Source organism: Microbacterium dextranolyticum, from assembly GCF_016907295.1.
GTDB lineage: Bacteria > Actinomycetota > Actinomycetes > Actinomycetales > Microbacteriaceae > Microbacterium > Microbacterium dextranolyticum.
Genome location: NZ_JAFBBR010000001.1, coordinates 1597550 through 1655220 on the forward strand (window position 1 = coordinate 1597550; position 57671 = coordinate 1655220).

52 protein-coding genes and 4 tRNA genes (2 of these 56 running past the window's edge) are annotated in these 57671 nt (G+C 69.4%); 39 read left to right on the top strand and 17 right to left on the bottom strand.

Annotated features, from left to right (window positions below):
• From JOE64_RS07325 to pepN, 3 genes are all read left to right on the top strand, one after another.
• A protein-coding gene (locus tag JOE64_RS07325) for an aconitate hydratase (protein WP_204963644.1) crosses the window boundary here: on the top strand, window positions 1-475 show its final stretch. It extends 2363 nt beyond the left edge of the window; the window shows 475 of its 2838 coding nt (coding positions 2364-2838); its start codon lies off the left edge, out of view; its stop codon occupies window positions 473-475.
• 84 nt (window positions 476-559) lie between these two features.
• Window positions 560-2518 (top strand): 1-deoxy-D-xylulose-5-phosphate synthase, encoded by a 1959-nt coding sequence (gene dxs / locus JOE64_RS07330; RefSeq protein ID WP_204963645.1) that lies wholly within the window; start codon window positions 560-562, stop codon window positions 2516-2518.
• A 60-nt stretch (window positions 2519-2578) separates the two neighbouring features.
• Complete coding sequence (gene pepN / locus JOE64_RS07335; RefSeq protein ID WP_204963646.1) at window positions 2579-5089, top strand: aminopeptidase N; 2511 nt, start codon at window positions 2579-2581, stop codon at window positions 5087-5089.
• Here the strand turns inward: pepN and JOE64_RS07340 are convergent.
• The 6 genes from JOE64_RS07340 to JOE64_RS07365 form a co-directional block, all read right to left on the bottom strand.
• Window positions 5074-5631, bottom strand: coding sequence for a hypothetical protein (locus JOE64_RS07340; RefSeq protein WP_204963647.1), 558 nt, complete (start codon window positions 5629-5631; stop codon window positions 5074-5076). The two genes, pepN and JOE64_RS07340, sit on opposite strands and share 16 nt — an antisense overlap.
• The gene (locus JOE64_RS07345; RefSeq protein WP_204963648.1) at window positions 5628-6311 is read right to left on the bottom strand and encodes a TetR/AcrR family transcriptional regulator; all 684 of its coding nucleotides are present in this window, start codon (window positions 6309-6311) and stop codon (window positions 5628-5630) included. The genes JOE64_RS07340 and JOE64_RS07345 overlap by 4 nt, the downstream gene beginning before the upstream one ends.
• A 109-nt stretch (window positions 6312-6420) precedes the next feature.
• Window positions 6421-8565, bottom strand: coding sequence for a 3-hydroxyacyl-CoA dehydrogenase NAD-binding domain-containing protein (locus JOE64_RS07350; RefSeq protein ID WP_204963649.1), 2145 nt, complete (start codon window positions 8563-8565; stop codon window positions 6421-6423).
• Window positions 8566-8575: 10 nt separating this feature from the next.
• Window positions 8576-9778, bottom strand: a complete 1203-nt coding sequence (locus tag JOE64_RS07355) for a thiolase family protein (protein ID WP_204963650.1) — start codon at window positions 9776-9778, stop codon at window positions 8576-8578.
• An 80-nt stretch (window positions 9779-9858) separates the two neighbouring features.
• The gene (locus JOE64_RS07360) at window positions 9859-11055 is read right to left on the bottom strand and encodes an HRDC domain-containing protein (RefSeq protein ID WP_204963651.1); all 1197 of its coding nucleotides are present in this window, start codon (window positions 11053-11055) and stop codon (window positions 9859-9861) included.
• A complete protein-coding gene (locus tag JOE64_RS07365) occupies window positions 11048-11638 on the bottom strand; it encodes a DUF3000 domain-containing protein (protein ID WP_204963652.1) in 591 nt (196 codons plus the stop codon). Before JOE64_RS07365 ends, JOE64_RS07360 begins: the two co-directional genes overlap by 8 nt.
• A gap of 25 nt (window positions 11639-11663) precedes the next feature.
• Between JOE64_RS07365 and JOE64_RS07370 the strand changes: the two genes are divergently transcribed.
• The 3 genes from JOE64_RS07370 to JOE64_RS07380 all read left to right on the top strand — a co-directional run bounded on the left by JOE64_RS07370 (window position 11664) and on the right by JOE64_RS07380 (window position 15396).
• On the top strand, window positions 11664-12884 hold the full coding sequence (locus JOE64_RS07370) for an alpha/beta hydrolase family protein (RefSeq protein WP_204963653.1): 1221 nt from the start codon (window positions 11664-11666) through the stop codon (window positions 12882-12884).
• Between the two features lie 47 nt (window positions 12885-12931).
• Complete coding sequence (gene zapE / locus JOE64_RS07375; protein WP_204965006.1) at window positions 12932-13894, top strand: cell division protein ZapE; 963 nt, start codon at window positions 12932-12934, stop codon at window positions 13892-13894.
• Window positions 13895-14124: 230 nt separating this feature from the next.
• Window positions 14125-15396: an ammonium transporter gene (locus tag JOE64_RS07380; RefSeq protein WP_204963654.1), complete on the top strand. Its 1272-nt coding sequence runs from the start codon at window positions 14125-14127 to the stop codon at window positions 15394-15396.
• 243 nt (window positions 15397-15639) lie between these two features.
• Here JOE64_RS07380 and JOE64_RS07385 read toward each other — a convergent pair whose 3' ends face one another.
• Both JOE64_RS07385 and JOE64_RS07390 read right to left on the bottom strand, forming a co-directional pair.
• On the bottom strand, window positions 15640-17451 hold the full coding sequence (locus JOE64_RS07385; protein WP_204963655.1) for an alpha/beta fold hydrolase: 1812 nt from the start codon (window positions 17449-17451) through the stop codon (window positions 15640-15642).
• On the bottom strand, window positions 17448-18047 hold the full coding sequence (locus JOE64_RS07390) for a TetR/AcrR family transcriptional regulator (RefSeq protein ID WP_204963656.1): 600 nt from the start codon (window positions 18045-18047) through the stop codon (window positions 17448-17450). The genes JOE64_RS07385 and JOE64_RS07390 overlap by 4 nt, the downstream gene beginning before the upstream one ends.
• A 93-nt stretch (window positions 18048-18140) precedes the next feature.
• Here JOE64_RS07390 and JOE64_RS07395 point away from each other — a divergent pair, with 93 nt between their 5' ends.
• Together JOE64_RS07395 and JOE64_RS14790 are read left to right on the top strand one after the other, a co-directional pair.
• A complete protein-coding gene (locus tag JOE64_RS07395) occupies window positions 18141-18728 on the top strand; it encodes a type II toxin-antitoxin system PemK/MazF family toxin (RefSeq protein WP_204963657.1) in 588 nt (195 codons plus the stop codon).
• A 13-nt stretch (window positions 18729-18741) separates the two neighbouring features.
• Window positions 18742-20151 carry an FUSC family protein gene (locus tag JOE64_RS14790; RefSeq protein WP_204963658.1) on the top strand — a complete coding sequence of 470 codons (1410 nt, stop codon included), beginning with the start codon at window positions 18742-18744 and terminating at the stop codon, window positions 20149-20151.
• A gap of 81 nt (window positions 20152-20232) precedes the next feature.
• Here JOE64_RS14790 and JOE64_RS07405 read toward each other — a convergent pair.
• Window positions 20233-20305, bottom strand: a tRNA-Val gene (locus JOE64_RS07405).
• Between the two features lie 159 nt (window positions 20306-20464).
• Between JOE64_RS07405 and JOE64_RS07410 the strand changes: the two genes are divergently transcribed.
• From JOE64_RS07410 to JOE64_RS07430, 5 genes are all read left to right on the top strand, one after another.
• Window positions 20465-20537 (top strand) — tRNA-Gly (locus tag JOE64_RS07410).
• A 63-nt stretch (window positions 20538-20600) separates the two neighbouring features.
• A tRNA-Cys gene (locus JOE64_RS07415) sits at window positions 20601-20671 on the top strand.
• A gap of 26 nt (window positions 20672-20697) precedes the next feature.
• Window positions 20698-20769: transfer RNA gene (locus JOE64_RS07420), tRNA-Val, on the top strand.
• Window positions 20770-20860: 91 nt separating this feature from the next.
• Window positions 20861-21262: an arsenate reductase ArsC gene (locus JOE64_RS07425; RefSeq protein WP_204963659.1), complete on the top strand. Its 402-nt coding sequence runs from the start codon at window positions 20861-20863 to the stop codon at window positions 21260-21262.
• 55 nt (window positions 21263-21317) lie between these two features.
• A complete protein-coding gene (locus JOE64_RS07430; protein ID WP_204963660.1) occupies window positions 21318-21827 on the top strand; it encodes a glycine cleavage system transcriptional repressor in 510 nt (169 codons plus the stop codon).
• Between the two features lie 35 nt (window positions 21828-21862).
• Here JOE64_RS07430 and JOE64_RS07435 read toward each other — a convergent pair whose 3' ends face one another.
• Window positions 21863-23023, bottom strand: coding sequence for an ArsB/NhaD family transporter (locus JOE64_RS07435; protein WP_204965007.1), 1161 nt, complete (start codon window positions 23021-23023; stop codon window positions 21863-21865).
• A 170-nt stretch (window positions 23024-23193) separates the two neighbouring features.
• Here JOE64_RS07435 and thrS point away from each other — a divergent pair, with 170 nt between their 5' ends.
• The 3 genes from thrS to JOE64_RS07450 are packed head-to-tail and all read left to right on the top strand — an operon-like array spanning window position 23194 to window position 26236.
• The gene (thrS, locus tag JOE64_RS07440) at window positions 23194-25206 is read left to right on the top strand and encodes a threonine--tRNA ligase (protein WP_204963661.1); all 2013 of its coding nucleotides are present in this window, start codon (window positions 23194-23196) and stop codon (window positions 25204-25206) included.
• A complete protein-coding gene (locus JOE64_RS07445) occupies window positions 25203-25775 on the top strand; it encodes an HIT family protein (RefSeq protein WP_204963662.1) in 573 nt (190 codons plus the stop codon). The genes thrS and JOE64_RS07445 overlap by 4 nt, the downstream gene beginning before the upstream one ends.
• Complete coding sequence (locus tag JOE64_RS07450) at window positions 25772-26236, top strand: SMI1/KNR4 family protein (protein ID WP_204963663.1); 465 nt, start codon at window positions 25772-25774, stop codon at window positions 26234-26236. The genes JOE64_RS07445 and JOE64_RS07450 overlap by 4 nt, the downstream gene beginning before the upstream one ends.
• A gap of 25 nt (window positions 26237-26261) precedes the next feature.
• Here the strand turns inward: JOE64_RS07450 and pdxY are convergent, their stop codons facing one another.
• Both pdxY and JOE64_RS07460 read right to left on the bottom strand, forming a co-directional pair.
• Complete coding sequence (gene pdxY / locus JOE64_RS07455) at window positions 26262-27113, bottom strand: pyridoxal kinase PdxY (protein ID WP_204963664.1); 852 nt, start codon at window positions 27111-27113, stop codon at window positions 26262-26264.
• 7 nt (window positions 27114-27120) lie between these two features.
• A complete protein-coding gene (locus JOE64_RS07460; RefSeq protein WP_271202544.1) occupies window positions 27121-28500 on the bottom strand; it encodes an aminotransferase class I/II-fold pyridoxal phosphate-dependent enzyme in 1380 nt (459 codons plus the stop codon).
• A gap of 102 nt (window positions 28501-28602) precedes the next feature.
• Between JOE64_RS07460 and pdxS the strand changes: the two genes are divergently transcribed.
• The 11 genes from pdxS (at window position 28603) to JOE64_RS07515 (ending at window position 39951) form a co-directional block, all read left to right on the top strand.
• Window positions 28603-29493 (top strand): pyridoxal 5'-phosphate synthase lyase subunit PdxS, encoded by an 891-nt coding sequence (pdxS, locus tag JOE64_RS07465; RefSeq protein WP_204963666.1) that lies wholly within the window; start codon window positions 28603-28605, stop codon window positions 29491-29493.
• Window positions 29494-29551: 58 nt separating this feature from the next.
• Entirely contained in the window at window positions 29552-30160 is a 609-nt protein-coding gene (pdxT, locus tag JOE64_RS07470; protein ID WP_204963667.1) for a pyridoxal 5'-phosphate synthase glutaminase subunit PdxT, read from the top strand.
• On the top strand, window positions 30157-30699 hold the full coding sequence (locus JOE64_RS07475; protein ID WP_204963668.1) for a DUF1697 domain-containing protein: 543 nt from the start codon (window positions 30157-30159) through the stop codon (window positions 30697-30699). The genes pdxT and JOE64_RS07475 overlap by 4 nt, the downstream gene beginning before the upstream one ends.
• 10 nt (window positions 30700-30709) lie before the next feature.
• A complete protein-coding gene (locus tag JOE64_RS07480; RefSeq protein ID WP_204963669.1) occupies window positions 30710-31468 on the top strand; it encodes a YebC/PmpR family DNA-binding transcriptional regulator in 759 nt (252 codons plus the stop codon).
• A gap of 73 nt (window positions 31469-31541) precedes the next feature.
• Complete coding sequence (gene ruvC, locus JOE64_RS07485; protein WP_204963670.1) at window positions 31542-32108, top strand: crossover junction endodeoxyribonuclease RuvC; 567 nt, start codon at window positions 31542-31544, stop codon at window positions 32106-32108.
• 511 nt (window positions 32109-32619) lie between these two features.
• Window positions 32620-33243 (top strand): Holliday junction branch migration protein RuvA, encoded by a 624-nt coding sequence (gene ruvA / locus JOE64_RS07490; RefSeq protein ID WP_204963671.1) that lies wholly within the window; start codon window positions 32620-32622, stop codon window positions 33241-33243.
• Window positions 33236-34273, top strand: coding sequence for a Holliday junction branch migration DNA helicase RuvB (gene ruvB, locus JOE64_RS07495; protein WP_204963672.1), 1038 nt, complete (start codon window positions 33236-33238; stop codon window positions 34271-34273). The genes ruvA and ruvB overlap by 8 nt, the downstream gene beginning before the upstream one ends.
• A gap of 75 nt (window positions 34274-34348) precedes the next feature.
• Complete coding sequence (locus JOE64_RS07500; protein ID WP_204963673.1) at window positions 34349-34780, top strand: preprotein translocase subunit YajC; 432 nt, start codon at window positions 34349-34351, stop codon at window positions 34778-34780.
• 42 nt (window positions 34781-34822) lie between these two features.
• The gene (secD, locus tag JOE64_RS07505) at window positions 34823-36568 is read left to right on the top strand and encodes a protein translocase subunit SecD (protein WP_204963674.1); all 1746 of its coding nucleotides are present in this window, start codon (window positions 34823-34825) and stop codon (window positions 36566-36568) included.
• Window positions 36568-37569 carry a protein translocase subunit SecF gene (secF, locus tag JOE64_RS07510; protein WP_204963675.1) on the top strand — a complete coding sequence of 334 codons (1002 nt, stop codon included), beginning with the start codon at window positions 36568-36570 and terminating at the stop codon, window positions 37567-37569. The genes secD and secF overlap by 1 nt, the downstream gene beginning before the upstream one ends.
• A 105-nt stretch (window positions 37570-37674) precedes the next feature.
• Window positions 37675-39951: a RelA/SpoT family protein gene (locus JOE64_RS07515; RefSeq protein WP_204963676.1), complete on the top strand. Its 2277-nt coding sequence runs from the start codon at window positions 37675-37677 to the stop codon at window positions 39949-39951.
• Here the strand turns inward: JOE64_RS07515 and JOE64_RS07520 are convergent.
• The 3 genes from JOE64_RS07520 to JOE64_RS07530 form a co-directional block, all read right to left on the bottom strand.
• On the bottom strand, window positions 39930-40544 hold the full coding sequence (locus JOE64_RS07520; RefSeq protein WP_204963677.1) for an SAM-dependent methyltransferase: 615 nt from the start codon (window positions 40542-40544) through the stop codon (window positions 39930-39932). The two genes, JOE64_RS07515 and JOE64_RS07520, sit on opposite strands and share 22 nt — an antisense overlap.
• Before the next feature lie 150 nt (window positions 40545-40694).
• Window positions 40695-41978, bottom strand: a complete 1284-nt coding sequence (locus tag JOE64_RS07525; RefSeq protein WP_239532035.1) for a DUF349 domain-containing protein — start codon at window positions 41976-41978, stop codon at window positions 40695-40697.
• Between the two features lie 349 nt (window positions 41979-42327).
• A complete protein-coding gene (locus tag JOE64_RS07530) occupies window positions 42328-42642 on the bottom strand; it encodes a dioxygenase (RefSeq protein ID WP_204963678.1) in 315 nt (104 codons plus the stop codon).
• 100 nt (window positions 42643-42742) lie between these two features.
• Here JOE64_RS07530 and JOE64_RS07535 point away from each other — a divergent pair, with 100 nt between their 5' ends.
• The 12 genes from JOE64_RS07535 to aroB all read left to right on the top strand — a co-directional run bounded on the left by JOE64_RS07535 (window position 42743) and on the right by aroB (window position 56187).
• Complete coding sequence (locus tag JOE64_RS07535; RefSeq protein WP_204963679.1) at window positions 42743-44065, top strand: replication-associated recombination protein A; 1323 nt, start codon at window positions 42743-42745, stop codon at window positions 44063-44065.
• A gap of 37 nt (window positions 44066-44102) precedes the next feature.
• Window positions 44103-45635 carry a tetratricopeptide repeat protein gene (locus JOE64_RS07540; protein WP_204963680.1) on the top strand — a complete coding sequence of 511 codons (1533 nt, stop codon included), beginning with the start codon at window positions 44103-44105 and terminating at the stop codon, window positions 45633-45635.
• Window positions 45636-45707: 72 nt separating this feature from the next.
• Complete coding sequence (locus JOE64_RS07545) at window positions 45708-46442, top strand: DUF1361 domain-containing protein (RefSeq protein WP_204963681.1); 735 nt, start codon at window positions 45708-45710, stop codon at window positions 46440-46442.
• 179 nt (window positions 46443-46621) lie between these two features.
• On the top strand, window positions 46622-47251 hold the full coding sequence (rpsD, locus tag JOE64_RS07550; RefSeq protein ID WP_204963682.1) for a 30S ribosomal protein S4: 630 nt from the start codon (window positions 46622-46624) through the stop codon (window positions 47249-47251).
• Window positions 47252-47472: 221 nt separating this feature from the next.
• Complete coding sequence (locus JOE64_RS07555; RefSeq protein WP_204963683.1) at window positions 47473-47757, top strand: ATPase; 285 nt, start codon at window positions 47473-47475, stop codon at window positions 47755-47757.
• Between the two features lie 69 nt (window positions 47758-47826).
• Window positions 47827-50490, top strand: a complete 2664-nt coding sequence (gene alaS / locus JOE64_RS07560) for an alanine--tRNA ligase (protein ID WP_204963684.1) — start codon at window positions 47827-47829, stop codon at window positions 50488-50490.
• On the top strand, window positions 50487-50948 hold the full coding sequence (gene ruvX / locus JOE64_RS07565) for a Holliday junction resolvase RuvX (protein WP_204963685.1): 462 nt from the start codon (window positions 50487-50489) through the stop codon (window positions 50946-50948). The genes alaS and ruvX overlap by 4 nt, the downstream gene beginning before the upstream one ends.
• Before the next feature lie 11 nt (window positions 50949-50959).
• Window positions 50960-52492 carry an endolytic transglycosylase MltG gene (gene mltG / locus JOE64_RS07570; protein WP_204963686.1) on the top strand — a complete coding sequence of 511 codons (1533 nt, stop codon included), beginning with the start codon at window positions 50960-50962 and terminating at the stop codon, window positions 52490-52492.
• A gap of 3 nt (window positions 52493-52495) precedes the next feature.
• Window positions 52496-53365 carry a shikimate dehydrogenase gene (locus tag JOE64_RS07575; protein WP_204963687.1) on the top strand — a complete coding sequence of 290 codons (870 nt, stop codon included), beginning with the start codon at window positions 52496-52498 and terminating at the stop codon, window positions 53363-53365.
• Window positions 53366-53369: 4 nt separating this feature from the next.
• Complete coding sequence (gene aroC, locus JOE64_RS07580) at window positions 53370-54581, top strand: chorismate synthase (protein ID WP_204963688.1); 1212 nt, start codon at window positions 53370-53372, stop codon at window positions 54579-54581.
• Entirely contained in the window at window positions 54578-55108 is a 531-nt protein-coding gene (locus JOE64_RS07585; RefSeq protein ID WP_204963689.1) for a shikimate kinase, read from the top strand. Before aroC ends, JOE64_RS07585 begins: the two co-directional genes overlap by 4 nt.
• A complete protein-coding gene (gene aroB / locus JOE64_RS07590; RefSeq protein WP_204963690.1) occupies window positions 55105-56187 on the top strand; it encodes a 3-dehydroquinate synthase in 1083 nt (360 codons plus the stop codon). The genes JOE64_RS07585 and aroB overlap by 4 nt, the downstream gene beginning before the upstream one ends.
• 59 nt (window positions 56188-56246) lie before the next feature.
• On the opposite strand, the gene JOE64_RS07595 is transcribed toward aroB, so the two are convergent.
• Both JOE64_RS07595 and JOE64_RS07600 read right to left on the bottom strand, forming a co-directional pair.
• Window positions 56247-57578, bottom strand: coding sequence for an MFS transporter (locus JOE64_RS07595; protein ID WP_204963691.1), 1332 nt, complete (start codon window positions 57576-57578; stop codon window positions 56247-56249).
• Window positions 57579-57614: 36 nt separating this feature from the next.
• A protein-coding gene (locus JOE64_RS07600; RefSeq protein WP_204963692.1) for a shikimate dehydrogenase crosses the window boundary here: on the bottom strand, window positions 57615-57671 show its 3' end. Its footprint extends 840 nt past the window's final position; only the last 57 of its 897 coding nucleotides appear in the window; its start codon lies beyond the right edge, outside the window; the stop codon is at window positions 57615-57617.

Below are 57671 nucleotides of genomic sequence, written 5' to 3' on the forward strand. Positions count from 1 at the left end.
CCAGCAGGGCGGGCCCCAGTCGTACATCTTCGACGCCAGCCAGAACTACCAGGAGCAGGGCACTCCGCTCGTCGTCTTCGGCGGCAAGGAATACGGTTCGGGGTCGTCGCGCGACTGGGCGGCGAAGGGCACGTCGCTCCTCGGCGTCAAGGCCGTCATCACCGAGAGCTTCGAGCGCATCCACCGCTCGAACCTCATCGGCATGGGCGTCGTTCCGCTGCAGTTCCCCGACGGGCAGAGCTGGAAGTCGCTGGGCCTCGACGGCACCGAGATCGTCTCGATCGAGGGTCTCGAGCAGCTGAACGAGGGCGTCACGCCCAAGACCGTGAAGGTCACCGCGACGCCGAGCGAGTTCTCGCCGGAGGGCAAGGAGACCGTGGTGTTCGACGCGAAGGTCCGCATCGACACTCCCGGTGAGGCGGACTACTTCCGCAACGGCGGCATCCTGCAGTACGTGCTGCGTTCGCTCGTCTGAGCAGGGATCTAGCGCCCCGGTATCGCCCCCGCAAGGGGGAGGGATGCCGGGGCGTTTCTCTGTTCCGACGCATAGAATCGGGGGATGAGCCTGCTCGCCTCGATCACCGGTCCGCGCGACCTCGACGGACTCTCGTCGGAGCAGCTCGAGCAGCTCGCGCAGGAGGTGCGCGAATTCCTCGTGCAGAACGTGTCGCGCACGGGAGGCCATCTCGGCCCGAATCTCGGCGTCGTCGAACTGACGATCGCGCTGCATCGCGTCTTCGACTCGCCGGACGACCCGTTCGTGTTCGACACCGGCCATCAGTCCTACGTGCACAAGCTCCTCACGGGGCGCCAGGACTTCCGCGACCTGCGTTCGCGGGGAGGCCTGGCGGGGTACCCGCAGCGTTCCGAGAGCCCGCACGACGTCGTCGAGTCCTCGCACGCGTCCAGCTCGTTGAGCTGGGCCGACGGGATCTCGCGCGCGCTCACCCGCACCGGCCACGCGGACCGTCACGTCGTGGCGGTCGTCGGTGACGGCGCTCTCACCGGTGGCATGACCTGGGAGGCGCTCAACAACATCTCCGACGACAACGATCGCAACCTGGTGATCGTCGTCAACGACAACGGGCGTTCCTATGCACCGACCATCGGCGGCATGGCGCGCTACCTCAACCGTGTGCGCACGACCGAGGGGTACGAGAACCTGCGCCGCGGGTCCGATTCGTTCTTCCGCCGCCTCGGCCCGATGGGGCGGGCCGTCTATCGCGGCGTGCGTGGCGGCACGCATGGATTCCTGTCGCGGTTCTCCAACAACGTCGCGCTGTACTCGAACCTCGACATCAAGTATCTCGGTCCGATCGACGGCCACGACCTGACCGTCCTCGAAGAGACCCTTCGACTCGCGAAGGCCCACCGCGCTCCGGTGATCGTGCACGTCATCACCGAGAAGGGGCGCGGCTACGAGCCGGCCCGCAACGATGAGGCCGATCAGTTCCATGCGGTCGGGAAGATCGATCCCGCCACGGGCGAACCGCTCGGCTCATCCGACGCCGTGGCCTGGACGGATGTCTTCTCCGACGCCCTCGTGGCCGCCGGCGAACGGCGGGGCGACGTCATCGCCATCACTGCGGCGATGTTGCGCCCGACCGGACTGCAGCCGTTCGCGCAGCGATTCCCCGATCGCGTCTACGACGTCGGCATCGCGGAGCAGCACGCCGTCGCATCTGCCGCAGGGCTCGCGTTCGGCGGCCTGCACCCCGTCGTCGCCATCTACGCCACCTTCATGAACCGCGCGTTCGACCAGGTGATGATGGACGTCGCCCTGCATCGGGCCGGCGTCACATTCGTGCTCGACCGGTCCGGCGTCACCGGACCCGACGGCCCCAGCCATCACGGTGTGTGGGACCTTGCAATGCTGCAGCTGGTGCCCGGAATCCGCATCGCCGTTCCTCGCGACGAGGCCCGGTTGCGCGAGGAGTTCGACGAGGCCATCGAGGTCGCCGATGCCCCGACCGTCATCCGGTTCCCCAAGGGGGCCGTGTCTGCCGAGCTGCCGGCGTTGGAAAGGCGAGCCGACGGCACCGACGTGCTGTGGCGGGAGGGTACCGAGGATGTCCTCCTCGTCGGGATCGGTCCGATGGCCGCCCTCGCCGTCGAAGTCGCGGAGCGTCTGCGGGCGCAGGGGATCGGCGCCACGGTGATCGACCCCCGGTGGGTCGTGCCGGTGCAGTCGAGCGTGGTCGAGCTGGCGGCGTGCCACCGCCTGGTGATCACGATCGAGGACGGCATCCGGGTGGGCGGCGTCGGCACGCGCGTGCGTCAGGTACTGCGCGAGAACGGCGTCGACACGGCGGTGGACGAACTGGGTCTTCCCGACGAGTTCATCGACCACGCCACGCGAGAGCAGATTCTGGAGGACGCGGGTCTCACGGCGACGAAGATCGCGCACGACGTCGTCGCGCAGGTCCTCGGCACGCGCATCCCGGTTGCGCGCCCGTCCGCCGACACCGGTGCGATCTGGGCCGTGTCCGAGCGCGACGGCGAGCCGCAGGAGCGCTGACCCGGCGCGCCCTCGGCGGGTGCGCACCGTCGCGCCAAGGCGGCGTGACAGCATGGGTGGGTGAGCTCTGCGAACCTGACCCGTGACGAAACGGCGGCGCGAGCCGCCGGCATCCAGCTCGAGACCGTCGAGGTCGATCTCGATGTGCGAGGGGCTCTGACGGATCTCTCCTTCGCCACATCCTCTACGTTCACCCTGCGCTCATCCACGACGGAGACCTGGATCGACTTCATCGGAGAGTCGGTCGACGAGGTCGTGGTCGACGGCGTCGCGCGTGCTGTTGAGTGGGACGGCGCGCGGGTCCGGATCACCGGGCTCGTGCCGAACATGGATCATGTCGCCGTCGTGACGATTCGTGGCCGCGGGCTCTACAGCACGTCGGGCGAAGGGCTGCACCGGTTCCGCGACCCCGCCGACGGCGAGACGTACCTGTACACGCAGTACGAGCCCGCCGATTGCCGTCGCGTCTACCCGTGCTTCGAGCAGCCCGACCTCAAGGCTCGCTGGCGAATGAGTGTGTCGGCCCCGGAGAGCTGGGCCGTGCTGTCGAACGGTGCGGAGATCGCTCGTGTCGGCGTCGAGGGCGGGGTCCGCGTGTCCTTCGCCGAGACGTCACCGTTGTCGGGCTACATCACGGCGGTCGCCACGGGTCCCTACCATCGGGTCGACGGCGTCTGGGACGGCCCTGACGGTCCCGTGGACCTCGGCGTCCTGTGCCGGGCATCGCTGGCCCGTTACCTCGACGCGGACGAGATCCTCGACGTCACACGGCGAGGGCTGACCTTCTTCTCCGAATCTTTCGGTGTCACCTACCCGTGGGGGAAGTACGACCAGATCTTCGTTCCCGAGATCAACGTCGGCGCCATGGAGAACCCGGGCCTCGTCACCTTCACCGAGCATTACGTCTTCCGCGGGGCGGCGACGGCGGCGCAGCACGAGGGGCGTGCGAACACGATTCTGCACGAGATGGCGCACATGTGGTTCGGCGACCTCGTGACGATGCGATGGTGGGATGACCTGTGGCTCAAGGAGTCGTTCGCCGACTACATGGGCGCGCACGCGGCGGTCGCTGCCGGAGGGTTCCCGGATGCCTGGGTGACGTTCGCGAGTCGACGCAAGGGATGGGCGTACGTTCAGGACCAGTTGCCCACGACGCATCCGATCGTCGCCGACATCCCCGATCTCGAAGCGGCCAAGCTCAACTTCGACGGGATCACGTACGCGAAGGGCGCGTCGGTGCTCAAACAACTCGTCGCGTTCGTCGGCGAGGACGCCTTCTTCCGCGGTGCCCGGCACTACTTCGCCGCGCACGCATACGGCAACACGACCCTTCCCGATCTGCTCGCGGCGCTCGAGGAGGCCTCGGGCCGTGACCTGGCGCCGTGGGCCTCAGCCTGGCTGCAGACATCCGGTGTCTCGGATCTCTCCGTCGAGCGTGTACGCGGCGGGGAAGTCGAGCTCGTGCGGACCGATCCACGGCCCGATCATGTCGTGGTGGGCCTGTTCGCGTCGGACGGCGGACGCCTCCTTCGCCGAGGCGAGCTCGAGGCGGACGGCGTCGACGCCCGCATGCGGCTGGCGGCAGAAGTGCCCGACGGGATCGCACTGGTCCTGCCGAACGTCGACGACCGCACCTATGCCAAGGTCCATCTCGACGAGTGCTCGATCGTCGCCGTCGAGGAACAGCTGTCGACGATCGACGACGCCGTCGCGCGCGCCGTGGTGTTCGCCTCGTTGTGGAATGCGACGCGCGACGGTCTGCTGGCGGTGACGCGGTATCTCGACGCCGTCGTCCGACATGCTCCGGCCGAAGACAACGTCGCGCTTCTCGGCGATGCGCTCGCACACGCGGACGCCGCGATCAGCCGGTATGCACAGGAGCAGACCCGCTCGGTCCTCGCGCGGCGATGGCTCGATGTCGCCTGGCAGGCGCTGCAGACCGCGACGCCCGGATCCGACGCACAGCTCGCGTGGGCGCGAGCTGTGGGCGCGGCCGCGGAGCGCGACGATGCCCGGGCCGACGAGCTGTGGGGGATGCTGCGGGGGGAGCATCCGGTGCCTGTCGGACTCGCCCTCGACCCGGAGCTGCGATGGATCTGGCTGACCGCTCTCGCGGCGACGGGGCATGCGACGGCCGTGGACATCGATACCGAACTCGCGCTCGATCCGTCGTCGCACGGCGAGATCGCGCATCGCACCGCGATGGCCTCGCGTCCGGACGCAGACGTGCGTGCTGCCGCCTGGCAGGAGGCGTGGGCCGACATCACCCTGTCCAACGATCACTTGGATGCCGTCATCGCGGGCGTCCGCGCGGGTGGGCGGCGAGACCTCGTGGCGCCCTTCGACGCGGACTACTTCGCCCGGATCCGCCCCGCCTGGACGGAGCGCAGCATCGAGATCGCACGTCGCCTCGTGATCGGCCTGTTCCCGGCATCCGAGTCGCTCGATCTCGTCGACGCGTGGCTGGAGACCCACGCCGATGCCCCTGCCGCCCTGCGGCGACTCGTGCTCGAACAGCGCGATGGACTCGCGCGTGATCTGCGCGTGCGGGCGGCTCAGCCCTCGCTCTGACGCGCGCGCAGGCGATCGGCGACCTCGTTCTCCGTCGCGATGTCGACAGCCGCGCCCGAGCGCGGTGCCTGTGCCCGCCGTCGTGGGTGCGGCGATCCGACGACGCGTGCGGCCACATGCCACCACCCGAGCGGGACGGCGAGTGCACCGCAGGCGATGTTGACGGCGTAGGTGACGCTGCCGAGGTGACCGACCGTGCCCGTGACCCCGGACAGTGTGGCACCGAACGCCGCGGTCGTGACGGCGCCGACAGCGGCGCCGAGCGCAGCGAAGAGCACCAGGTGCACGGCGATCGCGCGCACCCGGCGGAGCAACAACCTGCCGAGTGCCCATGCGACGACCGCGAACAGGACCGTCGCGGCCGTCACGGCCGGCGTGGCGTAGATCAGGGCGATGATTCCTCCGATGCCGGCTGCCACGACGGCCCAGCCGAGCGTCGTCAGTCCCAGCGCCCACAGCCACGCGGCGATCGCACCGCGGAAGAACTCGATGCCGGTGAAGGCCATCGGCTCGGCATGGCTACGGGGGGTCGGCGTGCTCATGGCCGGATCTCACCGGCGGTCGCGAGAAGCTCTGCCAGCGGGCGTCGCAGCAGCGGCAGACGGGCCAGAGGGAGCGCGAGTTTCAGAAGTGCCAGTCCGCGGTCGAGCAGCCGGCGCGTTCGCTCCTGATCGGGGGACTCGTCGTACACCCAGTACATCGCCAGCAGCAGATGGGCGAGGAAGAGCACGCGCGGAAGCTCCGCGGTGACAGGACCGGGCGGCGCGTTCCGAGCGCCGGCGACCGCATCGGCGAAGAGCCCTTCGGTCACGTCGCGGGCGAACGACGACTCGGCCGCCAGGGGATTGATGCCCGACCGCGGAGCGAGCGCAGCCGAGACGAACTCCGCCGCGTGTGCGTGGTAGGGGCCCAGTTGATCCAGTCCGGTCGTGTAGACGATCCGGAGTCGGTCGATGAGATCGCTCGACTCCGCCAGTAGCGGTTCCGCGGCACTCCGGTGCTGTTGCTGCACGTCGAGGTACAGCTCTTGCACGAGGTCGGCTTTCGATGCGAAGTGATAGTTCGTCGTGCCGACCGAGATCCCCGCTTCGGTTGCGATCCGCCGGATGGTCGTGGCGTCGTACCCGCGTTCGCGGAACGAGCGCAGCGCGAGGTCGCGCACATGGGCACGCGTGCGCTCGCTCTTCGCGGTCTTGCCGGCACTCGTCGCTGAACTGAACATGTTCAGACGCTAGCACGAGACCCATGCTCGAGTCGGTGAGAAGACGCAGAATCGGATGCCACGCACAGCAGCATCCGATTCTGCGGCGAATCTCCGAATCCGACGCGGGTCAGCCCCCGATGCCGCGGACGGGCGGGTGGTGGAAGGTGTCGCCGAAGGCGCGCTCGGACGCGCCCTCGCGGTCGAGGTAGGGCGACGCACCGCCGTCGATGAACGGCCAGCCGGCTCCGAGGATGAGGCACAGATCGATGTCCTCGACCTCGGGGACGACCCCCTCGTCGAGCATCAGCTTGATCTCGGTGGCCAGACCGTCCTGCACGCGTCGCAGGATCGTGTCGGCGGAGGCCGGGGACGTGCCGACGTGCCCCTTGATGGTCTTCTGGGCGTCCTTCGTGAAGCCCGTGACGCGACCGCCCCTGTCCTTCTCGACGACGGCCGACAGCGCCGCCAGCGCGTGGAAGTTCTCGTTCGCGTAGAACCGGTCGGGGAACGCGTGCGCCATCGTGTCCTGCACGTGCGCCGCGACCTTCCAGCCGACGAGGTCGATCAGCTGGAAGGGACCCATCGGCAGGCCGAGCGGTGCGAAGGCCTTCTCGACCTCGACCACGGGAGTGCCCTCGTAGACGGCGCGTGCGGCCTCGCCCATGACCTTGGCGAGCAGGCGGTTCACGACGAAGCCGGGAGCGTCGGCGGTCAGAACGGCGTTCTTGCCGAGCCCCTTCGCGACGACGAAGGCCGTCGACAGCGCCGCCTCGGTCGTCACGGGAGTCTTCACGATCTCGATCAGAGGCATGACCGCGACGGGGTTGAAGAAGTGGAAGCCGACGAGCCGCTCCGGGTGTGCGAGCGTCGCGCCGATCTCCTCGACCGAGAGCGACGAGGTGTTGGTCGCCAGAATGGCGTCCGGTGAGACGATCTGCTCGATCTCGGCGAACACGGCCTGCTTGACGCCGACCTCTTCGAAGACCGCCTCGATGACGAAATCGCAGTCTGCGTAGAGACCCTTGTCCGTCGTTCCCGTGACGAGCGCCCGGAGCTGGTTCGCCGTGTCGCTGTCGAGGCGGCCCTTCGCCTCGAGCGTGCCGATCTCGTCATGGATGTACGCGACGCCCTTGTCGACGCGCGCCTGATCGAGGTCGGTGATCAGCACGGGCACCTTGAGCTTGCGCACGAAGAGCAGCGCGAACTGGCTGGCCATGAGCCCCGCACCGATGATGCCGATCTTCGTGACCTTCGTGGCCAGGGTCTTGTCGGGAGCTCCTACGGGGCGCTTCGCGCGCTTCTGCACGAGGTCGAAGGCGTACATGGATGCCGCGAACTGATCGCCCGTCACGAGGTCGGACAGTGCCTCGTCCTCGCGGGCGAAGCCGTCCTCCTTCGTGCCGCTGCGCGCCTTGTCGAGCAGATCGAGAGCGACGTAGGGGGAGCGCGGAACCGTGCCGATCTTGGATTCCAGCATGCCGCGGGCCATTTTGATCGCCACCGGCCACTTCATCGTGCGCTCGATCTTGCCGGGTTGGTTCTTGCGCTCGACCTTCACCGCGCCGGTGAGGACGCCATCGGCCCATCGCAGCGAGTCCTCGAGGAAGTTCGCGGCGGGGAAGATCGCGTCCATGATGCCGAGGTCGTAGGCCTGCTGCGGCTTCAGCATGCGGTTCTGCTTCAGCGGATTGGAGATCACGACCTCGAGCGCGTTCTCGATCCCGATGAGGTTCGGCAGCAGGTACGCGCCTCCCCACCCCGGGATGATGCCGAGGAACACCTCGGGGAGCGCGATGGCGGCGGCGGAGGCGTCCACCGTGCGGTAGTCGGAGTTCAGACCGATCTCGAGACCGCCGCCGAGGGCGAGGCCGTTCACGAAGGCGAAGGAGGGGACGCCCAACGATCCGAGCTTGCCGAACACCTTGTGGCCGAGCTGGGCGACCAGCTTCGCGTTGGCCTTGGAACCCACGCGGGTGATGTCGCTCAGATCTGCCCCGGCGGCGAGGATGTACTGCTTGCCCGTGAGGGCGACCGCGTCGATCTCGCCGGCGCCTGCCCGGGCCGCGAGGGCGTCGAGGGTCTCGCCGAGCGCTGTCATCGTCGCGGGACCCAGCGTGTTCGGGCGCGTGTGGTCGCGGCCGTTGTCGAGCGTGATCAGGGCGAGGACCTTGCCCGAGGCCAGGCGCACGTCGCGCACGCGTGCGTGGGTGACGACCTCACCGTCCGTGAGTGCGGTGAGGGGGGAGAAGTCGATCTCGTCGTAGTTCGTCATGGTCCTCTCCTCAGCGCTTCTTGCCGGCGTAGTGGGGGTTCTCCCAGATGACGGATCCGCCCTGCCCGAGACCGACGCACATGGCGGTGAGGCCGTAGCGGACGTCGGGACGCTCGGCGAACTGGGCCGCGAGCTGGATCATGAGGCGCACGCCCGAGGCAGCGAGCGGGTGTCCGAGCGCGATCGCGCCGCCCCAGGGGTTCACTCGCGGATCGTCGTCGGCGATGCCGAAATGGTCGAGAAGCGACAGGACCTGTACAGCGAACGCCTCGTTGAGCTCGAACAGACCGATGTCCTCGATCCGCAGCCCGGCCTTCTTCAGCGCCTTCTCGGTCGAGGGGATCGGGCCGATGCCCATGATCTCCGGCTGCACCCCGGCGAACGCGAACGAGACCATCCGCATCTTCGGCTTCAGCCCGAACTCCTTGACGGCGTGACCGCCGGCGACCAGCGACATCGTCGCGCCGTCGGTGAGAGGCGACGATGTGCCGGCCGTCACCCGGCCGTGCGGGCGGAAGGGTGTCTTCAGTGCGGCGAGGTCGGCCATGGTGGTCTGGGGGCGGCGGCCCTCGTCCTCTGTCGCGAGGCCCCAGCTCCCCTCGGCATCCTTGATCGCCACGGACACGAGGTCGGGCTGGAAGCGTCCTGCGTCGTACGCGGCCTGGGCCTTGTGCTGGCTCAGCATGCCGAAGCGGTCGGAGCGCTCCTTCGTCAGCTGGGGGAAGCGATCGAAGATGCGCTCGGCCGTGACGCCCATGTTGAGCGCGCCCGGATCGACCATTCTCTCGGCGACGAAGCGCGGGTTGGGATCGGTGTTCCCGCCGATGGGGTAGTGGCCCATGTGCTCGACGCCACCGGCGAGCGCCACGTCGTACATCCCGGAGCCGATCGATGCACCCATCATCGCGACGCTCGTCATGGCGCCGGCGCACATGCGGTCGATCGCGAAGCCCGGCACCGTCTGCGGCAGACCGGCGAGGATCGCGACGGATCTGCCCAGAGTGAGGCCCTGTTCGCCGGTCTGGCTGGTCGCGGCGATCGCGACGTCGTCGATGCGCTCCGCCGGCACGTCGGCGTTGCGTTCCATCAGTCCGATGGTCGCCTTGACGGCGAGATCGTCGGCGCGGGTGTTCCAGTACATGCCCTTCTCGCCGGCACGCCCGAACGGGGTGCGCATGCCGTCGATGAAGTAGACGTCGGAGATCTCGGCCACACTGCCTCCAGAGCTCGATGTTGTGAGATTGAGTACAGCCTATCGTGAGACTCAGTCCCGCCGAGTCGGTTGTCTCGGACCTACGAGGCGTCGCCGGACGCTCCCGCGGGCGGGTGCACGGAATCGACAAAGGCGCGTGCGATCACCGGTGCGGTGAGGTCGACCTGCCACGGCCGCGCTCCGTGATCGGCCAGTGCGTCGCCGATGGATGCCTCGTCGATGTCACTCGGCGGCATCCACGCGATGCGTCGCAGGGTATCGGGCGTCAGGAGATTCTCCGTCGGCATCCGCAGATCGGCGGCCAGCTGCTCGACGAGCGGTCGGGCCGCTTTGAGACGAGCGTCTGCGGCGGGGTTGCGGTCGGCCCAGGCGCGCACCGGAGGCATCCCGTCGCCGGGCACACGCTCGACGGGAAGCACCGGATCGCTTCGGCCGGCCTCGATAGCGGCCCACCAGCGGTCGAGTTGTGTGCGGCTGGCGCGTCCGGTGAATTCGCGGACGCGAGACAGATCCTGCTTCGTCGCGGGATCGGCCAGCACGGCGGCCACAAGGGATCGGTCGGGCACGAGGCGCCCCGGAGCGGTGTCCTGCTCGCGGGCGAAGTCTTCGCGCGCCTGCCACAGCGAGCGCGCCACGGCGAGCGCTCGACGCCCGCGGACCGTGTGCAGACCGCTGAGTCGGCGCCACGGATCCTCGCGGGCGGGCTTGTCGGGCCGCGTGCGCACGGTCTCGAACTCCTGCTCGGCGAACTCGGTCTTGCCCTGCTCCGCGAGCTCGACGACGAGGGCGTCGTAGACATCGACGAGATGCAGCACATCGAGCGCCGCGTATTCGAGCCAGGGCTGCGGCAGGGGCCGCGTGGACCAGTCTGCAGCCGAGTGCGCCTTGGCGAGGGTGATCCCGAGGGTATCCTCCACGACCGCGCCGAGCCCCACGCGCTCGTGCCCGAGCAGCCGCGAGGCGAGCTCGGTGTCGAACAGCGACGGCGGGTCGAGGTGCAGTTCGCGCAGCGACGGCAGGTCCTGACTGGCCGCGTGCAGGATCCACTTCTCGTCGCCGATGGCCGACTGCAGCGCACTCATGTCGCCGATCGCGGGCGGGTCGAACAAGAAGACGCCGGCGCCCCGCCGGAAGACCTGCACGAGGTACGCGCGCTGGGAATAGCGGAACCCCGATGCGCGCTCGACGTCCACGGCAACCGGACCCGTGCCGTCTGCGAGCACTCGCGCGGCGTCGATGAGCCCCGGACCATCGGCGATGACGTCGTACTCAGCCACGCGGCTTCCTCTGCGCTCCGAACACGGCGATCCCTTCCGAACCCGGCGGAAGTCCCGCCAGCATGCATACCAATTCTGCCCACGCCATCAGGTGATCCGTGAGGTCGCCGGCCGGCGACCACGACGCACGCAATTCGATCTGGGCGCCGTCCCCGTCGTCGGCGAGACCGCCGAACCCCTTCGACAGCGTCTTGGTCGCCGTTCCGGATACCGCGTGGAATCGTGCACCGCGGGCATCCAGTGCGTCCAGCAACCAGGACCACGCCACGTCCGCCAGGAGCGGATCGGTGCCGATCTCGGGCTCGAGCGGAGCCTGCGCGAAACAGACGATACGCCATGGCCCCGACCATGCATCCGGTTCCGAGGGATCGTGCAGCAGGATGAAGCGCCCGGTACCGAGCTCGGAATCGACGCCGGCTTCGCTCGGACGCACATCGCCGGCGACGGCGAACGCATCGGGGGCGAGGGATGAGGGTGCGGCGATCTCGCGGACGGTGAAGTCATTGCGGAACGGGAGAGCGCGCAGCGCATCGGCGATGCCGGCGAACGTCGAGGGGGCGGCCGGCGGACGGGGTTCATCCACGGGGTCAGACTAGGATGTGGTGTCGATGAAGGCATCCAGGCGCGCCGCCATGGGCGACTCAGCACACAGCTCGGCATCGGTGTTGCGCACGCTGATCCTCGCGCTGGCGTCGGCGCTGTTCGTCGTGACCAGCGCACTCGTCGTCGTGACGGTCCGGGTCGCCCGCCGTGTCGTGATGCCGGCGGCGCGCGCCGTGGACACACGCATCCTCGGTGTCGACGTCCCTGCGCAGACGATCACCCTCGCGCGAACGCCCGACACCGAGCTTCCGGGCCGATACGGCCTGTTCACGACGGGAGCGACCGACTACCTCAAGATCGGTTCGGTGCTCTCCAGCGACGAGCGAAGCGTGACACGCAAGCTGTTGACCGAGGTCGAGGGCGACATGCACCTCGCCGCCGAAGCCGCCTTCAGCGGATGGTACTTCCAGAAGCCCGAAGAGCTGCACCTGCCCTTCACGCAGGAGTTCATCCACACCGCGCTCGGCGGATGCCCCGCCTGGCTGTTCCCCGCGGGCGGCGGCTCGGACACGTGGGTCATCCAGATCCACGGGCGCGGGACGACCCGCTCCGAGTGCCTCAGGGCGGTTCCCGTCTTCGAATCGGTCGGCATCACGACGCTCGTGGTCTCGTACCGCAACGACGGCGACGCCCCCCGCACCCGATCGGGCAGCTACGCGCTCGGAGCCACCGAGTGGCGCGACGTCGACGCCGCGATCGGCTGGGCGCGCCGTCGCGGCGCGGAACGCATCGTGTTGATGGGGTGGTCGATGGGCGGCGCGATCGCGTTGCAGGTCGCACTCGGCTCGGCCCACCGCGAGCACATCGCCGGCCTCGTGCTCGAATCGCCCGTCGTCGACTGGCGCACCGTGCTCGCCTACCAGGGGCGGGCTCTGGGCCTTCCCGCCCCGGTGACGGGTCTCGCCATCGAGACGCTCCGCGCCGACTGGACCACACCCGCGACTCATGCCGACGGGGGCATCCCGTTCGACCGTCTCGACATCGTTGCGCGCGCGACCGAGCTGCGGCACCCCGTGCTCATCCTGCACAGCGACGACGACGGGTTCGTGCCCTCGACCGCCTCACACCGTCTCGCCGAGGCGCGCCCCGACCTCGTCGAACTGCAGAGCTTCACCACCGCTCGGCACACCAAGCTGTGGAACTACGACCAGGAGCGCTGGACCGACGCGATCCGTGACTGGCTGCGGCGCCAGGATCTCGCCCCGGCCGAGGAAGGCGCACCGTGACCGTCGTGCATCTGACCGACCGCACCCCGCAGGTCTCCGGCGCCGAGATGGTGGCCGCTCTCGTGCCGCCGCCGCAGTTCGATGGCGCGACCTTCGAGACGTATCGGGCCGACCCGGCCTATCCGTCGCAGCAGGACGCCAAGGATGTGCTGATCGGGTTCAGTCGCGGAGGAGCCCCCGTGGAGCGCAGCGGACTGTTCCGGCGCGCGAAGAAGGCGCCGGAGATGAAGCCCGGCGTGTACCTCGACGGCGGCTTCGGTGTCGGCAAGACCCACCTGCTCGCCGCGATCTACCACGCGATGCCCGCCCGGCGGAAGTACTTCGGCTCGTTCATCGAGTACACGGCCCTCGTCGGCGCGCTCGGCTATCAGAAGACGGTGGAGCTCTTCCGAGGGGCCGACCTGCTGTGCATCGACGAGTTCGAGCTCGACGATCCGGGCGACACGATGGTCATGACGCGACTGATCGGCGAACTCGTCCCCACGGGCACGAAGCTCGCGGCCACGTCCAACACTCCGCCGAACGCGCTCGGCGAGGGGCGGTTCGCGGCGCAGGACTTCCTGCGCGAGATCCACACCATGGCGGCGAGTTTCCAGACCATCCGCATCGACGGAACCGACTACCGGCAGCGGGCGATCGACGGCCATTCGATCGCGCTGGACGACGGTGCATACGCGCAGGCGTTGGCGGATGCCGGTGCCCGCGGCGCCGTGTCGGACGACGAGTTCTCGGCGTTCGTCACACACCTCGCGGCCGTGCATCCGTCGCGGTACCTGCGTCTGATCGACGGTGTCGACACGATCGGCCTGCGCGGGGTCGCCCAACTGCAGGATCAATCCGCCGCGCTGCGGTTCGTCGCCTTCGTCGACCGGGCCTATGACGCCCAGATTCCGATCCGGGCGACGGGGGAGACCCTGGACGGCGTGTTCGCCCCCGAGATGCTGTCGGGCGGTTACCGCAAGAAGTACCTGCGCGCCATCTCGCGTCTGAACGCCCTCACGAACTCCTAGTCCGCGCGCGCCGCCACACGGAGTGCGGGTCACCGCTTATGCGCGACCGGGTCGTGCACCGGTCGACGAAACGCGATGTTAACGCGCGGGCCGGCCGTGTAACACGCGCGAAACACGACCTGCACGGCGGCGGAAACCGCGCCTGGCCACACTGGGACTCGCCGGTCGAACCGCGACCCGAACTCAGCGGTGCCCGGCCCGAGTTACACAACACATCAGTGAGGACCTTCATGGACAGCGGAAATCTCGCTTGGTACATCACGGCAACAGCTCTCGTGCTCTTCATGACGCCGGGCGTGGCCTTCTTCTACGGCGGCCTCGTCAAGGCGAAGAGCGTCATCAGCATGATGATGATGAGCTTCGGCGCGATGGGCCTGGTCGCCGTGCTCTGGATCCTCTACGGATACAACATGCAGACCGCCGACTGGTGGGGCGGCATCCTCGGGAACCCGTTCTCGGACTTCGGCCTCGGCAACCTTGCCACCGCCGACGGCGCGACGGTAAACCTCACCGCCGTCGCCTACGGCGCGACCTTCGCGATCATCACCATCGCTCTGATCTCGGGTGCCATCGCCGACCGCGCCCGTTTCGGATCGTGGATGATCTTCGCCTTCTTCTTCGCGACGATCGACTACTTCGCCGTCGCCGGCTGGGTGTGGAACACCAACGGCTGGATCTTCAACCTGGGCACCACGTTCGGCTTCTCGACCGAGGTCATCGACTACGCCGGTGGCACCGCGGTCCACATCAACGCCGGTGCTGCGGCTCTTGCGCTCGCCCTCGTCCTCGGCAAGCGCGTCGGCTTCCAGAAGGGCATCCACAAGCCGCACAACGTGCCGCTGGTGATGCTCGGCGCCGCCATCCTCTGGTTCGGCTGGTTCGGCTTCAACGCCGGTGCCGCGGCTTTCTACGCTGCTCCCGAGGGCACGACGGGTGACATCCTCTCCGGCATCGCCGGTGTCGGCTCGCCTGCCGGTCTCATCGTCCTGAACACCCTCGGCGCGACCGCAGCCGCCATCCTCGGCTGGGCGATCGTCGAGAAGCTGAAGGACGGCAAGCCCACCGCCGTCGGTGCCGCGTCGGGTGCCGTCGCGGGTCTCGTCGCCATCACCCCCTCCTGCGCGAACCTCGCGCCCGGTTGGGCTCTGCTTCTCGGCATCATCGCCGGTGCGGTCTGCGCCCTGGCCGTCGAGCTCAAGTGGCGCCTCGGCTTCGACGACTCGCTCGACGTCGTCGGCGTCCACCTCGTCGGTGGCCTCATCGGTACGCTCTACCTCGGCTTCTTCGCGACCGGCACCGGCCTGTTCGTCGGCGGCAATGCCGAGCAGCTGATCCTGCAGGCCGTGGCCGCCGTCACCGTCCTGGTCTTCTCCTTCGTCGTCGCCTACGTCCTCGGCCTCATCATCGAGAAGACGATCGGCTTCCGCGTCAAGAACGAGGACGAGATCGCCGGCATCGACACCGTCGTCCACGGTGAAGAGGGCTACGCGCTGGTCGACTGACCAGATCATCTCCACGAGGAAGGGCGCCGGGTTCGCATCCGGCGCCCTTCCTTCGTGCGCGCAACCGGAACCACCCGCCGATCGGAGCATATCCGCGGGATTCCCAGGGATGGCCGTCAGGGCTCTGCGGCATGGCCGGTCCGCAGCGCCCCCTCCTCTGGATGGAGGTGACCGCGGCGGGCCTCGCCACATCGTGCTCGCCTTTGCGACCCGAGTAGCGGATCCGGCGTCATAGTCCCGCCGTCACGCCATCGTTGCCGCCGTGTCGGTCGACGCCGCGAGCAGCTCGACGAGAGCACCGCTGTGGGTCAGCTGCGGATGGTGACCGGCGCCGGGCATCGAGATCAGCTCGACGTGCGGAAGTGACGCCAGCCGTTCGATCGCGTCCGGCGCGATCGGATCCTCGCTTCCGGTGATGATGCGGATCGGGCCGCGGAACCGTGGGAGTGCATCCTCGAGCTCGGTGCGCCAGCGTGGCGAGGCCGTACGGGCGAGGTGGGCGGCGACGCTCCGCGCACGGCCGCGCGTCAGGTCGCGCGCGCTGGATTCGAGAGCCGCTGCGCTCGCCTCCGACCCGGTCAGCCGGCGCGACAGTCGCGCCGGCCGGACACGTCGCAGGTAGGCGGATGCCACGCGCCGCACCCGGGCGAGCGTGCTCGGCGGGGTCTGTAGGAAGAACGGCGCGATGAGCGTGAGCGATCGGATTCGCGCCGGGAACCGGTCCGCGGCGGCGACCGCCGCAGCGGCTCCCAGGGAGTGCCCGATGAGGTCGACCGGACCCGTTCCGAGTACGGCGGGGATCCACCCGCTCCAGTCCTGAACACCCGAACCGCCGCTGAGTCCGAGCCCGGGCAGGTCGACGGCCCGCGCGCCGATGCCGGCCGCCACGTCGGCCCAGGTGTCCGCGTTGACGGGCAACCCGGGGAGGATCACCTGACGCGACCCGGGGACGCCCAGCTCGAACGTCCTCAGGCCGCCGGCGTCGACGAATCGACGGTCGTCCGCCGGACGCGCCCCGAACCGACGCGCGGCCAGATGTTCGGCCCAGCGTTCGAGCGACACGTGCACATCCGGCATCCGGATGCCGTGGCGGTCGGCTAGCTCGATCGCGGGGGCCGTCGGATACCGGTCCGCGGACATGAAGCCGAGGGTCTCGGGGTCGGCCCGGGTGATCCACTGCGGCAGTCGTCTGATCACGCCGACCGGCATCCGCACCCGCGGGACCTTGGCGCCGAGGTGCCGGCCCACGTGCGTGAGCAGATCCGGCAGCGGTGGGGTGGCGTCGTCGAGCACCCAGTAGGCCATGCCTGCGGCGGCCGGATCGACCGCCGCTGCCGCCATGAACGCGGCCAGGTAGTCGACCGTGACGACGGGGAGGAACGTCGTCTCGTCGCCCGGCAGCGCCGCGACGGTGCCGTTCCAGAGCTGTTCGATCGTGTCGGCCAGTCCGATGTGCTGGTCGGACTCTCCGGTCGCGCTGTCGCCGATCACGCTGGCGGGGTTCACGATCGTCCACGGGATCCCGCGCTCCGCGGCGAGCGCGTGGAAGATGGCATCCGATTCGACCTTCGAGGCTTCGTAGGCGCCGAGCTCCCGGTAGACCTCGGCACGGTGGTCCTCCGACCAGGGAACGGCGGCCGGGTCCTGTCCGCCGACGCGGTAGCCCGAGATGTAAACGACGCGCTGCAGCCGGGGGAGCTCTGCCGCGAAGCCGACGAGCCTCTCGACGATGCCGACGTTCGCGGTGCGCGCCTCGTGGGAGGTCATTCCGAACCGGTACGACCCGGCGCAGTTGTGGATCTCGGTGACGGACGAGAACGCCGACGGGTCGCCCGCGACGAGCTCGGGCGCCTCGAAGTCGACGATCGTCGTGCGGATACTCCGGGTCAGGCCGTGCTCGCTGAGCCAGTGTTCGACGCGCGCTGCGGACTCGGCGGTCCGCACGGCCGCGGTGACACTCGCACCTGCCCGGGCCAGAGCCAGGATGAGGTGTCGGCCCACCAGTCCCGAGGCGCCGAAGACCAGGGCGTGGCGCGAGCCGTTGTCGCGCGTCATCGAGCGGTCTCCGCGGGCCGGCAGCGCTGCTCGATGAGCTGCGCCACGACCTCGGCTGCCGAAGCCAGCGGCTGGGTGCTCCGCAGGGCGCGCGACACGATCACGGCGCCCTCGATCGTCGAGACCACGACGGTGGCCAGGGTGCGAGCCTCCGCGCCGTCGACGCCGCCGGCTTCGAGGAGGGCGGCCGTGGGGGAGATCCACGACTCGAAGGCCGTGGCGCACGCCTGTCGCAACCGCTCGCTCTCCGCACCCATCTCCAGGGCGACGACGGAGACCGGGCATCCCCACCGGAAGTCGCTCTCACCGACGATCGTCGACAGGGCGTCGATCACGGCGCGTGCGGCCCCGGCCGCGCTGTCGGTCGAGCGTGCGGCCTGAGCGATGAGCGCCTCGAACTGCGTCGCCGCGAGGTCGACCGCCGCGACGCCGAGGCCCTCCTTGCCGTCGGGGAAGTGGAAGTAGAGCGATCCCTTCGGGGCGGCGGCGTGTTCGACCACGGCGTTCAGGCCGGTCCCGCTGTAGCCGCTCGTCTGGATGAGCTCGAGCATGGATGCTGCGAGCCGTGACCGCGTGAGGTCTCCTTTGGATGTCATGCATCAATAATAGACCGGTCGTCATAATTACTTTTCGCCCGCGGATGGATGGGGGATCGCAATACGGACCGGGGGCATCGATAGGGTGGCGACATGGCCGCACGCAACCAGAACGGGTCGCTCTTCGGACTGCTCAAGGGTCTCGTCGCCGCGATCACCGGCGGGACACGCGCCGTCGACGACCGGGCGGCGGCGGGGGTGCGCCGCACGACGCGGACATCGGATGCTGCGGCATCCACCGCCACACTCTCACCGGGACAGGCCGGAGCGACCGCGACCCGTGAGATCGACCCGCCGGGCCGCGGCGGTCTGCGCATCTCGTACGCCCCCGCGCGCGACGGCGATCCGGATGCCGGCGAGGTGGTGTGGACCTGGGTGCCCTACGCCGAGAACGACGGACGCGGCAAGGATCGCCCCGTGCTCGTCATCGGCCGGGAGAGCGCCGAGCGCGTCTACGCTGTGCGGCTGACCAGCAAGGCCCACGACGGCGACCGCGATTTCCTGCCGATCGGCCCGGGGCCGTGGGACGGGCAGGGGCGTCCGTCGTGGATCGATATCGAGCAGCTGTACAGCGTGCATGCGCGGGGGATGCGACGCGAGGCCGCGGCATTGGATCGCAACAGCTTCGGGGCCGTCGCGGCCGCGCTGCGGGCTCGCTACGGCTGGGTCACCGAGGTGTGAGGTCGACGACGCCGTGACATCGTCGGCGGAGTCGATGCGGCGGCCCGCGAAGTCCGCCGTGGGCGCGGGCAGGGGGCTGGCTTTGCGGCGAGGAGCGCTCGCCCTGCTGGCGACGGCCATCGTCGTCGGGGTGATCCTGGCGGTCGACCCCGAACCGGCCCCGGTCATGCTGGGCATCTCGTTGGCGTCTTCGCTCAGTCGCAGCCAGTTCGAGAGGGATGCGCGAGGGCGCGTCGAGGCGCTCGTGCTCCTCCCCGTGCTCGGCCTGGTGACGATGGGGCTCGGCGTGCTGCTGCACGACGTGTTCTGGGCGGGCGCCGCGGTCTACGTCGTCGCGCTCGTGGGAGCCACGCTCGTGCGGCGCTTCGGCGAGATCGGGCGTCGCATCAGCGCGATCGCCGGCACACCGCTGCTCGCGGTCCTGTTCCTGCCCGCGGGGGCTGGTGCTGATCACGGCCCCGTGCTCGCGATCGTCGAACCGCTGCTCATCTCCGTGCTCGCCTGGACCGTCGTGACGATCGTCCAGCTGCCGGTTCGCGTGCGTGGGAGCGATGCGCAGCGCCGCCGTCTCTCCACGGCGGCCTCTCCTGGCGTCGCCGGAGGCGCGGCGGCTCATCCGTCGGCGGAGCGCCCGGGGGCGCGCCCGCCGGCGCGCCGCCTCTCCGCGACGACACGGATGGCCGTTCAGGTCGGCGTCGCCGCGACGGCGGCGTTCGTCGTGGGCGTGGCGGGGTTCGGCTCGCACTGGGCGTGGGTCGTGCTCAGCACCGTGATCGTCGCCTATCTGCCGCGCGGACGCGCCGACGCCGTGAGCAAGGGTGTGCACCGATTCGTCGGCGCCGCCGCCGGGTCGCTCGTCGCGCTCGTTCCCTTGAGCGTCGCGCCCGGCTTCGAGCCCCTGATCGTGGCATGCATCCTGACGGCCGTCGGCATCGGCATCCTTCTGCGCGAGGTGAGCTACGCGGTATGGGCATTCGGTGTCACCGTCGCGCTGACGCTGCTCGAACGGCTCGGAGGACAGCCCACGCCGCTGATCGGGATGCGGCTCGTCGAGATCGGCGTCGGCGTCGCGATCGGCCTGCTGGCGGTGTGCGTCATCCTGCCGATACGCACCACGGACGTGGTGCGTGCCCGGCTGGTGCCGGTTCTCGCCGCCGTCGGAACGGCTGGCCGCCGTCACTCCGCACGAGCGCGCGAGGGCGGAACGACGCATCACCGTGGGGCTGCGCGGGTGCTGATCCGTCGAGCCCCGCCCGAGGCCGTGCTCTGGGCAAGCGATGCGCACGTCATCGCGGCTGCGGCGATCGACGGGCCCGCGCCGGGCGCCGGAGCGCTGCGGCGGGCGCTCGGCGACGCGCGCCGTGCACTCGGCACGCCCGCGGCTCTCGGCGAGGCTCTGCGCCGTGCGGCCCGAGCCTCCTGACGGCGAGCATCGCGGTGGAGGCGGCGCGGCCTACCCTGAACGCGAGAAGGCCCCCGGTCGAAACCGAGGGCCTTGTGTCGGTGGGCGATACCAGACTCGAACTGATGACCTCTTCCGTGTGAAGGAAGCGCGCTACCAACTGCGCCAATCGCCCGTGGCCGCGAGGGCCGACACACGATGCTACCCGATGCGTGGCCCCGGCGACGAATCGAGTGCCGAGCGAACGGCGAGACACGCGCGGGCTGCACTCGGTTTTGCGATGTCCCGAATCTGGGCTAAAGTCGATCAAGTTCCCGGGGCAACCAGGGAGCACGCGGATGTAGCGCAGTTGGTAGCGCATAACCTTGCCAAGGTTAGGGTCGCGAGTTCGAGTCTCGTCATCCGCTCGAGTGCAGGTGTCTTCCCAGGTCTGAACCTGGGCTGATTCCGACACGTGGGTCGAACCACATGGTGGCGTGGCCGAGCGGCTAGGCACCGGCCTGCAAAGCCGTTTACACGGGTTCGAATCCCGTCGCCACCTCGCTCATAACTGAACAGCCTGTATAGGCGCGATTGGCGCAGCGGTAGCGCGCTTCCCTGACACGGAAGAGGTCACTGGTTCGATCCCAGTATCGCGCACCGAGAAACCCCCGGTATCCCCGGGGGTTTTTGCGTTTCACGGAGCATGGGATGATCGGCTCGTCGGAGCAGAGAAGTGGAAGGAACGATCATGTCGGAGAAGCCGACCGCTCTGTTCGTCTGCGTGCACAACGCCGGTCGTTCGCAGATGGCCGCCGGATTCCTCGAGGCGATCGCGGGCGATCGCGTCCGCGTGCGTTCCGCGGGCAGCGAACCGGCAGACACCCTCAACCCCGTCGCGGTGCAGGCGATGGCCGAGGAAGGCATCGACATCGCGACCCGCACGCCCGCGGTCCTCACCGGCGACGCGGTCGCCGATTCCGACGTCGTGATCACGATGGGATGCGGCGACGCCTGTCCGTTCTTCCCCGGCAAACGCTACGAGGACTGGAAGCTCGACGATCCGGCAGGCCAGGGGATCGAGGCGGTCCGCGGCATCCGCGACGACATCCGTCGCCGCATCGAAGCACTCGTCGACGAACTCGGCGTCTGAGACCCGCGGGATCACGCCCCTCCCTGCCGACTCGGCTGAGCGTTAGGCTCGCGCCATGGCCCATCTCGTGCTCACGGTCGTCGGAGACGACCGGTCCGGACTCGTCCGCGCCCTCGCCGATACGATCGCCGCGCACGAGGGCAACTGGCAGCAGAGCGAACTCGCCGAGCTCGCGGGCGCGTTCGCGGGAATCGTTCTGGTCGACGTTCCCGATGACAGGGTCGCCGACCTCTCGACGGCGCTGCGCGGTCTCGACGGGCTTCTGCGGATCACGACGCACGACGCTCGCGCCGCGCACTCAGCAGCGCCCGTGTCGTCCGTCTCGTTCACGGTTCTGGGCAACGATCGCCCGGGAATCGTCCGCGACGTGACCGCTGTGGTCGCCGCGCACTCGCTCGGTATCGACACGTTCCGCAGTCGTACCCTCGAGGCGCCGATGAGTGGCGGAACGCTCTTCGAAGCCGCCGTCACGGTGCGACTCGCGGCCGAGACGGATGCCGCGGCGCTGGCGACAGCGCTCGAGGACCTCGCGGGTGAGATCCAGGTCGACGTCACCCTCGACTGACCGGCGCGGCGGCGTCGACCGGCGGTCGCCGCCCCTCAGTGAAGGGCGAGCGGAACGACGGCGAGCGCGACGGTGACCGGCGCGGCGACGAGACCCAGCAGAATGTAGCGCTTCCAGGGCACGTCCACACCGACGGCGTGCAGGCGCTCGTGCCACAGGAGCGTGGCCAGAGACGCCCAGGGGGTGATCAGGGGCCCGGCGTTGACGCCGATGAGCAGGGCCGCGAGTCGCACCGGGGAACCTGCGGCAGATTCGAGCGCCAAGTAGGCGGGAAGGTTGTTGACCACGTTGGCGCCCACGAGCCCGACGCCGGCGACCTGCCAGAGCGACACGAGGTCGTCTCCGGTGCCGGTCGCCGCCGCGAGCAGAGCGCCCGAGCCCAGCGCCTCTGCGGCGCCCACGGCGAGGAAGAGGCCCGACGCGAACACCACGAGCTGCCACGGCACCAGCGCCCAGCGCAGGGCGCGAGGCGATCGCCACGCGAAGACGATGGCGAGCACGATCGCGGCGCCCGACGCGGGCATCCACGGGGGGATGCCGATGACGAGCAGCGGCATCATGACGATGAGGACGAGGGCCGAGATCCGCAGCAGCACGAGGTCGGCGACCTGCGGCGGGCGTGCGGGCGTGAATCGCCCGCGGAGATCCCGTCGATTCGTGAGCCAGAGCAGAATCACCGTCACGACGGTGGCGACGATCGCCGACGGTCCGAGGAGCGCCAAGAACCCGAGAGCGTCGAGGTCGCCGAGCCGATGCGCCGCGAGAAGGTTGGTGAGGTTCGAGACGGGGAGGAACAGCGAGGCCGTGTTCGCGAGCCACACGGTCGCGAAGGCGAACGGCATCGGCGACAGCCCGTTCGCGCGCGCCACGGCGACGACAACGGGGGTCAGCAGGACGGCGGTTGTGTCGAGCGAGAGGAACGCCGTCACGATCGCGGCGAAGGCCACCACCATGAGCCACAGCACGATCACCCGGCCGCGCGACCAGCGCGCGAGGCGGGCCGCAGCCGCATCGAACACGCCCGCGTTCGCCGCGAGCTCGGCGACCACGGTCACCGCGACGACGAACAGCAGGATCGGCCACACGCGGTCGCCGATCTCCAGCGCGTCGGCCGACGGCAGAACTCCGAACACGACGGCTGCGCCGCCCACGAGCAGCAGCACCGCTCCGATCACGGCAAGCATCACGGCATCCATCATGGACCCGCGCCGCGACGATAGACTGCACATATGGAACCGAGCCGGATCATCGCTGTCGCGACCGGCGCGCGAACGCCCGGCACACGAACGACCCGCGCCTGAGCGGGCGGGGCGCGGTGGCGCCCGAAGCTGAGCATCCATCCGATCCATCCTCTGGAGACCCTTCTGTGACTGACGTCTCACCCGCGGCGGACGTGTCGTACCCCGCCGACGGTTTCACCCTGTTCCCCGACCGCTCCGTCGTCGCCCTGCGCGTCAACGGCGAGCTGAAAGACCTCGCGACGCTCGTCGACGAGACGGATGCCGTGGAGCCCGTCACGGTCGACAGCGCCGACGGCCTGTCGATCCTTCGCCACTCCACCGCGCACGTCCTCGCGCAGGCTGTGCAGCGGATCAAGCCGCAGGCGAACCTCGGGATCGGCCCGCCGATCACCGACGGCTTCTATTACGACTTCGGCGTCGACGAGCCCTTCACTCCCGACGACGTCAAGGCGATCAAGAAGGAGATGGAGCGGATCGTCCGCGAGAACCAGCGGTTCGTCCGCCGGGTCGTCTCCGAGGACGAAGCGCGCGCCGAAATGGCGGACGAGCCGTTCAAGCTCGAGCTCATCGGCCTCGCCGGCGGCCCCGGTGCCGGCGCGACCGAGGGAGCGTCGGTCGAGGTCGGCGGCGGCGAGCTGACGATCTACGACAACGTCACCCGCGACGGCGAGACCGCCTGGCGCGACCTGTGTCGCGGCCCGCACGTGCCCGGCACGCGCCTCATCGGCAACGGCTGGGACCTGACCCGTGTCGCCGGCGCATATTGGCGGGGGAGTGAGAAGAACCCCCAGCTGCAGCGCATCTACGGCACGGCGTGGCCCACCAAGGACGAGTTGCGCGCCTATCAGACGCGCCTCGAGGAGGCCGCCAAGCGCGATCACCGCAAGCTCGGCAAGGAGCTCGACCTCTTCTCGTTCCCCGACGAGATCGGGCCCGGCCTCGCGGTCTTCCACCCCAAGGGCGGCATCATCCGCTACGAGATCGAGCGGTACATGCGCGAGCGCCTGCTCGCAAGCGGCTACGAGGTCGTGAACACCCCGCACATCACCAAGGGCGACCTGTTCATGACCAGCGGACACCTGCAGTGGTACGCCGACGGCATGTACCCCCCGATGGTGCTCGACGAGGTCGTGGATGCCGACGGGCACGTGAGCCGCGAGGGCCAGGAGTACTACCTGAAGCCCATGAACTGCCCCTTCCACAACCTGATCTTCCGCTCACGCGGACGCTCGTACCGCGAGTTGCCTCTGCGCCTGAGCGAGTTCGGCTCGGTCTACCGCTACGAGAAGAGCGGCACCCTCTCGGGTCTCACCCGCGTGCGTGGCATGACCCAGGACGACACGCACATCTACGTGACCGCCGATCAGGTCAAGAGCGAGCTGACCCATAGCCTGGACTTCGTGCTGCAGACGCTCCGCGACTACGGCCTCAACGACTTCTACCTCGAGCTGTCGACCAAGGAGGACGGCAACCTGAAGTTCATCGGCGACGACCGCCTCTGGACCGAGGCGACCGAGACGCTGCGCGAGGTGGCCGAGGCATCCGGGCTGGAACTCGTACCCGACCCCGGCGGAGCGGCGTTCTACGGCCCGAAGATCTCGGTGCAGGCGCGCGACGCGATCGGGCGTACGTGGCAGATCTCGACGATCCAGCTCGACTTCAACCAGCCTGAGCGGTTCGAGCTGGAGTACACGGGACCCGACGGCGAGAAGCACCGTCCGGTCATGATCCACCGCGCCCTGTTCGGGTCGATCGAGCGGTTCTTCGCGATCCTCCTCGAGCACTATGCCGGAGCGTTCCCGGTGTGGCTGGCGCCCGTGCAGGTCGTCGGAATCCCGGTCGCCGAGACGTTCGCGCCGTACCTCGACGAGATCGTCGCGCGACTGCGGGCGGCGGGCGTGCGTGCCGAGGTCGACCACTCCGACGACCGGATGCCGAAGAAGATCCGCACCCACACGACGCAGAAGGTGCCGCTGCAGCTCATCGCGGGTGAGCAGGACAGCTCCGCGGGGACCGTGTCGTTCCGCTTCCGCGACGGCTCGCAGACCAATGGCATCCCGGTGGACGAGGCGATCGACAAGATCGTGTATGCCATCTCGCGCAGGCTGCTCGTCAACACGGCCGAGGATCTGGCATGAGCGCCGGGGACGCCGACAGCGACGCGCGCCTCGAGCAGGCGAGCGACTTCGGCGGCGTCCCCGACGGCTTCCAGCGGCTCTGGACGCCGCACCGCATGGCGTACATCGCCACGGGCGCCGACGCGTTGCGGGGGAGTGGATGCCCGTTCTGTGCGGCTCCGCAGAAGTCCGACGCCGACGGCCTGATCGTCCACCGCGGCGCGACGGCGTACGTCCTGCTGAACCTGTTCCCCTACAACTCCGGGCACATGCTCGTCTGCCCGTACCGCCATATCGCGACGTACGACCAGGCGAGCGCCGAGGAGGTCGCTGAGATCGGCGAGCTGACACAGATCGGGATGCGTGTCCTGCGCGCCGTCTCTCGCTGTGACGGCTTCAACATCGGCATGAATCAGGGCGCGGTCGCCGGCGCCGGCGTCGACGAGCACCTGCACCAGCACATCGTGCCGCGCTGGGCATCCGACGCGAACTTCTTCCCGATCATCGCGCGCACCAAGGCGCTGCCGCAGCTGCTCGGCGAGGTCCGCGAGGCCGTGGCGGCCGCCTGGCCTGCGCCCGCTCAATCGTGACGGACGTCGGGGGTCCGGACGACGGCGCCGCGGGACGCCCGATCGACGAACGCCGGCTGTCGCGGCTGCCCGTGCGCACGATCGAACTGTGCGGCGACATCACCGCATTCGATGCGCGCCGCGCGGCGGTCGAGACACGTGAGCGCGAAGACCCGCTGTACTGGGTCGATCTCGACGTTCCCCGCGGGTGGGTACTCGTCGGGGATAACGGTCAGGGCGACGAATGGTGGCTCGGGCCGCGCGATGACGTGTGGTTCTTCGATCACGTCGACGGCGAACGCGCGGTGGCACGCTTCGCACCCCTGCACCTCTCGATCACGAAGTGGCTGATGGTCGGTCACGTGCTCGCGGCGGGGGAGTCGGTCGAGGATCCGACCGACTCCGACCGCGTGCGCACGCGGGTCGCGCTCGATGCGATCTCCCCCGAGCTGAGCGACCGCTGGCCCTACGACCTTCCGTGAGGTGTGTCGTGTTCCGGCACAGGCCTCAGCGCACGCGCGTCACGGGGAACTGCATCCGGGGATGCGCGTAGAACTCCTGAGCCTCGACGAGCTGGAGCTCGCGCTGTCCGGACGCATGGGTGAGTGAGAGCAGGTCGTAGACGCTCGAGACGGTCTTCGCCAGGGCATCCGCCGCGTCGCCGGACGTGCGGAAGTGAGCGGTGAACAGTGCGGCCGTCACATCGCCCGAGCCGTTCGCCTTCATCGGGATGTGCGGGGTCTGCACGATCCAGGCGCCGTCGTCGGTGACGACGAGCATCTCGATCGTGCCCTCGGGGCGGTCGGGACGCTCCACCGACGTGACGAGCACGGTCGATGGGCCCAGGGCGCGTGCGGCGTCCGCCGACGCGAGAGTGGAGGCGAGGTCGGTCGGCTCAGTGCCGGTGAGAAAACCCAGCTCGAACTGGTTCGGGGTGATGAGATCGGCCGCCGGCACGACGCGCTCGCGCAGCAGGACCGGGATCGCGGGGGCGACGAAGCATCCGCTCTTCGCGTTGCCCATGACCGGATCGCACGCGTAGATGGCGGAGGGGTTCGCCGCCTTCACACGGGCCACGGCGTCGAGGATCACGTCGCCGATGCCCTCCCCGCCCTGATAGCCGGACAGCACGACGTCGATCTCGCCGAACACGCCACGCTCTTCGATGCCGGTGATCACCTCGCGGACGTCGTCGGGGGAGATCAGCGGTCCGCGCCACGCTCCGTACCCGGTGTGGTTCGAGAAGTTCACGGTGTAGACCGGCAGCACCTCCACGCCGATGCGCTGCAATGGGAACACGGCGGCCGAGTTGCCGACGTGTCCGTAGGCGACGGCGGACTGGATGGAGAGGATCTTCATCGGACGATCATCCTGCTTTCGTAGGGGAGGGGACGGATGCCGCGTCGACCGCGGCGGCGAGGTCGGTGGCCAGGCGCTCGAGTTCGGCGTCGGCCAGATCGTGCACGGTGAGGCGCAGCCGGCGCGCAGCGCTGGTGTCGGCGAGCACGAACTCGTCGCCGGGACGTGCGAGCCAGCCCCGCCGCATCAGATGCTCCGTGACGGCCCGGGCCGGCACCGGCAGCGGGACCCAGAGGCTCAGCCCGTCGCCGGCGGAGGTCGGGACGCCGTGGCGGGTGAAGGCCGCTGCCGCGGCGGCGTTGCGCTCTGCGTAATGGGTCGCGGCGGCACGGATCGTCTGCGCCGCACCGGGATCGGTGAGCAGAGCGAGGGTGAGCCGCTGCAACAGGTGGCTGACCCAGGTCGCGCCCGGGTTCAGGCGACGGGCCAGCCGCTCTGCCGTGTCGGGGTCGGATGCCACGACGGCCAGACACATGTCGGGGCCGAGGAACTTCGACACCGATCGCAGCAGCGCCCACCGGCGGTGCCCGGGGCCGATGACGGAGTGGAAGGGCGCGCCCGACAGCAGCGAGAAATGGTCGTCCTCGATGACGAGGACGTACGGATGGTGCTCGAGGACCGCCCGCAGCTCGGCGGCGCGCGTCGCGGTGAGGCTCGCGCCGGTCGGATTCTGGGCGCGGGGCGTGAGGAGGACCGCGCGGGCACCGGCATCCAGCGCCGTCTGCAGGCCCTCCACAGTCATGCCCTCCGCGTCGACGGGGACCGGAATCGGCCGATAGCCCCCGAGGCGTACGGTGTTCAGGCTCGCGAGGAAGCAGGGGTCCTCCAGAGCGACGGCATCGTCACGCGTGAGAGTCTGGGCGAGGAGGCGCTCGATCGCGTCGGACGCGCCACCGGTGATCGTGAGACGGAGAGGGCGGTCGTCGCCGGCGGCCTCGCGCATCCAGGTCGTCGCCCAGCGTTCGAGTTCGGGATCGATGACGGGCTCGCCGTAGAGCACGGGGCGCCCGACGACGCTCCGGAGCGCCGGGGTGAGGTCGGGGATCCGCGCGGCATCCGGGTTGCCGGTGCCGATGTCGCGCAGCACGGTGCCGTGCGCGAAGCCCTCCTGAGCCACCGGAAGACGGGCGGCGACGCGCGTGCCGGCGCGACCGCGTGCTTCGACGATCCCCGCCTGGGTGAGGACGCGGTAGGCCGCGACCACCGTGTTGCGATTGACGCCGAGGTCCTCCGCGAGGGTGCGCACGGGGGGAAGTGCCGCGCCGGCGGCGAGCGTGCCGCGCTCGACGTGTGTCCGGATGCTGTCGGCGATGTCGATCGCCGAGGCGCCGACGATTCGAGCGATCGCCGTCGCGCCGTCGTCGTTCTGCGCCTGTTCTGCGGCCACCGGCATCCCCTCTCGCCGCGTGCCAGTCTACGTGACAGGACATGCTAGCTTTTGGCCTAGGTCAAGATCTCGACCGGTCGTCGCCTCCGAGGAGTTCACTCGATGTCCCTTTCCACCACCGGATCCACCCGCGTCAAGCGGGGTCTTGCCGACATGCTCAAGGGCGGCGTCATCATGGACGTCGTCACCCCCGACCAAGCGCGGATCGCCGAGGATGCCGGGGCCGTCGCTGTCATGGCGCTCGAGCGCGTGCCCGCCGACATCCGTGCGCAGGGGGGTGTGTCGCGCATGAGTGATCCCGACATGATCGACGGCATCATCGCGGCCGTGTCGATCCCGGTCATGGCGAAGGCTCGGATCGGTCATTTCGTCGAGGCACAGGTATTGCAGGAGCTCGGTGTCGACTACATCGACGAGTCCGAGGTGCTCTCTCCCGCCGACTACGTGAACCACATCGACAAGTGGGCGTTCGATGTGCCCTTCGTGTGCGGCGCGACGAACCTCGGTGAGGCGCTGCGGCGCATCACGGAGGGCGCCGCCATGATCCGCTCCAAAGGCGAGGCGGGAACCGGAGACGTCTCGGAGGCGATGAAGCACATCCGCAAGATCCGCGGCGAGGTGGCCGCCCTCGCCGCCCTCCCCAAAGACGAGCTCTACGTTGCGGCGAAGGAACTGCAGGCGCCCTACGACCTCGTCGTCGAGGTCGCCGAGAAGGGCGCGCTTCCGGTCGTCATGTTCGTCGCCGGCGGCGTCGCGACGCCCGCCGATGCGGCGATGATGATGCAGCTCGGGGCCGACGGCGTGTTCGTCGGGTCGGGCATCTTCAAGAGCGGCGACCCGGCGGCGCGGGCGGCCGCGATCGTGAAGGCCACGACGTTCTTCGACGACCCGACCGTGATCGCCGCGGTCTCGCGCGGCCTCGGCGAGGCGATGGTCGGCATCAACGTGACCGATCTTCCCGCCCCGCACCGTCTCGCGGAGCGCGGCTGGTGAGCACCCGCCTCGCGGCGCGTCTGCCCTCCGTCTCGGCGCGGTGTCGACGGGTGCGGTCGTGACCCGCGTCGGGGTGCTGGCGCTGCAGGGCGACGTCCGGGAGCACAGCCGGATGCTCGTTCGGCTCGGAGCCGACGTCGTCCTGGTGCGCCGGCCGGAGGAGCTGGAGGCGGTGTCCGGGGTCATCCTCCCCGGGGGAGAGTCCGGCGTGATCGACAAGCTCGCGCGCGAGTTCGGGCTGCGCCTGCCGATCTGCGCGGCGATCGCGCGCGGCCTGCCCGTGTACGGCACGTGCGCGGGGCTGATCCTGCTCGCCGACCGCATCGCCAATCCGAGCCCCGGCCAGCAGAGCTTCGGCGGCCTCGACATCACGGTCGAGCGCAACGCCTTCGGCCGCCAGGCGGAGTCGTTCGAGACCGATCTGCAGGTGCAGGGCATGGAGCGGGCGGTGCACGCCGCCTTCATCCGGGCACCGGTCGTGGTCGAGCGGGGGCCGGACGTACGTGCGATCGCGACGCTCCCCGACGGTCGCGTCGTCGCCGTGCGTCAGGAGAACCTCCTCGGCACCGCCTTCCACCCGGAAGCCACGGGCGAGACGGGATTTCACGAGCTGTTCCTCGAGATGATCGCCGCGCGAACGGACGGTGTCGATAGCGTTCGGGTATGACGACCTGGGTCGCGCTTCTGCGCGGAGTCAACGTGAACGGCATCACCATTCGCAGCGCCGACCTGAGCGCCCTTTTCCGGGAGCTCGGGTTCACCGACGTGACGACGGTGCTGGCGAGCGGGAACGTGCGGTTCCGCGCCGACGCCCGCGCGGCGGACAGACCCGCTCTCAAGGCCACGATCGAGCGTGCGCTGCGGGAGCGCTTCGACTACGACGCGTGGATCGTGCTCGTCTCGCTCGATGAGCTGCATGCGGCGCTCGGAGCCTACCCGTTCGACGCCGAGGACGACGGACGACAGCCGTACGTCGTGTTCTGCAGCGACGCGACGGTGCGTGACGCGCTCTCGGACGTCGCTGCGCGGCTCGACCCGGCCGAGGATCCGGTGCAGGTCGGGCACGGCGTCGTCTTCTGGAGCCCCGAGAAAGGGCGCACGCTCGACACCCCGTTCGGCAAGGTTCTGGGCAAGGCCGCCTACAAGAAGAGCACGACGACACGGAACCTGCGCACCCTCGCGAAGATCGTCGACGCGGCCCCGTAAACTGGAGCGCATGTCCGGACACTCCAAATGGGCCACGACCAAGCACAAGAAGGCGGTCATCGACTCTCGCCGTGCCAAGTCGTGGGCCAAGCTCATCAAGAACATCGAAGTCGCGGCCAAGCTCGGCGGCGCTGACCTGCAGGGCAACCCGACGCTGTTCGACGCCGTCCTGAAGGCCAAGAAGACCTCGGTCCCCAAAGACAACATCGATCGTGCGATCAAGCGCGGTGCCGGGATCGGCGGCGAGTCGGTCGAGTATTCCTCGATCATGTACGAGGGCTACGGTCCCAACGGTGTCGCGCTGATGATCGAGTGCCTGACCGACAACAAGAACCGGGCTGCCGCAGAGGTGCGTACGGCTCTGAGCCGCAACGGCGGCACGCTCGCCGACCCGGGGTCGGTTGCCTACAACTTCACCCGCAAGGGCGTCATCGTCGTCGCCGAAGAAGGCACGACCGAGGACGACGTCATGATGGCGGCGCTCGAGGCCGGTGCGGAGGAGATCGAGCCGCACGCGCAGGGCTTCGAGGTCGTCACCGAGGCATCCGACCTGGTCGCCGTGCGCAGCGCGCTGACCGACGCCGGTATCGAGTACGAATCCGCCGACGTCGAGTTCGTGCCGAACCTCAAGGTCGAGATCGACGCCGACACCGCTCGCAAGATCTTCCGCCTCATCGATGCGCTCGAAGACAGCGACGACGTGCAGAACGTCTTCAGCAACTTCGACCTGTCCGCCGAGGTTCAGGCCGAGCTCGAGAACGACGAGTGATCGCAGGGGCGTCGTCCGGCGCCCACCCGCGTTTCAGGAGCGGATGCCGCACCCCGCCGCGTAGCGTAGGGGAGTGGCATCCGCTCTTCGCGTCCTCGGCATCGACCCGGGACTCACCCGCTGCGGCGTCGGCGTCGTGGACGTGCGGGCCGACCGGTCGGCGTCGCTCGTGCACGTGGGCGTGGTGCGCTCCGACGCGGGGATGCCAGTCGGTGAGCGCCTCGCCGTCATCGCTGCGGGGCTGAGGGCTGTTCTTGACGAGCATCGCCCCCAGGTCGTGGCGGTCGAGCGCGTCTTCGCACAGCAGAACCGTTCGACGGTCATGGGCACGGCGCAGGCGAGCGGGGTCGCGCTGCTCCTGGCTGCCGAGCGGGGACTGCCGGCGCACACGCACACCCCGTCCGAGGTCAAGGCCGCCATCACCGGATACGGGGCGGCCGACAAGCGTCAGGTGCAGACGATGGTCGCGCGCGTGCTCCGACTGGACGCTCTGCCGCACCCGGCGGATGCCGCGGACGCGCTGGCAATCGCGCTGTGCCACGCCTGGCGGCGGGGTGACCCGTCGGTGTCGACGGGCTCCGGCGCGCTGACCCCCGCGCAGCGCGCCTGGGCGGACGCGGAGCGCGCAGCCCGGCGCTGAGCGTCGCCGCTCACGTGTCGCTGATCCCCTTCCCGTGGGCGCGACGCTTCGTCGGGGCGGGCTCCGTGCACCTCGCATGGTGTGCCACTCCGGGGCATCCTCCACAAGGTTCGGGGTCGCTTCTGGTCACCTCGTGTGGGTTGTGGCGACCGGAGGAGACCCCACACCCGTGATAGAGCGACTACTGGCGACCCCGAACCCGCGGGGGATGGGTGCGGGCGACCAGGGGCGCCGCAGAACTCGTGAGGGAGTGAAGGTGGGGCGTGAGGGGGCCCATCGCGGCGTGACCCTGCGAGTTCGGGGTCGCTTCTGGTCGCCTCGTGTGGCTTGTGGCGGCCGGAGGAGACCCCGAACCCGCGAGGGGACGACTACTGGCGACCCCGAACCTGTGGGGGATGGGCACGGGGGGACCGCAGGCGACCCGAAATCTTCCGAGCATGGAGGATGAGCGAGCCCACCCGCCGCGCGTGTCGCTCGAACAAAGATCCGAAGCCGCTCGTAGGCTGTGTGGATGATCTCCTCACTGCGCGGTCGTGTGCTGCACGTGGATGCCGAGTCGGTGATCCTCGAGGTGGGCGGCGTCGGGTTCGCCGTCGCGGTGACCGCGCAGGTCGCTCGCTCGCTCCACCTCGGCGACGAGACGATGCTGCACACGAACCTCATCGTGCGCGAGGACGCCCTCTCGCTCTACGGCTTCGCCGAGCGCGACGAGCTCGAAACCTTCGCCCTGCTGCTCAGCGTGTCGGGCGTGGGGCCAAAGTCGGCCCTCGGGGTGATGTCATCGCTGACCGTGGCGCAGATCGCCGACGCGGTGTCCGCCGAAGACGACGCACCCTTCCGTCGCGTCTCCGGTATCGGGCCGAAGACGGCGAAGCTCATCGTCGTACAACTGGCCGGCAAGCTCACCGCGCCTGCGGCGCACCGGGCGAGCACGCCGGGTGCGGCATCGGCGCCGATCGCAGCCCAAGTCGTCGCGGCGCTGATCGCTCTGGGCTGGAATGAGCGGGTGAGCGCAGAGACCGTGCGCGACGTGTCAGAGGATGCCACGGCCGCCGACCTCTCCTCGGTGCCGGCGCTCCTGAAGCTCGCCCTGGCGCACCTCGGTCCGAGCCGGACGGAGCAAGCGCGTGGCTGACGATTCCGCACGCGATCCGCGCGAAGCGCAGGACGAGACCGAGCTGGCGGTCGAAGGCGCGCTGCGTCCGGTCTCGCTGGCCGAGTTCGTCGGTCAGCAGAAGGTCCGCGGGCAGCTCCAGCTCCTGCTCGATGCGGCGCGCATCCAGCAGCGCCCCGCCGATCACATCCTGCTGTCCGGCCCGCCCGGGCTCGGCAAGACGACCCTGGCGATGATCGTCGCCCACGAAAGCGGTCGGCCGCTGCGCCTGTCGTCGGGCCCCGCCATCCAGCACGCCGGCGACCTCGCCGCCCTTCTGTCGAGCCTCGTTCCGGGGGAGGTGCTGTTCATCGACGAGATCCACCGCATGGCGCGCTCCGCCGAAGAGATGCTCTACCTCGCGATGGAGGACTTCCGGATCGACATCATGGTCGGCAAGGGGGCCGGTGCCACGAGCATCCCGCTGGACCTGGCCCCCTTCACCCTCGTGGGGGCGACGACGCGGTCGGGTCTGCTGCCCAATCCGCTGCGGGACCGCTTCGGCTTCACCGCGCATCTGGAGTACTACGAGCCGGACGAGCTCGAACGCGTCATCGCCCGGTCGGCGACCGTCCTCGGGGTCGATGTGCCGCCCGTCGCCCGCGACGAGATCGCTCGCCGCTCGCGGGGTACACCCCGTATCGCCAACCGCCTGCTGCGGCGCGTCCGCGACTACGTGATCGTGCACGGGGCATCGGACGCGGCGGCGACGGAGGGCGACGTTTCTGCCGCTCTGGAGCTCTACGATGTCGACGCGATCGGCCTCGACCGCCTCGACCGAGCGGTGCTGGATGCCGTCGTCCGCCGTTTCCGCGGCGGTCCGGTCGGTCTCAGCACGCTCGCGGTGACGGTGGGTGAGGAGGCTGAGACGATCGAGTCCGTCGTCGAGCCCTACCTCGTGCGGATCGGCTTCCTCGGGCGGACGCCGCGCGGCCGTGTGGCGACTCCCGAGGCGTACGCGCACCTGCGCGTGAGGCCGCCGTCCGAGGCGCTGAGACTCGATGTCCTATAATCACTGAAGGCTTCTGCCGTCTTCCCCACGCCCGACCGCGCCCCGACGCCGGGTGTGCACCCGAAAGGTCACCTCATGGACATCCTCCTGCTCGTCGCGATGGCGGGTCTGCTCGTCTTCATGTTCTGGAGCTCGCGTCGCCGGGCCGCCAAGATGAAGTCGGAGCAGGAGGCGAAGGCGCGGGCGATGGTTCCCGGCGTCAAGGTGCTTCTTCAGGGCGGGCTGTACGGCGTGCTGGTGGAGTACGACGGTGAGGACCTCTCCAAGTCCGCGCGCGTCGCACTGGCGCCGGGTGTCGAGGTCGAGGTGCACAGCCAGGCCATTCTCCGCGTCGTCGACGAAGAAGAGGGTACGGTCACCGAGGACGAGTTCATCGAAGCCGAGGCCGACCAGGCGGAGTACGTCGCCGATGTCGCCGACGGCGAGATCACCTCGGTGAGCGAGGACCAGGCACGCGATCGCGCCGCCGCCTCCGACGCCAAGCCTGAAGACAAGCCCCTGGCCTGAGCCTGCCCGCTTCGTGCGGCACATCGAGAAAGCTGACCACCTGTGGCCTCTCCTACCCCTGCGCGCCGAGCCTGGCGTGCACTGACCGGGCTGCTCGCCGTCGTCGCGCTGCTCTTCGGCATCAACGCCCTCGGCGTCTACGTGTTCAAGAACGGCAGCGGCGAGCCGGCGAGTTCCTGGCTCCCGGCGCTCGCCCTCGACCTCGAAGGCGGCACGCAGATCATCCTCGAGGCGAAGACGCCCGACGGATCTGCCCCCTCCAGCGAGCAGATGACGCAGGCGGCATCCATCATCCGCCAGCGCGTCGATGCGTCGGGCGTGGGTGAGACCGACATCACGACGCAGGCCGGCAACCAGATCGTGGTGCAGATTCCCGGTCAGGCCGACAACGAGACTCGCGATCGGATCACCGCGTCGGCTCAGATGCAGCTGCGAGCGGTGCTCTACACGACCGCCGCCAGCACGTCGTTCGTCGGCGAAGACGGCAACCAGACGCCGTACCCGACTCCTGACCCGGGTCTTCCCTCGACGCCGACGGCGGCGCCGACCGACGGCAGCGACATGAACTGGGTGACCCCGGCTCTGCAGGCCAAGTTCCTCGCCTACGACTGCTCCAGCGAGGCCAATGACCCCGCGAACGAGCCGAAGGACCAGCCGCTCATCGCGTGCAGCCCGACCGGCACCGAGAAGTACCTCCTCGGCCCCGTCGAACTCGACGGCTCGTCGATCTCTGATGCGACGGCCGGCATGAACACGCAGAACGGCCAGTGGGTCGTCAACGTCGTCTTCAACGCCGACGGCACGCAGAAGTTCGGCGCGGTCAGCCAGCGCCTCTACGCCTTCACGCAGGCCGGCAAGACCCCCCAGAACCAGTTCGCCTTCGTCCTCGACGGCAAGGTCATCTCCGCGCCCTCGATGAACGGCGTCATCCTCGACGGCAAGCCGCAGATCAGCGGCTCGTTCACGCAGGAGTCGTCCAAAACTCTGGCGGACCAGCTCAAGTACGGCGCGCTGCCGCTGAGCTTCGAGGTGCAGTCCTCGAACTCGATCTCGGCGACGCTGGGATCGCAGCAGCTGCAGATCGGCCTCATCGCCGGCCTCATCGGCCTCGCCCTCGTCGCGCTGTACTCGCTCATCGTTTATCGCGCCCTGGGCTCGGTGATCATCGCCTCGCTGATGGTGATGGGCGTGCTCACGTATCTCGCCCTGTGCATCCTCGCCTGGCGGATGGGCTTCCGTCTGTCGCTCGCCGGTGTCGCCGGTCTGATCGTGACGATCGGTTTCACGGCCGACTCGTTCATCGTCTACTTCGAGCGCATCCGAGACGAGTTGCGCGACGGCAAGTCGATCACCGCCGCCGTCGAAGACGGCTGGGGTCGCGCGAAGCGCACGATCTACATCTCCAAGTCGATCAACATCCTGGCTGCCGTCGTGCTCTACATCCTTGCGGATGCCACGGTGAAAGGCTTCGCGTTCACCCTCGGACTCACGACGCTTATCGACATCCTGATCTTCATCCTCTTCACCCATCCGGTGCTGCAGCTCCTTGCACGCACTCGCTTCTTCGGCGGCGGGCATCCGCTGTCGGGTCTCGACCCCGAGGCGCTCGGTGCGGTCTACCGAGGCCGCGCGCAGTTCCGCTCGCCCGTCACCGAGGGTGCCAAGGGCTCCGCGGCACGGCGCGCCGGTCGGTCGCGCGGGGAGGCGGAACGTCGTCAGACGATCGCCGAGCGCAAGCAGGCCGAACTGACCGCCCATAGTCGCTCGCGATCGGAGGGAGACGACTGATGCGCTCCATGAACGAGTTCGGCAACGACCTCTACACCGGCAAGACGTCCTTCCCCTTCGTCGGGCGCCGGCGTCTGTGGTTCATCATCGCGGCGATCCTCGTGATCGGTGCGGCGCTGGTACCGCTCATCCGACCCATCCAGTTCTCGATCGAGTTCACGGGCGGGTCTCAGTTCACTGTCAGCGGCGTGTCCACGCCCGATCAGGCGAAGGCCACCGCGGCCGTGCAGTCGGTCGTCGCCGGTGCGAACACGAAGGTGACGACGATCGGCACCTCCGGCGATGAGCAGTCGATCCGCATCCAGACCGACCAGATGACGGATGCCGAGACGCGCGCCGTCACGTCGGCGCTCGCCTCGGAGTTCGGCGTCGCCGAGGCGGAGGTCAGCTCGTCCTTCATCGGTCCCAGCTGGGGCCAGGACGTCACCCGCCAGTCGCTGTGGGGTCTCGCGATCTTCCTCGCGCTGACGTTCCTCATCCTCGCGATCTACTTCCGCACGTGGAAGATGTCGGTCGCAGCGATCATCGGACTCGTCGACGTGCTCGTGATCACCGTCGGCGTATACGGCCTGTTCGGTTTCGAGATCTCGCCTGCCGCGGTGATCGGATTCCTCACGATCCTCTCGTACTCGCTGTACGACACGACCGTCGTCTTCGACAAGATCCGCGAGAACACGCGTGATGACGCGGAGCAGACAGGGCGCACGTTCGGCGAGTCGGTGAACCTCGCCGTGAACCAGACCTTGATCCGCTCGATCAACACGACGGTCGTCGCGGCGATCCCGACCGGCGCGATCCTGTTCATCGGTGCTCTCTGGCTCGGCGCGCAGACCCTGACCGACATCTCGCTGTCGATCTTCGTCGGCACGATCGTCGCGGCGTACTCCACTCTGTTCGTGGCCGCGCCGCTCTACTCCCTCTTCCGTGAAAACGAGCCGGAGATCAAGGCTCGCGATCAGCGCGTTCTCGCCGCGCGCGAGCGCGCCGCCGTCGAGGTCTGACGCAATCCCCGCCCACGCTCCGCCTCGCATCGAGAGGGGGGCGTGGGCGGGATCGACTGTCCGCGGGCGTAGGATTGTCAGACTGATCGACGGAGAGGGGAGCCGATGACCGAGACGGCATCCGCGTCCGCTGCGGGCGCTGCGTCCGTCCCGCCTCAGAGCTCCCTGCGTCGCCTCGTGCCGCGCATCTTCTCGCGCGCTCCTTCGCGCGAGGGCGTCGAACAGCTCGTGCGTGTCGTCCGCACGCATCACCCGAAGGGCGACATCGCGGTCATCGATCGCGCCTACCAGGTCGCCAACAGAGCGCACGCGGGTCAGACCCGACAGAGCGGTGAGCCGTACATCACCCACCCGCTCGCCGTGGCCCAGATCCTCGCCGATCTGGGGCTCGGGCCGCGCGCGATCGCGGCCGCCCTGCTGCACGACACCGTGGAAGACACGGACTACAGCCTCGAACAGCTGACAGCGGAGTTCGGCGACGAGGTCGCCATGCTCGTGGACGGTGTCACGAAGCTCGACAAAGTCAAGTACGGCGACGCCGCTCAGGCCGAGACGGTCCGCAAGATGATCGTGGCGATGTCGAAGGATATCCGCGTCCTCCTGATCAAGCTCGCCGACCGGTTGCACAACGCGCGGACCTGGGGTTTCGTGCCGCCGGAGAAGGCGGCAAAGAAGGCGACCGAGACGCTCGAGATCTACGCGCCGCTGGCCCATCGCCTCGGCATCCAGGCGGTCAAGAGCGAGCTCGAGGATCTTTCGTTCGCGGTGCTGCACCCGAAGCTCTATGTAGAGATCGACAGCCTCGTGAAGCAGCGCACCCCGCAGCGCGAAGAGTACGTGCACACCGTCATCGACGCCGTCGAGTCGGATCTGCGCGAACTGCGCATCCGCGGGCGCGTCATGGGGCGCCCCAAGCAGCTCTACTCGGTGTACCAGAAGATGGTGGTGCGCGGGCGTGAGTTCGACGACATCTACGACCTCATCGGCATCCGCGTGCTCGTCGGCACCGTGCGGGACTGCTACGCCGTGCTGGGCTCGATCCACGCCCGATGGACGCCGATTCCCGGTCGGTTCAAGGACTACATCGCGACGCCCAAGTTCAACCTGTACCAGTCGCTGCACACGACGGTGATCGGTCCCGGCGGTCGTACGGTCGAGATCCAGATCCGCACCAACGAGATGCACCAGCAGGCGGAATACGGCGTCGCCGCGCATTGGAAGTACAAGGAGCAGATGGCGGGCAAGAGCCCGGATGCCAAGTCGGTCGATGCCGATATGGCCTGGCTCGCCCACATCTCCGACTGGCAGGCGGAAACCGCCGATCCGGGCGAGTTCCTCGACTCGCTGCGCTTCGAGATCGGCGCGAAAGAGGTCTACGTCTTCACGCCCAAGGGCCGCGTCATCGGCCTCCCCGCGGGCGGCACACCGGTCGATTTCGCCTACGCCGTGCACACCGAGGTCGGTCACCGCACGATGGGCGCGAAGGTCAACGGACGTCTGGTCCCGCTGGAGACGCCGCTGAACTCGGGCGATGTCGTCGAGGTGTTCACCTCGAAGAACCCCGACGCCGGTCCCAGTCAGGACTGGCTGAGCTTCGTGAAGTCCACGCGGGCGCGCAGCAAGATCCGTGGGTGGTTCACGAAGGAGCGTCGCGACGAGGCGATCGAGCAGGGCAAGGATTCGATCGCTCGTGCGATGCGACGGCAGAACCTGCCGCTGCAGCGCCTGATGAACCAGGATTCGTTCACCGAGGTCGCGCATCAGCTGCGTTACGAGGACGTCACCGCGCTCTACGCGGCCGTGGGTGAGGGACACGTCTCGACGCAGTCGGTGCTCGAGAAGGTGACTGCGCTCGTCAGCTCCGAAGAGGACACCTCCACGGGGCCCATCGAGATCCCGCACATCGGGCGATCGCGGGCGTCGCGCGGCGGTGACTCCGGAGTTCTGGTGCGCGGGGCCCCCGACATCCTCGTGAAGATCGCCAAGTGCTGCACACCCGTTCCCGGGGATGAGATCGTGGGCTTCGTCACTCGCGGCAGCGGCGTGTCGGTGCACCGCGCGGACTGCACCAACGTGCGTGCGCTCCAGGGCGACGCCGAGCGGATGATCGAAGTGTCGTGGGCGCCGACGACGAAGAGTGTCTTCCTCGTGCAGATCCAGGTCGAGGCGCTCGATCGTTCCGGTCTGCTCAGCGACATCACGCGTGTGCTCAGCGAGCATCACGTGAACATCCTCTCGGCCTCGGTGCAGACGACGAACGATCGGCTCGCGCTCAGCCGCTACGTGTTCGAGATGGGAGACATCGTCCATCTCGACCGTGTGCTGAATGCCGTTCGACGCATCGACGCGGTCTATGACGTCTACCGCGTGACGTCCTCCTGACGATTCCGGCCGCTCGGTCGGATGGCCGGAGCGGCGTCGGGAAACGTGAGCGCCGTGAGTCGCTCGCGCAGCAGAGTCGTCGCGGGGCGCGTGTAATGCACGGAGCGCTCTTCGCCCAGGATCGTCAGGGCGGCCTCACCGAGCGCGGGGTCGCCGCGGAGAAGCCCGTCGATGTACGCGCCGACGTCGTCGCCCGCGCAGTGGGCGCGGACAAGGTCGGCGAGCGTTCGCGCGGGTGTCGTCACCCACACCCCGCCGATCCGCATCGCCCCCTCGGGTTCGAGGAGGCGTTCACGGTAGTGCAGTCGCGCGTCGAGGATATGGCGCAGTCGCACTGCGGAGCGCCGTTGAACGCTGTGTCGTCGCGGGGCATCCATCACGGCGCCATGCACCCATGCCGCGCTCTCCCGCGTCAGGGCCAGAGCGTCGGTGACGAGCGAATGCAGTGAGGCGGCGCGCATTTCGCGGGTCTCGGCGGCATCGGCCGGCATGTAGGCGTCGCCGACCTCGACGAGGTCTCCATCGAGCCTCGCGCCGCACAGTTCTGCCACGGAGAGCCGGTCACCCGCGAGGTAGAGATAGGGCCAGGACATGATACGAAGTGTGCCAGCTGCGGTCGAGTTCCCGAACGGCTCTGCGCGTTCCTGTGGAAGAATCCGCCGAGACGACGAATGGGGAGGTGGCGGATGACATCGTCATCGCCACCTCCCCAGTCGGACGAGCGGCAGCCCGCCGAGGAGATCTCAGCCGCCGAGAGCCTTGAGCCAGCCCTTGCGCGCCTCGAGCGCCTCCGTGGCCTTGGCGATGGCGGACGCATTCTTGGACGCCTTCGCCTTCTCGAGGTCGCTCTCGAGCCCGGCGATGGCATCGTGGAGCTGCTGCGTCATCGCGTTCTGACGCGCCTTGGTCTCCGGGTTGTTGCTCTTCCAGTCGGCGTCTTCGCGGCTCTTCACGCCCTGCTCGATGCGGCGGAGCTCATCGTCCAGACCTCGCTCGGCCTCACGGGGATGGATCCGACCGATCTCGTCCCACTGGCGCTGGATGCCCGTGAGCAGCGCGCGTGCCTTCGCGGTGTCCTTCTCCTTCGGCACGGCGGCGGCCTCGACGAGCAGAGCGCGCTTCGCCTCGATCTTGTCCTTCGAGGCTTCGGCGTCGGCCTGCTCGCGGTCGGAGCGTGCCGCATACAGGGCGTCGCCGGCGGCCTTGAAGCGCGCCCAGAGCGCGTCATCCGCCTTCTTGCCCGCGCGGCCGGACGTCTTCCACTCATCGAGAAGGGTGCGATACGCGCCGATACCCTCTTCGCCCTTGCTCGCGAGAGCTTCTGCGCGCTCGACGAGGCGCGCCTTGGCGTCGCGGGCCGACTTGTGCTGCTCGTCCAGGCCCGCGTAGAACTCGCGGCGATGCTTGTCGAGCGTCGCGCGGGCATCGCGGAATCTCTTCCACAGCTGCTGGCCGGTGTTCTTGGGCAGACGGGGCCCCGTCGCCTGGTGCGCCTGCCAGCGCTCGAAGAGGGCCGTCACGTCGGCTCCGGTCTGCTTCCACTGGATCGACTTGGGGTCGCGTGCCGCGAGCTGCTCGATCTGCTCCACCAGCGCGGTGCGCTCGGCGATGGCCGCGTCGACGGCGGCGCGCTGTGCCTGGGCCTCTTCGGCGGAGGCCTCCGTCAGGGTGGCGTCGAGAGCTGCCAGCCGGGCCTCGAGGGCGGCGAGGTCTCCGACCGCGGCAGCGCCGACGACACGCTCGCGCACCGCGCGAGATGTCGCGCGCAGGTCGGACGCGGACGCGCCCCCGGCACGATGACGCGTCTCGAGCAGAGTGACCTCGCTCACCAGGTCGGCGTACTTCCGCTCGAAGTAGGCGAGGGCCTCGGCGGGAGTTCCGTCGGGGTACTGACCGACGACCCGCCAGACATCGCCCTCGCGCACCGATACGGTGCCGTCGTCCTCGACGCGGCCGAAGGACTCGGTCGGCGCGGCTGCCGCGGGGGCCACTGCCGCGCGGCGCGCAGGCGGCCGCGGCACGGGCATCCGCCCGGGCATCGGCGCGGGGGCCGCGACCGGCTCGGCAGAGGCGAGCGCTTCCGCGGAGTCGGCGGAGGCGTCGTCGGCGGGCGCGTCGGCGATGTCGACGGCGGGCGCCGAAGGCGTCTCTGCGTCGGCCGGAGCGGCGTCGATGGGAGCCGAGGAGGCCTCGGCGTTCGCATCCTCGGTGGCGGCGATCTCCACCTCAGTGGTGTCGTCGTTCGAGGGGATGGTGTCGTCAGTCACGGTGTGTACCTCGTCGCGGCGCACGCCGCATGGGGGTTTCGGTCGTCCTCAGCCTATCGTTCGCCGCTTCGGGCTGCCGCTGTCGTCGCGGCCGCACGTCACCGGCGTCTCAGGGCGTCGGCGCGACGGTCGGGTTCTCGGTCGAGTCGGGAAGGTCGAGAGGCGCATCCTGCGGCGCCGGTGTGACGTCGGGGGCCGTGGAGGAGGGGGACGGTGTCGGCACGGGAGCGCCGGGACCCGCGGTGTAGTAGGCGACCTGTCCACCGACGACGGCGAGGAGCAGGATCCCACCGGCCACGCCGGCGATCACGTTGTCGCGGCGCCGACGCGTCTGCAGGCTCGCATGGAATTCCTGCCGCGCCCGATACACGCGTGCGCGCTCACGCTCGATGCGCGATCGATTCTTGTCTGCACCCGTCGCCACGGGGACCTCCCTCTCCGGGCGAGCCCGGGCCGCAAGAATCCTAGCGCGAGAGGGCCTCGGCGCCCGTCCGCGTGTCGGCGGTCGCGACTAGCCTGGATGGATGTCGTCCTCCTCCGCGCTCTTCCAGGGTCAGACCCCTCTGGCAGTGCGGATGCGACCCGTGTCGCTCGACGAGGTGGCCGGTCAGTCGCACCTGCTGCGACCGGGCTCGCCTTTGGTCGCCCTCGCCGACCCCGCCGGGAACACCAAGAACGCCGTGTCGGTCATTCTGTGGGGGCCGCCGGGGACGGGCAAGACGACGCTCGCTCAGGCGATCGCGCGTACCTCGGGACGACGCTTCGTCGAGTTGTCCGCAGTGACGGCGGGTGTGCGCGATGTCCGTGAGGTGATGCAGGATGCCATGACGCAGCGCGACCTGTACGGCACGTCCACGATCCTGTTCCTGGACGAGATCCACCGCTTCACCAAGGCGCAGCAGGATGCGCTCCTCCCGGGCGTGGAGAACGGCTGGGTGATCCTCATCGCGGCCACGACCGAGAACCCGTCGTTCTCGGTGATCTCACCGCTGCTGTCCCGCTCGCTCCTGCTGACGTTGCAGCCGCTGATCGACGACGACCTGGGCCTGCTCATCGACCGGGCGGTGACCGACCCGCGCGGGCTCGACGGCACGATCGCGCTGTCGCCCGACGCGCGTACCGCCCTGATCCAGCTGGCCTCGGGCGACGCGCGCCGTGCGTTGACCTCGCTCGAGGCGGCGGCCGCGGTGGCCGCGGGCGGCGAGATGGAGGATGCCACCATCACCGCGGAGCAGGTGGCGCAGGCGGTCGACCGCGCGCTGCTGCGCTACGACAAGCAGGGCGACGAGCACTACGACGTGATCAGCGCCTTCATCAAGTCGATCCGGGGCTCCGATGCCGACGCGGCCGTGCACTATCTGGCGCGGATGATCGAGGCGGGCGAGGATCCACGATTCATCGCGCGACGGCTCGTGATCTCCGCGTCGGAGGACATCGGTCTCGCCGACCCGCAGGCTCTCGTCATCGCGGTGGCCGCCGCCGATGCCGTCGCCTTCATCGGTATGCCGGAGGGGCGCATCCCGCTCTCAGAGGCGACGATCTACCTCGCGACGACGGCGAAGTCGAACGCGGCCTATACGGCGATCGACCGGGCGATCGCCGACGTGCGGGCGGGCGGATTCGGCCGTGTGCCCACGCATCTGCGCGACGCGCATTACCCGGGAGCGAAGCGGCTGGGGCACGGGAAGGGCTATGTCTACCCCCACGACCTCGACGTCGGCGTCGCGACCCAGCAGTACCTTCCCGACGAGTTGCGCGGCCGGCACTACTACCAGCCGACGGGACGCGGGCTCGAACGCGACATCGGCGCAAGAGTCGAGAAGATCCGCAAGATCCTGGGGGAGTGACGACGACCGACGCCACTGCCGATGCAAGGATCGGGGGATGACCGATTCGTCCGCCGTCCCGTGGGAACGTCTGTCCAGTGTGCGCACGTACGAGGGGTACGTCACGCTTCGTCGCGACAGGTATCGGCTGCCCGACGGCACGGTCTCGGACTGGGACGTCCTGGAGCAGCGCGACACCGTCGCCGTGGTCGCGGTGACCGCGGACGGTCGGGCCCTCCTGTTCACGCAGTTCCGGGTGGGGCCGCGCGAGCTCGTCGGTGAGCTCCCCGGAGGACTCATCGACGACGGCGAGAGCGCGCAGGCCGCCGGCGCGCGCGAGCTGCGCGAAGAGACGGGCTACGCGCCGGGAGCGCTGTTCCATGCCGGTGCGGAATGGTCAGGCGCCAACTCCACGCGTCGGAAGAACGTCGTGATCGCCGCGGACTGCCGTCGCGTGGGCGACCCGCAGTGGGAGAACGGGGAGACCGGCGAGGTCGGGCTCATCGCGCTCGACGAGCTCGTCGGTCATCTGCTGTCCGGTCGGTTGAGTGACGCGGGTGAGGCGCTCCGAGGCATCCTCGTCTTCGTCGGCGCACAGGTCGACGATCCCGCCCTCGCGGCACTCCAGGAACGGCTCCGCGGTGCCCTCGGAGTGAGCCCGTCGGCCTCGGTCGCCGAGGCGTCGGCCATCATCGGCGAGTCGGCGCAGCCCGAGCCGCTTGCAGATTTCTGGCGCCGTTTCGATGGACACAACCCCGACGCCGCGCGCGCCGAGCTCGAGTCGCTGCTCGCCGCGGGCGACTTCGATCCCGCTCGCGTCGCCTTTGAACGGGCGTCGCTGCACGACTCCCTCGGTGACGAGGCCGATGCGGTGCCGCTGTACCGGGAAGCACTCGCTGCGGGTCTCGCCGACCCGTACCGGACCGAGGCCGTCGTGCAGCTGGCCAGTTCGCTGCGGAACCTCGGCGATGCGTCGGGGGCGATCGCGCTGCTGCGTGGCATCCCGTCGACCGATCCGCTCTGGGGCGCGGCTCAGGCCTTTCTGGCGCTGGCGCTGCATTCCGACGACAAGCCGGTGCCGGCCCTGCGCACGTCGCTGCACGCGCTGGCGCTGCACCTGCCGCGCTACCGACGGTCGGTCTCCGCGTACGCAGACGAGCTCGCCCCGGTGCGCCGGATTCGTGCGATCGCCGTCGGGCTCGTGGTGCGCGACGGTCACGTGCTGTTGGAGGAATACGCCGCGACGCCGCGGCACGACGTCTTCCTGCGGGCGCCGGGCGGCGGCATCGAGTTGGGCGAGGCGGCGACGGTGGCCGTGCGCCGCGAGTTCGCCGAGGAACTCGATGCGGACGTCGTGGAGGCACGGCTCCTCGCGGTGACGGAGAACATCTTCGAGCGTTCTGGGGCGGTCGGGCACGAGATCGTCCACGTCTTCACCGTCTCCGCTCCGTCTCTCACCGTGCTTCCACTCGCGGAGAGGATCGCTGTGCGCGACAGTGACACGACGGTGGGCTGGTACGACATCGACGCTCTGCGCGCGGGATCCGTGCCGGTGTACCCCGCCGGTGTCCTGGGCCTGCTCCCGTACTGAGGACCCCGCGCGGGGCGGCTCCGCGCGCCCCTGCGCCGATCGACGACCACGGTGTGTGCGAGGGTAGTCCGCATGTCCGTCCTCCTGCTCGGCATACTCGCGGTGGTGCTGCTCAACGTCTACGCGATCGTGCTCATCCTGCTGCGCTCACGCGTTTACGGCGTCGGTCTGTACCGCCCGATGCTCCTGAACATCGCGCTGTCGTTCCTGCCGGTGCTGCTCGCGATCGTCCTCGGCGTCGGACTCCTTCTGCTCGCCCCCGTCTTCGGACGCCTCGCGCAACTGGTCGCGAGCGGCGGGGTGATCCTCGTCTGGAGCTACCTGGTTGTTGCGACGCTCGTCTGGCTCGTGTTCTTTCCGAACTCGGTGTACCTCATCACCGAGCTGAACTTCAGTCATCGCGGCGAGGACACCCCCGTGCCGCTCTGGTACGACATCGTGCAGACCCTCGCGCTCACCCTGTCGGGCATCGCCAACGCGGTGCTGAGCCTCGCAGTCGTGCAGACCATGTTCATCGTCCTCGTCGACCTGCCCGGCGCCGCGATCCCCTCGAGCAGCTGGGTCGCCGCCGGAGCGATCATCGTGCTCGGCGCCATCGGGGTCTATCTCGGCCGATACCTGCGGCTCAACAGTTGGGATGTGCGGCACCCGGCATCGCTGCTGTGGAAGCTCACGACGCACCTGCGACAGCCGGGCAAGGCGCTCGAAGCGTTCGGCTTCGTGCTGACCCACGCGCTGCTGATCGCGCTGCTCTATGTCCCGCTGTTCGTCCTGGGGTGGTCAGCCGTTCGGGCGGGCGCGCTCTGAGCACAGGCCGCTGCGGCGCGCTCTGGTAGACTGAATCGGCTCGAAACCGGTTTTCGGGCATCCCCTCTCTTCTTCACCGACCTTCCGGCATGCCCCGGCGTGCAGTCCGGACAGGGCGAGGAGAGGCGATACGTCCGCGAGTCGCGACAGTCGCGACCGCGTAACGAAAGGAACACTTCGTGGCTACGAAGTCCCAGGACCGCCGCAAGGTGCGTCTGTCGCGCGCCCTCGGCGTCGCGCTGACCCCCAAGGCGGCCAAGTACCTCGAGAAGCGCCCCTACGCTCCCGGCGAGCACGGTCGCACCAAGCGCAAGCAGGACAGCGACTTCGCCGTCCGTCTGCGTGAGAAGCAGCGTCTTCGCGAGCAGTACGGCATCCGCGAGAAGCAGATGCGCAACACCTTCAACGAGGCCCGCCGCAAGGACGGCCTGACGGGTGAGAACCTCGTCGAGCTGCTCGAGATGCGCCTCGACGCGCTCGTCGTGCGCGCCGGCTTCGCCCGCACCACGGCGCAGGCACGTCAGCTCGTCGTGCACCGTCACATCCTCGTCGACGGCCAGCTCGTGGACCGTCCCTCCTTCCGCGTGAAGCCGGGTCAGCTCATCCACGTCAAGGCCAAGAGCGAGGCGCTCGAGCCCTTCCAGGTGGCCGCCGCCGGTGGCCACGCCGAGGTTCTGCCCCCCGTTCCGGGCTACCTCGAGGTCGAGCTCGACAAGCTGCAGGCGAAGCTCGTGCGTCGTCCCAAGCGTGCCGAGGTGCCCGTCACGTGTGACGTGCAGCTCGTCGTCGAGTACTACGCCGCGCGCTGATCACTTCTGCGCACGGTCACGAAGGGCGTCGGGTCATCCCGGCGCCCTTCGTCGTTGGGGCGAGGCATCCGTTCGCTTCGTTCGGCGGCGCCGATGTGCGCCCTCGCGGGCGCGAGACCCGCCGAACGCCGCCTCCGAGCCGGAGTCGACCGTGCGATGCCAGGCGGTGCCGCCAGGCCGCGACGCCCACGGCGGAGAGCCGAGCACCTAACATGGATGCCATGAAGAGCATGATGTGGTTCGTGCTGGGCCTGGCCGGCGGCTTCGTCGCCGCCCACCTGGTGAACAAGGATCCGCGCGGACACGAGGTCCTCGCCGACGTCGACGCCCGCATCACCGAGTTCACCGATCGCATCGGCGAGGCGTACCGCGCGCAGGAGGCGAAGATCGACGGCATCGCCGCCGATGTGAAGGATGCCGCCGCAGGCGCCCTCGGCGCCGCCAAGGACGCGGCATCCGACGCCGTCGACGCGGCCAAGGCCACCGCCGCCACGATCACCGACTGACCCGCACCGATTGACCGCTCCCGCGTCGCCCGGATGGGCGCGCGGGATCGCCTTGCCTGAGGACCTGCCATGAAGACCGCCGAGATCGCCCAGCGCTACCTGGACTACTTCGAGAAGAACGGGCACACGATCGTGCCCTCCGCCTCGCTCGTCACCGACGACCCCGCGCTGCTGTTCACCGTCGCGGGCATGGTTCCCTTCATCCCGTATCTGTCCGGCGACGTCCCGGCGCCCTACGCGCGTGCCGCTGACAACCAGAAGTGCATCCGCACGAACGACATCGAAGAGGTCGGCAAGACGCCGCGTCACGGCACGTTCTTCCAGATGCTCGGCAACTGGTCGTTCGGCGACTACTTCAAAGAGGGCGCGATCCGCTACGCCTGGGAGCTGCTGACGAGCGCCGAGGAAGACGGCGGCCTCGGTTTCGACCCGAAGGACCTCTGGGTCACGGTGTACGAGGAGGACGACGAAGCCCACGACCTGTGGCTGCGCCTCACCGACCTGCCGGAGGAGCGCATCCAGCGCCTCGGCAAGGACACGAACTACTGGTCGACGGGACTGCCGGGGCCCGCCGGTCCGTGTTCGGAGATCTTCTTCGACCGTGGTCCCGCCTACGGCATCGACGGAGGACCGGCGACGGACGACGACCGCTACGTCGAGATCTGGAATCTCGTGTTCATGCAGTACGAGATCACGGATGTCCGCAGCAAGTACGACTTCACGATCGTCGGCGAACTGCCGAACAAGAATATCGACACCGGCATGGGCCTCGAGCGCATCGCGTTCCTCAAGCAGGGCGTGGACAACATGTACGAGACCGACCAGGTGCGCCCGGTGCTCGACATCGCGGTGAGTCTCAGCGGCAAGACGTACGGCGAGAACCACGAGGACGACGTCCGCTTCCGCGTCGTCGCAGACCACGTGCGCTCCTCGCTCATGCTGATGAGCGACGGCGTGACCCCGTCGAACGAAGGGCGCGGCTACATCCTGCGCCGTCTCATGCGCCGCGTCATCCGCGCTATGCGGCTGCTGGGCGTCGACGGTCCGACGTTCGCCGACCTGTTCGCCGCATCGCGCGATGCGATGAAGGAGGCGTACCCCGTCGTGGCTTCGGACTACGATCGCATCTCCCAGTACGCCCTGGCGGAAGAGGCGACCTTCCTGCGCACCCTCGCTGCGGGTTCCGAAAACCTCGACGCCTCGATCGCGGCGACCAAGGCTGCCGGCGGCGACCGCATCGGCGGCGCGGAGGCGTTCCTGCTGCACGACACGTACGGCTTCCCGATCGACCTCACGATGGAGATCGTCGAAGAGGCCGGCCTGAGCGTCGATCGTGACGCCTTCGACACGCTGATGCAGGAGCAGCGCGCCCGCGCCAAAGCTGATGCCCGCTCGCGCAAGCGCCAGCTCGCCGACACCAGCGTCTACCGCGACCTGCGCGCGAAGGGCGAGACCGTCTTCACCGGCTACACGGAGCTGGAGACCGAGTCGACCATCCTCGGCATCCTCGCCGACGGCGTCTCCGTGCCTCGTGCCGCCGAGGGGCAGATCGTCGAGGTCATCCTCGCCGAGACAGCGCTCTACGCCGAGAGCGGCGGTCAGGTCGCCGACAAGGGGACGATCGTCGGCCCCGGCTATGCGCTCGAGGTGCTCGACGTCCAGCGCCCCGTGCCGGGACTGGTCAGCCACACGGTCGAGGTCACGAGCGGTGAGGTCGGCGTCGATCAGCCCGCGACCAGCCTCGTCGACGCGGTGAACCGCCGCGCCGCCCAGCAGGCGCACTCCGCCACGCATCTCGTGCACGCGGCGCTGCGCGACACGCTCGGCAAGACCGCGACGCAGGCGGGCTCGCTCAACCGCGCCGGCTACCTCCGTTTCGACTTCTCGTGGGGGCAGGCGCTGTCGGATGCCACGAAGAGCGAAGTCGAGGAGATCGCCAACAACGCGGTGCGCGACAACCTCGAGGTGACGACTCGCGTTCTCTCCCTCGACGAGGCCAAGGCGGCCGGAGCGATGGCCCTCTTCGGCGAGAAGTACGGCGACATGGTGCGCATGGTCGACATCGGCGGCCCCTGGTCGCGCGAGCTGTGCGGCGGCATCCACGTCACCCGTTCGGCGGAGATCGGGCTCGTGAGCCTTATCGGCGAGTCGTCGGTCGGTGCGTCCAACCGTCGCGTCGAGGCGCTCGTCGGCCTTGACGCGTTCCGCGAGCTCGCCGCCGAGCGGGCGATCGTCTCGCAGCTGACGACCTCGCTCAAGACGCCGAAGGATCAGCTCGCGGTGCGGATCGCGGAGCTCGCCGCGAGCCTGAAGACCGCCGAGAAGCGCATCGCGCAGTTCGAGGCCAAGGCGCTCGAGGGCCGGCTACCCGAACTGGCCGCGTCGGTGAGCGCCGTCGGCGCCTACCGCGTGGTCGCGCAGTCCATCGGAACAGCCGCGTCGGGCGACGACGTCCGCAGCCTCGCACTGCAGGTGCGTGAGCGCGTCGGTGCCGGAGCGGTCGTCGCCCTCGGCGCGGAGGTGGCGGGGCGCCCCGTCGTCATCGTCGTGACGGACGAGACGGCGCGCGGTGCGGGAGCGAAGGCCGGTGCGCTCGCGAAGACGGCCGCGGCAGCTCTCGGCGGCGGCGGCGGCGGGCGCGATGACGTCGCGCAGGGCGGCGGCACGGATGTCGCCGCGTTGCCGGCGGCGCTCGTCGCGGTGACCTCTGCCCTCGAGACGGCGGCCGCGTGAGCGGTTTCCGCCGCGGCATCCGACTGGGCGTCGACGTCGGCACAGCGCGCGTCGGAGTCGCCCGCTGCGACCCGGACGGCCTGCTCGCCGTGCCCGTGGAGACCGTTCCGCGCGGCGACGAGGCCATCGCCCGGATCGCGCAGCTGGCGGGGGAGTACGACGCGTTCGAGCTCCTCGTCGGCCTGCCCATCAGCCTCTCGGGCAACGAGACGTCGTCCACCGCGGATGCGCGCTCCTTCGCGCAGGACCTCGCCGCCGTCACCGGGCTCGCCGTGCGCATGGTCGACGAACGTCTGAGCACGGTCTCGGCCCATGCGGCGTTGCGCGGTGCCGGGCGCTCTCAGAAATCATCTCGTAGGATTGTCGATCAAGTCGCCGCGGTCGTGCTGCTCCAGCAGGCCATCGACGTCGAGAAGAGCACCGGTACCCCGGCCGGCGCCCTGCTTCCCGGATCGTAGGAGCCTCGCCGATGCCCGAAAACCCGTCGAACGACGACACGTTCGCGGATCTGTTCCGCCGCCTTCCCAGCCCCGCGCGGCCGGAGGGTGGCGCGACGGGCGCACCCGACAGCGCGCCCCCGGTGCCCAACGGCGACGAGCAGCCAACCCCCGGATCGCGACGTGCCGCACGCGCCGCCGCGGCGGGCAGTACGCCGCGCGGCAGCTCCGATCGGGCCTCAGACCCGGCGTCGGACCCGACCGCGTCGACCCACGTGGGGGACGCCGCCGCCGTCACCGGTTCCCCGGTGACGCCGCCTGCGGCCAGCGCCTCTTCTTCCGTCCCTGCGCTGGCGGCGACAGAGGAGGCTGCGTCTGTGCGCGCGGTCGCGCCTGCGGCGCAGCCGATCGAGGCGCTCTTCGCCGACCATCACGACGAGGACGAACGACGCCGCGCGGCGCGCCACTCCAGCGATCGCCGCAAGAGTCGCATCGCGGGCTGGGTCGTGCTCGGACTGATCCTCGCCATCCTCGGAGGCATCGTCGCGGGCGGATTCACCATCTGGAACACGTACGAGGACAAGATCCGCGCGTTCATGGGCTGGCAGGAGCCGACCGACTATCCCACCGACGTCGCGGAAGGAGAGGCCACCGTCACGATCGTCACCGGCGACACCGGGTCGTCGATCTCGACGAGTCTGTTCGATGCCGGGGTGACCAAGACCTCCGCCGCCTTTTACAACTATCTCCTCTCGAGCGGTCAGAACCCCACGTTCCAGCCGGGCGTCTACACGCTCAAGCAGAAGATGGCCTCCTCCGCCGTGCTCACGGCGCTGAAAGACCCCGCGAACCGCCGCGACAACACGGCGCAGATTCCGGAGGGCCTCACGATCGACCGCACGCTGCAGCGACTCGCGGACGGCACGGGCATGCCGCTCGCCGATCTGCAGGCGGCTGCGGCGAATCCGGCCGCGTACGGCGTCTCGGCGAAGACACTCGAGGGCTGGCTGTTCCCGGCGACGTACACCTTCGACCCCGGCACGAGCGCGACGCAGGTGATCAAGACGCTCGTCGACCGCACGGTCCAGTCGCTCGACAAGGCCGGCGTGCCCGCCGATCAGCGCGAACGCATCCTCACGATCGCCTCGATCATCCAGCGCGAAGCCCGCTTCACCGCCGACTTCTACAAGGTCTCCCGGGTTATCGAGAATCGGCTGAATCCCGACAACGAAGAGACCCACGGCAAGCTGCAGATGGACTCGACCGCGCAGTACGGGTACAACGAGATTCACGACGGGACAGCGAGTTCGTCCGCGGCCGCGCTCGAGGACGACAATCCGTGGAACACCTACGTTCACGCGGGGCTGCCGATCGGGCCCATCGCGAACCCGGGCGATGTCGCCATCGACGCGGCTCTGCACCCGGCGGACGGGCCGTGGCTGTACTTCGTCACGGTGAACCTCGACACCGGCGAGACGATCTTCAGCACGACCTACGCCGAGCACGAGAAGGCCGTCGCCCAGTGGCAGCAGTGGTGCGCCGCGAACGACAGCGCGGACTGCTGAGCCGTGGGCGCGGGTGAGGCCGTCGCCACCCCGTCGGCGGCGGCGCGGTTCGAGGTGTGGGGAGACCCCATCGACCACAGCCTGTCGCCGCGTCTGCACTCTGCCGCATACGCCGAGCTGGGGCTGCCGTGGGAGTACGGACGGCGTCAGGTCGACGAGGCATCGTTCGCCCGCGCGCTGCGAACGAACGGCGCAGAGGCCCGCGGCCTGTCGCTCACCTTTCCGCTCAAAACCGAGGCGCACCGCGCCGCAGAGAGCCTCGATCGGTCGGCCACGCTGACGGGAGCGGTGAACACCCTGGTGCCGGGGAGCGTGCTGAGGGGATTCAACACCGATGTCGACGGGCTCGCCGCCGACCTGCGACAGCACGGTGTCCGTGACATCTCCGCGGCGCGGATCGTGGGCGCGGGGGCGACCGGCACGTCGGCGCTCCTCGCGCTGGCCGCCTGCGGCGCCACCGACGTCGAGGTGCGTGCACGCCGCCTCGCGGCCGCGTCGCCGCTCGTCGAACTCGGCGATCGCATCGGTGTGGCCGTCCGTACCGCCCCGCTGGACGCACCACCCGGGCAGGCGGTGGCCGCCGTGCCGGTCACCGTGTCGACCCTTCCCGGGGGAGCAGAGCTGACCGACGGTGTCGCCCGGGTACTCGCCGAGAGCGGCGGACTGCTCTACGACGTCGTCTACGGTCACTGGCCGACCGAACTGGCCGCGGCATGGCTCGAGACGGAGAGGCCCGCCGTCAACGGCCTCGGCATGCTGCTGCAGCAGGCGCTCCGCCAGATCCGGATCTTCTCGACCGGCGATCCGGATGCGCCGCTGCCGCGCGAGGACGCCGTCGTGGACGTCATGCGCCTGGCGCTCGTGGGAGACTAGTCCAATGCTCCGCGTGCTCACGGCCGGCGAATCCCACGGCCCCGAACTCGTCGCCTTCATGGAGGGACTGCCCGCCGGCGTTCCCGTCTCCCGCGCCGCGATCCAGGCGGATCTCGCGCGCCGCAAGCTCGGCTATGGCCGAGGCTCGCGGATGAAGTTCGAAGAGGACGAACTCACCATCTCCGCCGGCGTCCGTCACGGCCTCTCCATGGGCAGTCCCATCGCCGTGCGCATCGGGAACACCGAATGGCCGAAGTGGACGGAGGTCATGAGTGCCGAGCCGGTGGAACTGACCGAGATGTCCCGTGGCCGCGGCGCCGCGCTGACCCGGCCCCGCCCCGGCCATGCCGACCTGGTCGGCATGCAGAAGTACGGTTTCGACGAGGCGCGCCCGATCCTGGAGCGCGCGAGTGCCCGCGAGACCGCGGCACGCGTCGCTCTCGGGGCCGTCGCCCGTTCGTTCCTGAGCGAGCTCGGCATCCGGCTCGTGAGCCACACGCTGTCGATCGGTCCCGTCCAGTCGCCCGCGGATGCCCCGCTGCCGACCCCCGACGACGTCGAGGCGCTCGACGCCGATCCGCTGCGCTGCTTCGACGCGGCGACCTCGGCGGCCATGGTGGCCGAAGTGGATGCCGCCAAGAAAGACGGCGACACGCTCGGCGGCATCGTCGAGGTGCTCGCGTACGGCGTTCCGCCGGGGCTCGGCTCGCACGTGCAGTGGGACCGGCGCCTGGACGGACGTCTCGCGCAGGCGCTCATGTCGATCCAGGCGATCAAGGGCGTCGAGGTCGGCGACGGCTTCGAGACCACCCGCCGCCGGGGCTCGGCTGCCCACGACGAGCTCTTCGCCGCCGCCGAGGGCATCACCCGGTCCTCGGACAAGGCGGGCGGCACCGAGGGCGGGATGTCCACCGGAACGGTGCTGCGCGTGCGCGCGGGCATGAAGCCGATCGCCACGGTTCCGCACGCGCTGCGGACCGTCGACGTCACGACCGGCGAGGCGGCGACGGCGCATCATCAGCGCTCCGACGTGTGTGCCGTGCCGGCCGCCGGCGTCGTGGCCGAGGCCATGGTCGCTCTCGTCCTCGCTGAGGCCGTGCTGGAGAAGTTCGGCGGCGACAGCGTCGTCGAGACGCGTCGCAACCTCGACGGCTACCTCGCCGCGATCCCCGGCGCCCTGCAGACGGCGGCGGACAGCGACGACGCGCTCGGATGACCGGCCCCGCGATCGTTCTCGTCGGGCCGATGGGCGCCGGCAAGACGAGCGTCGGGCGGCGGGTGGCCCGTGCCCTGGAGCGGGGCTTCGTCGACACCGACAAGCTCGTCGTTCGCGACCACGGGCCGATCCCCGAGCTGTTCGTGACGCACGGAGAGGCGCGCTTCCGCGCGATCGAGCGTGACGCGGTGCGCGAAGCGCTGGCCGGGGGCGGCGTGGTCGCGCTCGGCGGCGGCGCCGTGCTCGACGACGCGACGCGTGACGACCTGCGCGCGCACCGGGTCGTGCTGCTCACTGTCTCACCGCACGTGATCGCGTCGCGGATCGGCGGGGATGACCGCCCGCTGCTGGCCGGCGAGGATCCCGTCGAACGGTGGACGCGGATCTACGCCGCGCGGCGCCCCGTCTACGAGGAGGTCGCGGACGTGACGTTCGACACCTCGTCCGGGCCGCTGTCGGCGGTCGTGACGAAGATCGTCGACTGGGTGCAGGCGGAGACGACCCCGACCGAAAGGACCCTGTCATGACCGAACCCACCATCATCACCGTGCCGGGGGAGAACGGTTACGACATCGTCATCGGCCGCGGCATCCTCGAGCGCGTCGGGGCGTCCCTCGCGCCGACCGTGCGCAAAGTGCTGGTCATCCACCCACCGACGCTCGCGGCACGAGCCGGCGAGCTGCGCGAGATCCTGCAGGACGGCGGTGCCCGCGAGGTGCTGCTCGCGGAGATCCCCGACGCGGAGAGCGGCAAGCGCGTCGAGGTCGCCGCGTTCTGCTGGCAGGTGCTCGGGCAGGCCGACTTCACCCGCACTGACGCCGTCGTCGGCTTCGGCGGGGGAGCGGTCACCGATCTCGCGGGCTTCGTCGCCGCGACCTGGCTGCGGGGGGTCGACCTGGTCCAGGTGCCCACGACGGTGCTCGGCATGGTGGACGCCGCCGTCGGCGGCAAGACCGGCATCAACACGGCCGAAGGCAAGAACCTCGTCGGCGCGTTCTGGCCCCCTCGGGCGGTCGTCTGCGATCTCGATCTGCTCGACTCGCTGAGCCGCAACGAGCGCGTCGCCGGCTTCGCGGAGGTCGTCAAGGCCGGGTTCATCTGGTACCCCGAGATCCTGGACCTCATCGAAGCCGACCCCGAGGCCGCCGTCGATCCGCGCAGCGACGCGTTCCGCCGCTGCATCGAGCTCGCGATCGAGATGAAGGCGCGCGTCGTGGGGGAGGACCTGCGGGAAGCAGGCCTGCGCGAGGTGCTCAACTACGGACACACCCTCGGCCACGCGATCGAGCACGCCGAGCGGTATCAATGGCGGCACGGTGCGGCGATCTCGGTGGGAATGCTGTTCGCCGCCGAGCTCTCTCGCCTCGCGGGACGCCTCTCCGACGACGTCGCCGGCCGTCATCGGCGCATTCTGGAGCTGCTGGGGCTGCCGACGTCGTATCGCGGCGGGGCCTGGAGTCAACTGCTCGCGACGATGCAGCGCGACAAGAAGACCCGTGGCGCCATGCTGCGCTTCATCGTGCTCGACGACCTGGCTCGGCCGACCGTGCTGCAGGCGCCGGATGAATCCCTTCTGTTCGCCGCGTATCAAGAGGTCGCAGGCTGACACGACGAGGGTCCCGCGGCATCACGCCGCGGGACCCTCGTCGTTCGATGGATGCCTCGTCAGGCGGCGACTCGCGTCCGCTCCCGCTCGGTCGCGCGCACCCCGCCCACCTGGGCGGTCGGCACCGTCCGTGTCTCTCGAGCCGTCGCCGCGCTGGCTGCCGCGATGAGGGCGATGACCGCCGTGAACACGCTGATGACGATCCAGCCGCCGTCGGCGGACACACCGCCCAGAGCCGCCACGATCGACGGTGCGAAGCCGGCCATGAGGAAGCCCAGCTGCGTGCCGATCGCCATACCGGAGAAGCGCACGCGGGTCGAGAACATCTCACCGTAGAACGCGGGCCACACCGCGTTCGCGGCGGCGTACCCGCACGAGAACGTCAGCACCGCGAGGGCGAACGTGAGCGGTGCGATGCCGCTGCTCATCGAGAGCATGTAGAAGGGCATGAGGACGGCCGACGACAGGGCGCCGTAGATGAACACCGGTTTGCGCCCGATACGGTCCGCGAGGTTTCCGAACATCGGCTGGGTTCCGAGGGCCACGATGTTGGCGACGACGACGAGCCAGAGCGTCAGTGACGAATCCAACCCGACGACCTTGCCGTAGGCGAGGGCGAGGTTCCCGAAGACCGTCGAGACGGCGGCGATGAACGCGCAGAGGATGACGCGGATGACATCGCGCCAGTGATCGCGCAGAAGCGGGATGAGAGGCATCCGCGAGATCCGGCCCTCGGCCTTCGCCTCTTCGAACTCGGGCGTCTCGTGCAGGGTGCGGCGGATGAAGAACGCGACGATCACGACGACGGCGCTGAGCCAGAACGGGACACGCCATCCCCACGAGTACTTCAGGTCGTCGGGCATGGCGACCACCGGAATGAAGATGAGGGCGGCGAGGATCTGCCCGCCCTGCGTCCCGGTCAGAGTCCAGGAGGTGAAGAAGGCGCGCCGATCGTCCGGGGCATGCTCGAGCGTGAGCGACGAGGCGCCGGCCTGCTCGCCCGCGGCGGACAGACCCTGCATCAGTCGGCAGACGACCAGGAGCGCGGGTGCGAACCAGCCGATCTGGGCGAATCCGGGCAGGCATCCGATGATGAACGTGGACGCTCCCATCAGCAGCAGCGTGAACATCAGCACCTTCTGGCGCCCGATGCGGTCGCCGAAGTGCCCGAGGATCACGGCGCCGACGGGGCGCGCGATGTACGCGAACCCGAAGGTCGCGAACGACATCACGAGCGCGGCCTGGTCGCCGGACGGGAAGAACACGGTCGGGAAGATCAGCGCGGCGGCCGATCCGAAGAGGAAGAAGTCGTAATACTCGACGGCGCTTCCCATGAAGGAGGCGACGGCGGCCTTCACGGGGGTCTTCCGCGTCATTGCGGGTGCGGACATGGGGGTCATTCTCCTTGTTGTCGGGTGAGGGCGCCGTTATCGGGCGAGGACGTCGTGGTCGGCGTCCACGAGGCGGTGGAAGTGGGCGGTCAT

Coding starts and splice junctions, on each gene's coding strand:
- dxs (WP_204963645.1), top strand. CDS start 560: ATGAGCCTGCTCGCCTCGATCACCGGTCCGCGCGACCTCGACGGACTC.
- JOE64_RS07340 (WP_204963647.1), bottom strand. CDS start 5,631: ATGAGCACGCCGACCCCCCGTAGCCATGCCGAGCCGATGGCCTTCACC.
- JOE64_RS07345 (WP_204963648.1), bottom strand. CDS start 6,311: ATGTTCAGTTCAGCGACGAGTGCCGGCAAGACCGCGAAGAGCGAGCGC.
- JOE64_RS07350 (WP_204963649.1), bottom strand. CDS start 8,565: ATGACGAACTACGACGAGATCGACTTCTCCCCCCTCACCGCACTCACG.
- JOE64_RS07370 (WP_204963653.1), top strand. CDS start 11,664: ATGAAGGCATCCAGGCGCGCCGCCATGGGCGACTCAGCACACAGCTCG.
- zapE (WP_204965006.1), top strand. CDS start 12,932: ATGGTGGCCGCTCTCGTGCCGCCGCCGCAGTTCGATGGCGCGACCTTC.
- JOE64_RS07380 (WP_204963654.1), top strand. CDS start 14,125: ATGGACAGCGGAAATCTCGCTTGGTACATCACGGCAACAGCTCTCGTG.
- JOE64_RS07385 (WP_204963655.1), bottom strand. CDS start 17,451: ATGACGCGCGACAACGGCTCGCGCCACGCCCTGGTCTTCGGCGCCTCG.
- JOE64_RS07390 (WP_204963656.1), bottom strand. CDS start 18,047: ATGACATCCAAAGGAGACCTCACGCGGTCACGGCTCGCAGCATCCATG.
- JOE64_RS07395 (WP_204963657.1), top strand. CDS start 18,141: ATGGCCGCACGCAACCAGAACGGGTCGCTCTTCGGACTGCTCAAGGGT.
- JOE64_RS07425 (WP_204963659.1), top strand. CDS start 20,861: ATGTCGGAGAAGCCGACCGCTCTGTTCGTCTGCGTGCACAACGCCGGT.
- JOE64_RS07430 (WP_204963660.1), top strand. CDS start 21,318: ATGGCCCATCTCGTGCTCACGGTCGTCGGAGACGACCGGTCCGGACTC.
- JOE64_RS07435 (WP_204965007.1), bottom strand. CDS start 23,023: ATGGATGCCGTGATGCTTGCCGTGATCGGAGCGGTGCTGCTGCTCGTG.
- JOE64_RS07445 (WP_204963662.1), top strand. CDS start 25,203: ATGAGCGCCGGGGACGCCGACAGCGACGCGCGCCTCGAGCAGGCGAGC.
- pdxY (WP_204963664.1), bottom strand. CDS start 27,113: ATGAAGATCCTCTCCATCCAGTCCGCCGTCGCCTACGGACACGTCGGC.
- pdxS (WP_204963666.1), top strand. CDS start 28,603: ATGTCCCTTTCCACCACCGGATCCACCCGCGTCAAGCGGGGTCTTGCC.
- JOE64_RS07475 (WP_204963668.1), top strand. CDS start 30,157: ATGACGACCTGGGTCGCGCTTCTGCGCGGAGTCAACGTGAACGGCATC.
- JOE64_RS07480 (WP_204963669.1), top strand. CDS start 30,710: ATGTCCGGACACTCCAAATGGGCCACGACCAAGCACAAGAAGGCGGTC.
- ruvA (WP_204963671.1), top strand. CDS start 32,620: ATGATCTCCTCACTGCGCGGTCGTGTGCTGCACGTGGATGCCGAGTCG.
- JOE64_RS07500 (WP_204963673.1), top strand. CDS start 34,349: ATGGACATCCTCCTGCTCGTCGCGATGGCGGGTCTGCTCGTCTTCATG.
- secF (WP_204963675.1), top strand. CDS start 36,568: ATGCGCTCCATGAACGAGTTCGGCAACGACCTCTACACCGGCAAGACG.
- JOE64_RS07515 (WP_204963676.1), top strand. CDS start 37,675: ATGACCGAGACGGCATCCGCGTCCGCTGCGGGCGCTGCGTCCGTCCCG.
- JOE64_RS07520 (WP_204963677.1), bottom strand. CDS start 40,544: ATGTCCTGGCCCTATCTCTACCTCGCGGGTGACCGGCTCTCCGTGGCA.
- JOE64_RS07525 (WP_239532035.1), bottom strand. CDS start 41,978: ATGCCCGTGCCGCGGCCGCCTGCGCGCCGCGCGGCAGTGGCCCCCGCG.
- JOE64_RS07535 (WP_204963679.1), top strand. CDS start 42,743: ATGTCGTCCTCCTCCGCGCTCTTCCAGGGTCAGACCCCTCTGGCAGTG.
- JOE64_RS07540 (WP_204963680.1), top strand. CDS start 44,103: ATGACCGATTCGTCCGCCGTCCCGTGGGAACGTCTGTCCAGTGTGCGC.
- JOE64_RS07545 (WP_204963681.1), top strand. CDS start 45,708: ATGTCCGTCCTCCTGCTCGGCATACTCGCGGTGGTGCTGCTCAACGTC.
- JOE64_RS07555 (WP_204963683.1), top strand. CDS start 47,473: ATGAAGAGCATGATGTGGTTCGTGCTGGGCCTGGCCGGCGGCTTCGTC.
- alaS (WP_204963684.1), top strand. CDS start 47,827: ATGAAGACCGCCGAGATCGCCCAGCGCTACCTGGACTACTTCGAGAAG.
- mltG (WP_204963686.1), top strand. CDS start 50,960: ATGCCCGAAAACCCGTCGAACGACGACACGTTCGCGGATCTGTTCCGC.
- aroC (WP_204963688.1), top strand. CDS start 53,370: ATGCTCCGCGTGCTCACGGCCGGCGAATCCCACGGCCCCGAACTCGTC.
- JOE64_RS07585 (WP_204963689.1), top strand. CDS start 54,578: ATGACCGGCCCCGCGATCGTTCTCGTCGGGCCGATGGGCGCCGGCAAG.
- aroB (WP_204963690.1), top strand. CDS start 55,105: ATGACCGAACCCACCATCATCACCGTGCCGGGGGAGAACGGTTACGAC.
- JOE64_RS07595 (WP_204963691.1), bottom strand. CDS start 57,578: ATGTCCGCACCCGCAATGACGCGGAAGACCCCCGTGAAGGCCGCCGTC.